The 57671-nt window shown below is 65.1% G+C and carries 49 protein-coding genes and 1 tRNA gene; 34 read left to right on the forward strand and 16 right to left on the reverse strand.

What is annotated here, in order from left to right; translation table 11 throughout:
• Positions 1-235 precede the first annotated feature (235 nt).
• Positions 236-1429, reverse strand: coding sequence for a M20 aminoacylase family protein (locus C7402_RS42025; protein ID WP_116614775.1), 1194 nt, complete (start codon positions 1427-1429; stop codon positions 236-238).
• Between the two features lie 177 nt (positions 1430-1606).
• Between C7402_RS42025 and C7402_RS42030 the strand changes: the two genes are divergently transcribed.
• Both C7402_RS42030 and C7402_RS42035 read left to right on the forward strand, forming a co-directional pair.
• Entirely contained in the window at positions 1607-3685 is a 2079-nt protein-coding gene (locus C7402_RS42030; protein ID WP_116614776.1) for a molybdopterin-containing oxidoreductase family protein, read from the forward strand.
• A 143-nt stretch (positions 3686-3828) separates the two neighbouring features.
• On the forward strand, positions 3829-5502 hold the full coding sequence (locus tag C7402_RS42035; protein WP_112177541.1) for a long-chain fatty acid--CoA ligase: 1674 nt from the start codon (positions 3829-3831) through the stop codon (positions 5500-5502).
• Positions 5503-5665: 163 nt separating this feature from the next.
• Here C7402_RS42035 and C7402_RS42040 read toward each other — a convergent pair whose 3' ends face one another.
• Positions 5666-6841, reverse strand: coding sequence for a porin (locus C7402_RS42040; protein WP_116614777.1), 1176 nt, complete (start codon positions 6839-6841; stop codon positions 5666-5668).
• Positions 6842-7147: 306 nt separating this feature from the next.
• On the opposite strand from C7402_RS42040, the gene coq7 reads away from it, so the two are divergent.
• The 18 genes from coq7 (at position 7148) to lpxC (ending at position 27651) form a co-directional block, all read left to right on the forward strand.
• A complete protein-coding gene (gene coq7 / locus C7402_RS42045) occupies positions 7148-7810 on the forward strand; it encodes a 2-polyprenyl-3-methyl-6-methoxy-1,4-benzoquinone monooxygenase (RefSeq protein WP_112177539.1) in 663 nt (220 codons plus the stop codon).
• 388 nt (positions 7811-8198) lie between these two features.
• Positions 8199-8627 carry a division/cell wall cluster transcriptional repressor MraZ gene (gene mraZ, locus C7402_RS42050; RefSeq protein ID WP_027818006.1) on the forward strand — a complete coding sequence of 143 codons (429 nt, stop codon included), beginning with the start codon at positions 8199-8201 and terminating at the stop codon, positions 8625-8627.
• A gap of 17 nt (positions 8628-8644) precedes the next feature.
• Positions 8645-9598 carry a 16S rRNA (cytosine(1402)-N(4))-methyltransferase RsmH gene (gene rsmH, locus C7402_RS42055; RefSeq protein WP_112177538.1) on the forward strand — a complete coding sequence of 318 codons (954 nt, stop codon included), beginning with the start codon at positions 8645-8647 and terminating at the stop codon, positions 9596-9598.
• Positions 9595-9951 carry a cell division protein FtsL gene (gene ftsL / locus C7402_RS42060; protein ID WP_116614778.1) on the forward strand — a complete coding sequence of 119 codons (357 nt, stop codon included), beginning with the start codon at positions 9595-9597 and terminating at the stop codon, positions 9949-9951. The genes rsmH and ftsL overlap by 4 nt, the downstream gene beginning before the upstream one ends.
• The gene (locus C7402_RS42065; RefSeq protein WP_112177536.1) at positions 9948-11834 is read left to right on the forward strand and encodes a peptidoglycan D,D-transpeptidase FtsI family protein; all 1887 of its coding nucleotides are present in this window, start codon (positions 9948-9950) and stop codon (positions 11832-11834) included. The genes ftsL and C7402_RS42065 overlap by 4 nt, the downstream gene beginning before the upstream one ends.
• Entirely contained in the window at positions 11831-13381 is a 1551-nt protein-coding gene (locus tag C7402_RS42070) for a UDP-N-acetylmuramoyl-L-alanyl-D-glutamate--2,6-diaminopimelate ligase (protein WP_116614779.1), read from the forward strand. Before C7402_RS42065 ends, C7402_RS42070 begins: the two co-directional genes overlap by 4 nt.
• Positions 13378-14814 carry a UDP-N-acetylmuramoyl-tripeptide--D-alanyl-D-alanine ligase gene (locus tag C7402_RS42075; protein WP_116614780.1) on the forward strand — a complete coding sequence of 479 codons (1437 nt, stop codon included), beginning with the start codon at positions 13378-13380 and terminating at the stop codon, positions 14812-14814. Before C7402_RS42070 ends, C7402_RS42075 begins: the two co-directional genes overlap by 4 nt.
• A 20-nt stretch (positions 14815-14834) precedes the next feature.
• On the forward strand, positions 14835-16004 hold the full coding sequence (gene mraY, locus C7402_RS42080) for a phospho-N-acetylmuramoyl-pentapeptide-transferase (protein WP_112177533.1): 1170 nt from the start codon (positions 14835-14837) through the stop codon (positions 16002-16004).
• 42 nt (positions 16005-16046) lie between these two features.
• Complete coding sequence (gene murD / locus C7402_RS42085; protein WP_116614781.1) at positions 16047-17564, forward strand: UDP-N-acetylmuramoyl-L-alanine--D-glutamate ligase; 1518 nt, start codon at positions 16047-16049, stop codon at positions 17562-17564.
• The gene (gene ftsW, locus C7402_RS42090; protein WP_112177531.1) at positions 17561-18829 is read left to right on the forward strand and encodes a putative lipid II flippase FtsW; all 1269 of its coding nucleotides are present in this window, start codon (positions 17561-17563) and stop codon (positions 18827-18829) included. The genes murD and ftsW overlap by 4 nt, the downstream gene beginning before the upstream one ends.
• Positions 18826-19938: an undecaprenyldiphospho-muramoylpentapeptide beta-N-acetylglucosaminyltransferase gene (gene murG, locus C7402_RS42095; RefSeq protein ID WP_112177530.1), complete on the forward strand. Its 1113-nt coding sequence runs from the start codon at positions 18826-18828 to the stop codon at positions 19936-19938. The genes ftsW and murG overlap by 4 nt, the downstream gene beginning before the upstream one ends.
• A complete protein-coding gene (gene murC, locus C7402_RS42100; protein WP_116614782.1) occupies positions 19935-21329 on the forward strand; it encodes a UDP-N-acetylmuramate--L-alanine ligase in 1395 nt (464 codons plus the stop codon). Before murG ends, murC begins: the two co-directional genes overlap by 4 nt.
• Positions 21330-21334: 5 nt before the next feature.
• A complete protein-coding gene (locus C7402_RS42105) occupies positions 21335-22276 on the forward strand; it encodes a D-alanine--D-alanine ligase (protein WP_112177528.1) in 942 nt (313 codons plus the stop codon).
• A 60-nt stretch (positions 22277-22336) separates the two neighbouring features.
• Complete coding sequence (locus C7402_RS42110; protein ID WP_112177527.1) at positions 22337-23092, forward strand: cell division protein FtsQ/DivIB; 756 nt, start codon at positions 22337-22339, stop codon at positions 23090-23092.
• 27 nt (positions 23093-23119) lie between these two features.
• A complete protein-coding gene (gene ftsA, locus C7402_RS42115; RefSeq protein WP_112177526.1) occupies positions 23120-24352 on the forward strand; it encodes a cell division protein FtsA in 1233 nt (410 codons plus the stop codon).
• Between the two features lie 141 nt (positions 24353-24493).
• Positions 24494-25696, forward strand: coding sequence for a cell division protein FtsZ (gene ftsZ, locus C7402_RS42125; protein ID WP_112177525.1), 1203 nt, complete (start codon positions 24494-24496; stop codon positions 25694-25696).
• A gap of 271 nt (positions 25697-25967) precedes the next feature.
• Complete coding sequence (locus C7402_RS42130) at positions 25968-26477, forward strand: peroxiredoxin (protein WP_112177524.1); 510 nt, start codon at positions 25968-25970, stop codon at positions 26475-26477.
• A 256-nt stretch (positions 26478-26733) separates the two neighbouring features.
• Positions 26734-27651 (forward strand): UDP-3-O-acyl-N-acetylglucosamine deacetylase, encoded by a 918-nt coding sequence (gene lpxC, locus C7402_RS42135; RefSeq protein WP_112177523.1) that lies wholly within the window; start codon positions 26734-26736, stop codon positions 27649-27651.
• A gap of 83 nt (positions 27652-27734) precedes the next feature.
• Here lpxC and C7402_RS42140 read toward each other — a convergent pair whose 3' ends face one another.
• Positions 27735-28208 carry a DciA family protein gene (locus tag C7402_RS42140; RefSeq protein ID WP_112177522.1) on the reverse strand — a complete coding sequence of 158 codons (474 nt, stop codon included), beginning with the start codon at positions 28206-28208 and terminating at the stop codon, positions 27735-27737.
• 393 nt (positions 28209-28601) lie between these two features.
• Here C7402_RS42140 and secA point away from each other — a divergent pair, with 393 nt between their 5' ends.
• From secA to mutT, 4 genes are all read left to right on the forward strand, one after another.
• Positions 28602-31406 (forward strand): preprotein translocase subunit SecA, encoded by a 2805-nt coding sequence (gene secA, locus C7402_RS42145; RefSeq protein ID WP_112177521.1) that lies wholly within the window; start codon positions 28602-28604, stop codon positions 31404-31406.
• A 120-nt stretch (positions 31407-31526) separates the two neighbouring features.
• A complete protein-coding gene (gene argJ, locus C7402_RS42150; RefSeq protein ID WP_116614801.1) occupies positions 31527-32768 on the forward strand; it encodes a bifunctional glutamate N-acetyltransferase/amino-acid acetyltransferase ArgJ in 1242 nt (413 codons plus the stop codon).
• Between the two features lie 17 nt (positions 32769-32785).
• Entirely contained in the window at positions 32786-33658 is an 873-nt protein-coding gene (locus C7402_RS42155; RefSeq protein ID WP_116614783.1) for an ATP-binding protein, read from the forward strand.
• A complete protein-coding gene (gene mutT / locus C7402_RS42160) occupies positions 33655-34086 on the forward strand; it encodes an 8-oxo-dGTP diphosphatase MutT (RefSeq protein WP_116614784.1) in 432 nt (143 codons plus the stop codon). Before C7402_RS42155 ends, mutT begins: the two co-directional genes overlap by 4 nt.
• A gap of 75 nt (positions 34087-34161) precedes the next feature.
• Here mutT and C7402_RS42165 read toward each other — a convergent pair whose 3' ends face one another.
• From C7402_RS42165 to C7402_RS42205, 9 genes are all read right to left on the reverse strand, one after another.
• On the reverse strand, positions 34162-34356 hold the full coding sequence (locus C7402_RS42165; RefSeq protein ID WP_112177518.1) for a DNA gyrase inhibitor YacG: 195 nt from the start codon (positions 34354-34356) through the stop codon (positions 34162-34164).
• Positions 34357-34405: 49 nt separating this feature from the next.
• A complete protein-coding gene (gene zapD, locus C7402_RS42170) occupies positions 34406-35161 on the reverse strand; it encodes a cell division protein ZapD (protein ID WP_112177517.1) in 756 nt (251 codons plus the stop codon).
• 214 nt (positions 35162-35375) lie between these two features.
• On the reverse strand, positions 35376-35996 hold the full coding sequence (coaE, locus tag C7402_RS42175) for a dephospho-CoA kinase (protein ID WP_112177516.1): 621 nt from the start codon (positions 35994-35996) through the stop codon (positions 35376-35378).
• Between the two features lie 3 nt (positions 35997-35999).
• Positions 36000-36926 carry a prepilin peptidase gene (locus tag C7402_RS42180; RefSeq protein ID WP_116614785.1) on the reverse strand — a complete coding sequence of 309 codons (927 nt, stop codon included), beginning with the start codon at positions 36924-36926 and terminating at the stop codon, positions 36000-36002.
• A 28-nt stretch (positions 36927-36954) separates the two neighbouring features.
• Positions 36955-38175, reverse strand: a complete 1221-nt coding sequence (locus tag C7402_RS42185; protein WP_116614786.1) for a type II secretion system F family protein — start codon at positions 38173-38175, stop codon at positions 36955-36957.
• Positions 38172-39401 carry a GspE/PulE family protein gene (locus C7402_RS42190; protein WP_244315070.1) on the reverse strand — a complete coding sequence of 410 codons (1230 nt, stop codon included), beginning with the start codon at positions 39399-39401 and terminating at the stop codon, positions 38172-38174. The genes C7402_RS42185 and C7402_RS42190 overlap by 4 nt, the downstream gene beginning before the upstream one ends.
• A gap of 143 nt (positions 39402-39544) precedes the next feature.
• Positions 39545-40864 (reverse strand): HlyC/CorC family transporter, encoded by a 1320-nt coding sequence (locus tag C7402_RS42195; protein ID WP_112177512.1) that lies wholly within the window; start codon positions 40862-40864, stop codon positions 39545-39547.
• Positions 40865-41061: 197 nt separating this feature from the next.
• Positions 41062-41138: transfer RNA gene (locus tag C7402_RS42200), tRNA-Pro, on the reverse strand.
• 37 nt (positions 41139-41175) lie between these two features.
• Positions 41176-42168, reverse strand: coding sequence for a polyprenyl synthetase family protein (locus tag C7402_RS42205; protein ID WP_112177511.1), 993 nt, complete (start codon positions 42166-42168; stop codon positions 41176-41178).
• A 283-nt stretch (positions 42169-42451) separates the two neighbouring features.
• Here C7402_RS42205 and rplU point away from each other — a divergent pair, with 283 nt between their 5' ends.
• The 4 genes from rplU to proB all read left to right on the forward strand — a co-directional run bounded on the left by rplU (position 42452) and on the right by proB (position 45562).
• The gene (gene rplU, locus C7402_RS42210; RefSeq protein WP_007180329.1) at positions 42452-42763 is read left to right on the forward strand and encodes a 50S ribosomal protein L21; all 312 of its coding nucleotides are present in this window, start codon (positions 42452-42454) and stop codon (positions 42761-42763) included.
• Positions 42764-42789: 26 nt separating this feature from the next.
• Positions 42790-43053 (forward strand): 50S ribosomal protein L27, encoded by a 264-nt coding sequence (gene rpmA / locus C7402_RS42215; RefSeq protein ID WP_112177510.1) that lies wholly within the window; start codon positions 42790-42792, stop codon positions 43051-43053.
• A 203-nt stretch (positions 43054-43256) separates the two neighbouring features.
• Complete coding sequence (gene cgtA / locus C7402_RS42220; protein WP_116614788.1) at positions 43257-44360, forward strand: Obg family GTPase CgtA; 1104 nt, start codon at positions 43257-43259, stop codon at positions 44358-44360.
• 83 nt (positions 44361-44443) lie between these two features.
• On the forward strand, positions 44444-45562 hold the full coding sequence (gene proB / locus C7402_RS42225; protein ID WP_112177508.1) for a glutamate 5-kinase: 1119 nt from the start codon (positions 44444-44446) through the stop codon (positions 45560-45562).
• Positions 45563-45657: 95 nt separating this feature from the next.
• Here proB and C7402_RS42230 read toward each other — a convergent pair whose 3' ends face one another.
• Complete coding sequence (locus C7402_RS42230) at positions 45658-46227, reverse strand: CNP1-like family protein (protein ID WP_112177507.1); 570 nt, start codon at positions 46225-46227, stop codon at positions 45658-45660.
• A gap of 119 nt (positions 46228-46346) precedes the next feature.
• Positions 46347-47027, reverse strand: coding sequence for an RNA pyrophosphohydrolase (locus C7402_RS42235; RefSeq protein WP_112177506.1), 681 nt, complete (start codon positions 47025-47027; stop codon positions 46347-46349).
• Between the two features lie 285 nt (positions 47028-47312).
• Here C7402_RS42235 and C7402_RS42245 point away from each other — a divergent pair, with 285 nt between their 5' ends.
• Both C7402_RS42245 and C7402_RS42250 read left to right on the forward strand, forming a co-directional pair.
• Complete coding sequence (locus C7402_RS42245) at positions 47313-49049, forward strand: proline--tRNA ligase (RefSeq protein WP_116614789.1); 1737 nt, start codon at positions 47313-47315, stop codon at positions 49047-49049.
• 68 nt (positions 49050-49117) lie between these two features.
• The gene (locus C7402_RS42250) at positions 49118-49717 is read left to right on the forward strand and encodes a MarC family protein (RefSeq protein ID WP_112177503.1); all 600 of its coding nucleotides are present in this window, start codon (positions 49118-49120) and stop codon (positions 49715-49717) included.
• 100 nt (positions 49718-49817) lie between these two features.
• Here C7402_RS42250 and C7402_RS42255 read toward each other — a convergent pair whose 3' ends face one another.
• Positions 49818-50369, reverse strand: coding sequence for a hypoxanthine-guanine phosphoribosyltransferase (locus C7402_RS42255; protein WP_112177502.1), 552 nt, complete (start codon positions 50367-50369; stop codon positions 49818-49820).
• A gap of 147 nt (positions 50370-50516) precedes the next feature.
• Complete coding sequence (gene ffh, locus C7402_RS42260) at positions 50517-51884, reverse strand: signal recognition particle protein (protein ID WP_112177501.1); 1368 nt, start codon at positions 51882-51884, stop codon at positions 50517-50519.
• A gap of 105 nt (positions 51885-51989) precedes the next feature.
• Here ffh and C7402_RS42265 point away from each other — a divergent pair, with 105 nt between their 5' ends.
• The 4 genes from C7402_RS42265 (at position 51990) to C7402_RS42280 (ending at position 57455) form a co-directional block, all read left to right on the forward strand.
• Positions 51990-52919, forward strand: a complete 930-nt coding sequence (locus C7402_RS42265; protein WP_116614790.1) for a cytochrome C assembly family protein — start codon at positions 51990-51992, stop codon at positions 52917-52919.
• A 22-nt stretch (positions 52920-52941) separates the two neighbouring features.
• Positions 52942-53265, forward strand: coding sequence for a PP0621 family protein (locus tag C7402_RS42270; protein ID WP_112177499.1), 324 nt, complete (start codon positions 52942-52944; stop codon positions 53263-53265).
• Positions 53262-53888 (forward strand): 1,6-anhydro-N-acetylmuramyl-L-alanine amidase AmpD, encoded by a 627-nt coding sequence (gene ampD, locus C7402_RS42275; protein ID WP_116614791.1) that lies wholly within the window; start codon positions 53262-53264, stop codon positions 53886-53888. Before C7402_RS42270 ends, ampD begins: the two co-directional genes overlap by 4 nt.
• Before the next feature lie 576 nt (positions 53889-54464).
• Positions 54465-57455, forward strand: coding sequence for a ribonucleoside-diphosphate reductase subunit alpha (locus tag C7402_RS42280; RefSeq protein ID WP_116614792.1), 2991 nt, complete (start codon positions 54465-54467; stop codon positions 57453-57455).
• The last annotated feature ends 216 nt before the right edge of the window (positions 57456-57671 follow it).

Below are 57671 nucleotides of genomic sequence, written 5' to 3' on the forward strand. Positions count from 1 at the left end.
CCCTTCCCATCCCGAACAGGACCGTGAAACAACTCCACGCCGATGATAGTGCGGATTGCCCGTGTGAAAGTAGGTAATCGTCAGGCTCCTTATGCAGTAAAGTCCAGAACCCCGGTGTCTCCGAAAGAGAACCGGGGTTCTGGCGTTTACGGGTCTGAAATGCGTGTGCGGGCAAGGCACCGCGCGATATAAAAAAGCCGTCCTATGGACGGCTTTTTTGCTATGCAACACCAGTTCACTGCTGAGCCAGGAATTTCGTCGCAAGATGCACCCAGAACGACGACCCCACAGGCAGCAACTGATCGTTGAAGTCGTAGCTGGCGTTGTGCAGCATACAGGGCCCGGCACCGTGTCCCGCCTCCCGATGGCCGCCTTCTCCATTGCCGAGAAACGCGTAGCAGCCCGGCTTTTCAAGCAGCATGAACGAGAAATCTTCAGCGCCCATCGTCGGCTCGACTTTGGCATCCACGCGATCTTCACCCACCACCTCGCGCATGACCTCGGCGGCAAATTGCGTTTCGGCGCTGCTGTTCACGGTCGGCGGATAGTTGCGATGGAAGGTGATATCCACTGAGCAGTCGTACGCTTCGGCCGTGCTCTCGGCAATCTTGCGCAGGCGCGACTCGATCAGGTCGAGCGTATCGGTCGTGAAGGTGCGCACTGTACCCGCGATCCATGCCGTGTTCGGCACGACGTTGACCGCATCGCCGGCGTGAATCTGGGTGATCGACAGCACCGCCGTATCGAGCGGCTTTTTGTTGCGCGTGATGATGCTTTGCAGCCCGTTGGCGATCTGAACCGCCGTGAATACCGGGTCGCGTCCGTTGTGCGGCAACGCGGCGTGCGAGCCTACGCCCTTGATTTCAATGTGAAATTCGTTGCTCGAAGCCATGATCGGCCCTTCGGTCACGCCGAAGTAGCCGGCCGGCATGCCGGGCCAGTTGTGAATGCCGAAAACCGCATCGACGGGAAATTGCTTGAAGAGGCCATCGTCGATCATGGCTTTCGCACCCGCGCCGCCTTCTTCGGCCGGCTGGAAAATAAAGACGATGGTGCCGTCGAATTGACCATGCTTCGCGAGATACTGCGCCGCGCCGAGTAGCATCGCAGTATGGCCGTCATGGCCGCAGGCATGCATCTTCCCCTCGTTGCGCGAGCGATGATCGAAGGTGTTGAGTTCCTGGATGGGCAGCGCGTCCATATCGGCGCGCAGGCCGATCATGCGCTTGCCGTTGCCGCGTTTGAGCACGCCGACAACGCCGGTCTTGCCCATGCCGCGGTGCACCTCGATGCCCCAGTCGGCGAGCTTCGCGGCGACAAGGTCGGACGTCCGGGTTTCTTCGTAGCGCAGTTCGGGATGTGCGTGGATCGTTCGTCGGAGGTCCTGAATTTCGCCTTGGGCGGCCTGGATTTCCGGGATCAGTTTCATGGCGGACGGTGCTCGAAAAGTGGGCACCCGGCCCTTGTCTCCTCGGGGCCGGGTCTAGACGGACCATTCTACGCCGAACCTTTTTTTTCGCGCGAACCCTCGGGGTGCGAGCCAGCCGCGCACCCCGGACATAATAAAATCGTCCCTACGACAAAACGCCTCACCCACGGATTTCCGATGAACGCCCCAGCCGAATTTGCCCGTGCAGTCTGCCCGCACGATTGTCCCGATACTTGCGCGATGCGCGTGACCGTCGAAAACGGCCGGGCGATCAAGGTGAGCGGCGACCCCGATCATCCGCCCACGCAGGGCGTGCTGTGCACGAAGGTGACCCGCTATGCCGAGCGCGTTCATCATCCGAAGCGCGTGACGCAGCCGATGAAACGCGTCGGCCCCAAGGGAGAAGGGCGGTTCGAACCGATCAGCTGGGACGAAGCGTGCCGCATCGCGGCCGAGCGTCTTGGCGAAATCGCCCAACGCGCGCCCGAGGCGATCCTGCCGTACAGCTACGCCGGCACCATGGGGCTGGTCCAGGGCGACAGCATCGCCCAGCGCTTCTTCCACAAGCTCGGCGCCTCGCGTCTCGATCGCGCGATCTGCGCGGCGGCGGGCGCGGCGGGTCTGCGCTACACCTTCGGTTCGAGCCTCGGCATGCTCACCGAGCATTTCGCCGAAAGCGAAGTCATCCTCATCTGGGGTGCCAACCCGATCGCGTCGAATCTGCATTTCTGGACCCGTGCGCAAGAGGCCAAGCGTAATGGTGCGAAGCTTATCGCCATCGATCCCTACCGCTCGCTGACCGCCGAAAAGTGCCATCAGCACATCGCGCTCAAGCCCGGCACGGACGGCGCGCTTGCGCTCGGCATGATGCACGTCCTGATCACCGAAGACCGGCTCGACCACGACTACATCGCCCGCTACACGCACGGCTTCGACGCGCTGAAGGCACGCGCGCTCACCTACACGCCCGCGCGCGTCGCCGGAATTTGCGGCATCGAGGCGCAGACGGTCATCGATCTCGCCCGCCTCTATGCTTCCACGCGCAAGGTGGCGATCCGCATGAACTACGGCCTGCAACGCGTGCGCGGCGGTGGCAACGCGGTGCGCGCAATCGCATGTCTGCCCGCGCTGACGGGCGCCTGGCGCGAACGCGCGGGCGGCGTGCTGCTGTCGTCGTCGGGCTGGGCTCCCGTGGATGCGAACGCACTTCAGCGTCCCGACCTGATCCCCGGCTGGCCGCAGCATCAGCCTCGCGTCGTCAACATGAACCAGGTCGGCGACGCACTCACGCATGCGGGCGATGCAACGTTCGGCCCGAAGATCGAGGCGATCGTCGTCTACAACTCGAATCCGGTTGCGGTCGCGCCCGAGTCGGCCAAAGTCGCGGCCGGTTTTGCGCGTGAGGATCTTTTCACCGTCGTGCTCGAGCAGTTTCAGACCGATACGGCCGATTACGCCGATCTGCTGCTGCCCGCCACGACCCAGCTCGAACACCTCGACGTCCACAAGTCCTACGGCCACACGCATGTGATGGCGAATCTGCCGGCCATCGCCCCCGTTGGCGAGGCGCGCCCGAACACCGAAATCTTCCGGTCGATCGCGCGCGCGATGGGCCTGAGCGAGCCGGCGCTTTTCGAGAGCGACGAGGAGGTGGCGGCGCAAGCATTCGACTGGACCGATCCGGCGCTCGACGGTGCCGACTGGGCCGCGCTCAAGCGCGAAGGCTGGCTCAAGCTGCACATCGCCGAAGCCCCGTTCGCCGAAGGCGGCTTTCGCACGCCCACGGGCAAATGCGAGTTCTACAGCGAAGCGCTCGCGAAGGCCGGGCACGATCCGCTGCCCGATTACCTGCCTCCGCACGAATCGGCGGACGGCGCGCCGGAACTGGCCGCGCGCTATCCGCTCGCGATGATCTCGCCGCCCGCGCGCAACTTCCTCAACAGCACTTTCGTGAACGTAGAGAGTCTGCGTGCGACCGAAGGCGAACCGCACGTCGATCTCAATCCCGCCGACGCTGCGCCTCGCCAGATCGCCGACGGCGACGAGGTGCGCGTGTTCAACGACCGCGGCTCGATGCGTGCGCGGGCACGCGTCACCGACCGGGCGCGCAGCGGCCTCGTGGTCGGGCTCTCGATCTGGTGGAAGAAGCTCGCACCCGACGGCCGCAACGCCAACGAAGTGACGAGCCAGGCACTCACCGACCTGGGCGGCTCGGCGACCTTCTACGACTGTCTCGTCGAAGTCGAACGCGCCTGAATCCCGACTAAGTCAAACGAGGCCCGGAACACGTGTTCGAGGGGCCTTTCTAACTCGCTGATTTGCTGACATAAAAGCCGGGTCACCATGCTACGATCCGCTTTTTAGCACGACCATTCGAAAAATCAAGGAGGAGACGCCGCATGGAAAAAGTCTGGCTGAAATCGTACCCGCCCGGCGTTCCCGCGGAAATCGACGCGAGCCGTTATGCGTCCATCACGGCGCTGCTCGAAGAGAGCTTCAGCGAATACCGCACGCAGCCCGCTTTCGCGTGCATGGGCAAAGCGATCACCTATGGTGAGCTGGACCAGCTTTCGCAGCGTCTGGCCGCGTGGTTCCAGTCGCGCGGCATCGCACGCGGCGCGCGCATCGCGCTCATGATGCCCAACGTGCTTCAGTATCCGGTGGCGCTGGCTGCGGTGCTGCGCGCGGGCTATGTCGTCGTGAACGTGAACCCGCTTTACACGCCGCGCGAACTCGAACATCAGTTGAAGGACAGCGGCGCGGAAGCGATCGTCGTCCTCGAGAATTTCGCCGGGACGCTGAGCGCGGTCGCCGCCAATACACGCGTGAAGCACGTGCTGGTGGCGTCGATGGGCGACCTGCTCGGCGCGAAGGGTTTCATCGTCAATTTCGTCGTTCGCCGCGTGAAGAAGATGGTGCCCGCCTGGAACCTGCCGGGCCACGTGCGCTTCAATGACGCGCTCGCCGAAGGCGCGCGCGCGGGTTTCAAGCGTGTCGAGCAGAGCCCCGACGACGTCGCGTTCCTCCAGTACACGGGCGGCACGACTGGCGTGGCCAAGGGCGCGACGCTGCTGCACCGCAATCTGATCGCGAATGTATTGCAGTCGGCCGCCTGGACCGAACCCGCGCTCGTGAAGCTGCCGGCCGGCACGCAGCCGGTGACGGTCGCGGCGCTGCCGCTCTATCACGTGTTCGCGCTGACCGTCTGCGGGCTGCTGACGATTCGCACGGGCGGTTTCGCCATCCTCATTCCGAACCCGCGCGATATCGGCGGCATGATCAAGGAACTGCACGGCTACACGATCACGACGTTCCCCGCGGTCAACACGCTCTACAACGCGATCCTCAACCATCCCGAGTTCGACAAGCTCGACTTCACCCATCTGCTCGTGGCGAACGGCGGCGGCATGGCGGTGCAGGAGGCCGTGGCGAAGCGCTGGTACGAGCGCACGCATACGCCGATCGTCGAAGGTTACGGGCTCTCGGAAACCTCGCCCAGCGTGACCTGCAACCCGGTCACCGCAACCGAATACACGGGCACGATCGGCTTGCCGCTGCCCTCCACGGAAATTTCGATTCGCGACGACGCAGGCAACGAGCTGCCGATCGGCGAGGCGGGCGAGATCTGCATTCGCGGTCCGCAGGTGATGGCGGGCTACTGGCAGCGTCCGGAGGAAACCGCGAAGGTCATGACGCCCGACGGCTACTTCAAGTCGGGCGACGTCGGTCTCATGAATGCGCGCGGTTACATCAAGCTCGTCGACCGCAAGAAGGACATGATTCTGGTCTCGGGCTTCAACGTCTACCCGAACGAAGTCGAGGATGTCGTGGCGAAGCTGCCCGGCGTGTTCGAGGTGGCGGCGGTGGGCGTGCCCGACGAGCACTCGGGCGAGGCGGTGAAGCTCTATATCGTCAAGAAGGACCAGGCGCTCACCGACAAGGATGTGTTCGACTACTGCAAGACGCAGCTCACCGGCTACAAGCGGCCGAAGATCATCGAGTTCCGCAGCGATCTGCCGAAGAGCAACGTCGGCAAGATCCTGCGCCGCGAGTTGCGCGACGGCCGGGCTTGAAGGGGCAACGGAAGGCGCGAAAGAAGCATGAAGCAAGACAAGCGGCCTGCCCATCGAGGGCAGGCCGTTTTTCTTTGAGCGTTGCGCAACGCCGCGCTCAAGCCGGCGCGCCAAAGAAAAAAGGCGCCCGGAGGCGCCTTCGAGATTACAGCGACTGTTCTTATTAGAACTTGTGACGGATACCGACGCGAGCCGTGAACACGTTGTTCGTGCTCGACGGCGTCAGGCCGTTGATCGAGGCGACCGCCGAGTTGCCCGACGAATCGGTGCCCGTAGCGTGCTGGTACACGCCAATCAGGTACACGTCCGTACGCTTCGAGAGGAAGTAGTCCGTGCCGAGCGCGTAGTTGAAGTACTTTGCGCCGCTCTGGCTCGTGCCGTTCGCCAGCGTGGCGCTGTGGCCGTCCGTGTAGTCGAACGAGAAGCCTGCCAGCCATGCCGGCGTGAACTGGTACTTGAAGTTGGCTTCGACGTTGTTGAACGAGGCGTTCGAGCCGGTCTCGAAACGCGTCGTGCCGGTCGTGCCGAGGTTGCGGAAGCTGATGTTCGAGTACGTCAGGCCGAACGTCGCAGCGCCGAACGTGTATGCACCAGCTGCACCGATAACCTGGTACGTGTTGGCCGTCGCGTAGCCGCCGTAGATCGGGTTGCTCACAGCCGTCAGCGGCGAAGCGGTGCCGCCGTTGTTGAACAGGCCGCCGCTCGTGTTCGGCGTGCGTGCGTTCAGGTAGCCAACGCCGAGGGCGAGGGGGCCGTTGTTGTAGCCAGCGCCCAACGACCAGATCTGGTTGCCCGTGAAGTTGCCCGACTGACCACCGAAGCTGTACGTGCCGCCGAACGTCAGACCTGCGTAGTTCGTGCTCGTGAACTTGACCGTGTTGTTCGTACGGTAGGCGTTGTTGAAGTTGTCGATGTCGCCCGGGTGAGCTGCGATGTAGCCGCCCCACTGGTCGCCCGATTCGAACGGACCGACGTAGTCGACGACGGAGTCGTACTGGCGACCCAGCGTGACCGTGCCGAACTGCGAGCTGGAGAGGCCGACATAGGCTTGACGGCCGAACATCAGGCCACCCTGGCCGAGCTTGCCGTTGTTCACGTCGAAACCGTTTTCGAGCACGAAGACTGCCTTCAGGCCGCCGCCGAGATCTTCAGCGCCGCGCAGGCCGAAACGGCTGCCTTGCAACACGCCGCTCGACAGGTTGTACAGGTGCTTGCCACCCGAGTTCGTGTTGATGTTGAAACCTTCGTCGATGATGCCGTACAGCGTGACGCTGCTCTGAGCGTGAGCAACGCCCGCGAACGCGCCAAGCGCAGCGAGCGCGAGAAGCGACTTCTTCATTGAATGATCTCCAGTGTTTGCGAATCTTTTGCGTCTTGTAACGGGACCGGTTTTTTATCTAGCGTGGATCCCGTCCTTCTAACTTCGCGAGAAGTTGCACGTAATGTAACAAAAGGGTTAATAGTCACAAAGGAAAAGGCGGGGCACCGCTAAGTACCTGTTTCGTTTACACAACATGGCTTAGAATACGCAGCTATCTATCGGCGCTGCCCCTGGTTGACGGATCTCCGCGAGTTTGTGTAGTGGTGAGGGGCGGTCCGCGGCGAGCCGTATTTCGGCGCGCCAACGAAATGAAAGGGAGGCTGGATGACGCTAGATGATTTGATTACCGAATTCGATCGGGGCCTGCGCTCGATCACCGGCGTGACGCGTATGGCACGGCCGATGCCGCAGCCCACTCCCGTTACCATCGAAGTCACGCCGGACGGCGAGGCCGTGCCGGCCGGCAGCGAACTCACGCCCGCCGAGCGCGCACATGCCGCCGGCCTCATGCGCGTGAACCATGTGGGCGAGGTGTGCGCCCAGGCGCTGTATCAGGCGCAGAAAATGTCGACCCGTTCGCCCTCGCTCAAGGTCGCCTTCGACGAGGCCGCTCGCGAAGAAGAGGATCACCTCGCGTGGACCTCGCGCCGCCTTCAAGCGCTCGATTCGCGCCCGAGCCTGCTCAATCCGCTCTGGTATGCCGGCGCACTGGCGATCGGCCTCGCCGCCGGGCGTCTCGGCGACAAGGTGAGCCTCGGCTTCATGGCCGAGACCGAGCGCCAGGTCGAACATCATCTCGACAGCCACCTCGACAGCCTGCCGCCCGCCGACCTCGAATCGCGCGCGGTCGTCGAGCAAATGCGCACCGATGAAATGGCTCACGCCAGGTCGGCGACCGATCTGGGCGGTGTCGAATTGCCGCTGCCGGTGCGTTCGCTGATGCGTGTAGCATCGAAGGTCATGACACGCACCGCCTATTACATCTGACTGGATTACGTGGGCCGACAATCGCTGTCGGCTCATAATGCCGTTAATCTTTCAGAGCTTTCAGCCCTCCGATTAATCCCCGCAAGACCCCCTCGGCACGCCGCTTATCCCCGCGCTTTTCACGTATCACCTTCACAACCTGCGTTAGCTCATTCATTCATAACGGTTTTTGGCTTTTGGTCTGACTTGAACAAGTGCCGCTAAGTCCTTGTTCTAGCGGATAAATTTCGTCAAAAAACGTTCGGGCTCCCTTGACCCTCGTTGGGCGTTCCTCTAAAGTGGGAGACAGTGTGAGAAAGTGTATTTTTGTGTGATTTCAGACGCGTATTCAGGTAGATTTTCCGAGATTTAAGCGGGCGGCGAACGACGCCGCGTTAGGGGGAGCAAATTGTTCCAGGGGGCGTCGGCGCTAACACTCGATGCGAAAGGACGGATGTCGATTCCGTCTCGCTATCGGGATGCGCTGCAACAACAGGCAGAAGGCCGGGTGACGATCACCAAACACCCGGACGGCTGCCTGTTGCTATTTCCGCGCCCCGAATGGGAAGTGTTCCGTGCGAAGGTCGCCGCCTTGCCGATGGACGCGCACTGGTGGCGCCGCATCTTTCTCGGCAACGCGTCCGACGTCGATCTCGACAGTGCGGGCCGCGTGCTCGTCTCACCTGAATTACGTCTGGCGGCAGGAATGGAAAAGGAAGTCATGCTGCTCGGCATGGGTAGTCATTTTGAGTTGTGGGATGCGCAGACCTACGCCGCCAAGGAACAGGCGGCGATGGCGCAGGGCATGCCCGACGCCCTGAAAAATTTCACGTTCTGATCGCGGTTTAAAAAGCTATGGCATCTGCGATGGGACAGGGACTACAGCATCGCACGGTGCTGCTAGACGAAGCGGTGAACGCACTGATCACGCGCGCGGACGGCGTCTATGTGGACGGCACGTTCGGTCGCGGCGGGCACAGTCGCGCGATCCTCGGGCGTCTGGGTGAGGCTGGGCGCCTGATTGCGTTCGACAAGGATCCGCAGGCGATCGCCACGGCGCAAACCGTGGGCGACGCGCGGTTTTCGATCGTGCATGAGAGTTTTGCTTCGCTGCGCGACGAGCTCGCGTCGCGCGGGGTAGGGCGTGTGTCGGGAATATTGCTGGACCTTGGCGTGTCGTCGCCGCAAGTCGACGATCCGCAGCGCGGCTTCAGTTTCCGCGCCGACGGTCCGCTCGACATGCGGATGGACCCGACGCGCGGCGAGTCCGCCGCTGACTGGCTCGCTCGGGCCACGTTGCAGGAACTGACGGAGGTAATTCGGGATTATGGGGAAGAACGGTTTGCTTTTCAGATTGCAAAGGCGCTTGTTGCTCGCCGGGCAGAGTCCGACCGTCTCGGGCCTCTCGACAGCACGGGCGAGCTTGCCCAAATCGTGGCTAACGTCGTCAAAACCCGTGAGAAGGGTAAGGACCCGGCAACCCGCACCTTTCAAGCTATACGGATTCACGTCAATCAAGAGCTTGCGGAGCTGCAAGTCGTTCTAGAAGCAGCGTTGTCGTTGCTGGAACAGGGGGGGCGGCTGGTGGTCATCAGCTTTCATTCGCTCGAAGACCGGATCGTCAAGCGATTCATGCAGGCGCACGCGAGCGCGCCGGCGGTGGACCGCCGTCTGCCGATCCGCGCCGTCGACCTGCCGAGCCCGCCGCTCAAGCTGCTCGGCCGCGTGTTCGCGAGCGACGAGGAAGTCGCCGCGAACCCGCGTGCCCGCTCGGCCGTAATGCGCACCGCGGAGCGCATCACGCCATGAATCGCCTGAACATCTTCCTGCTGATCGTCGTCATGGGGTGCGCGCTCTCGGTCGTGAACGCCACCAATCAGCAGCGCCAGATCTTCATCCAGTTGCAACGCGCGCAGTCGCAGGAGCATCAGCTTCAGCAGGACTACGCACAGCTTCAATATCAGCAGAGCGCGCTGTCGAGAACGTCGCGCATCGAACAGATCGCCACCGACTCGCTCAAGATGCAGCCTGTCACGACCGGACGCACGCAATATCTGACGCTCGCGCCGGGCGCCGCCACCGCCGTCGACGCGCCCGTGCCGACCTCGGCGCCCCCGCAGGGCGCCGCGTCCACGCCTGCCCGCCGCGGAGGCACGCGATGAAAAAGGACAATCGCCGCAAGAGCGTTGCCTTCAGCGCCAACCCCATTCTCTCCGTGCGCCTGCCGATGTGGCGCTCGAAGCTCGTCGTGTTTCTGCTCTTCATGGCGTTCGTCGCGCTCGCCGCACGCGCGTTCTGGATTCAGGGCCCGGGCAACGCGTTCTATCAGAAGCAGGGCGAAAGCCGTTACCAGCGCACGATCGAACTGCCGGCCACGCGCGGCAAGATTCTCGACCGCAACGGCCTCGTGCTTGCCACGAGCCTGCCCGTGCGCGCGATCTGGGCGATTCCCGAAGCCGTGCCCGACGATCTCGGCGCCGACAAGCTCAACCAGCTCGGCGCGCTGCTCGGCATGAGCACGAAAGAGCTGCGCTCGAAGCTCTCCGAAGACAAGACGTTCGTGTACGTGAAGCGCCAGGTGCCGCTCGATGTCGCGCAGAAAGTCACGGCGCTCGACATTCCCGGCATTTATCAGCGCAACGAATACAAGCGCTTCTACCCGGAAGGCGACGTCACGGCGCACTTGATCGGCTTCACCAACGTCGAGGACGAAGGCCAGGAAGGCGTCGAACTGTCCGACCAGAAGATGCTCGCGGGCGTGCCGGGCATTCGTCACGTCATCAAGGACCGTATGGGCCATATCGTCGAGGACGTCGACGAAACGGTCGTGCCCCACGATGGCAAGGACGTCGAACTGTCGATCGACAGCAAGATTCAGTTCATCGCCTATTCGAACCTGAAAGCGGCCGTCGAGAAGTTCAAGGCCAAGGCGGGCGCGGCGATGGTGGTGGACGTGCGCACGGGCGAAGTGCTCGCGCTCGTGAACTATCCGACCTACAACCCGAACGACCGCTCGCACCTCACCGGCGAGCAGTTGCGCAACCGCATTCTCACCGACGTGTTCGAGCCGGGCTCGATCATGAAGCCGTTCACGGTGTCGCTGGCCCTCGATTTGCACCGCGTCTCGCCGACTACACTGGTGGATACGGGCGCGGGCCACTTCACCCTCGACGGCGCGACCATTACCGACGACGCCGGTTTTGGCGTGTTGACGGTGGGCGGCGTGATCCAGAAGTCGAGCAACATCGGCGCGACGAAGATCGCGATGACGCTGCGCCCCGAAGAAATGTGGGACATGTACACCAGCATCGGTCTCGGTCAGGCGCCGAAGGTCGGGTTCCCCGGCGCGGCGGCGGGCCGTCTGCGTCCGTGGAAAAGCTGGCGCCGCATCGAGCAGGCGACGATGTCCTACGGCTACGGCCTCTCCGTTTCGCTGTTCCAGCTCGCGCGCGCGTACACGGCGATCGCCCACGACGGCCAGATCCTGCCCGTCACGATCTTCCGCCATCCCGGCGATACGCAGCCCGTGCAGGGCACCCAGGTTTTCGCGCCGACCACGGCGCGTGAAGTGCGCACGATGCTGGAGAGCGTGGTGTCGAGGGACGGCACCTCGCCCGACGCCGCCGTGCCCGGCTATCGCGTGGGCGGCAAGTCCGGTACGGCGTACAAGCACGGCCCGCACGGCTACGACCATTCGAAGTACCGCGCGTCGTTCGTCGGCATGGCGCCGATGCCGAATCCGCGCATTGTCGTGGCCGTGACGGTCGACGAACCGACCGCCGGCAGCCACTTCGGCGGCGCGGTCTCGGGTCCGGTGTTCTCGGGCATCGTCGGCGACACGCTGCGCTCGCTCAACGTGCCGCCCGACATGCCGGTGAAGCAGCTCGTGGTCGAAGACAACAGCGCCTCGGCTCCCGCCGCCGCGAATGCACCGGGCGCGCCCGTGAAGCACACGGCGAATACGCCCGCAAACAAGAACACCGTCGCCGCGCGTCACATGACCGTCGCGGACAACGCGAAAAATCGACCCGGAGTCGTCCGATGAGCGCCACGCGCACCCAGCATCCCGCGCACCGGCAGATCGCGGACGCGCTCGCATGGCTGCGCGCGCACGTCGCGCCCGCAGCCGGCCTGCACGCCGACACGCGCTCGCTCAAGCCGGGCGACGTGTTTCTCGCCTACGCCGTGGAAGGCGCGGACAACCGCCCGCACATCGCCAATGCGATCGAGCGCGGCGCGGCCGCCGTTCTGTATCAGCCGGAAGGCTATGCGGGCGAACAGCCCGACGCTTCCATCGCACTCGCCGTGCCGCAACTCGATGCGCTCGCGGGCGAGATCGCGAGCGGCTGGTATGGCGACCCGAGCGACGCGATGCTCGTGGTCGGCGTGACCGGCACGAACGGCAAGACGTCGTGCAGCCAGTGGATCGCCACGGCGCTCTCGGCCATCGGCCAGAAGTGCGCGATCGTCGGCACGCTCGGCAGCGGCTTTCCGGGTCAGCTCGTGCACACGGGCTTCACCACGCCCGATGCGCCGCAACTGCAACGCAGCCTCGCACAATTGCGTGGCGAAGGTGCACAGGCTATTGCGATGGAGGTATCCTCGCACGCGCTGCATCAGGGCCGGGTGAACGGCACGTCGTTCGACATTGCCGTCTTCACGAATCTCACGCAGGACCATCTCGACTATCACCGCACGTTCGAAGCCTACGAGGCCGCGAAGGCGCGTCTGTTCGCCTGGCCAGGCCTGCGCGCGGCCGTCATCAACGCCGACGACGCAGCGGGGCACCGCCTGATCGCCGCCACGCGCGGCAAGGCGCGCACGATCGCGTATGGCATAGAGACGCCCGTCGCCGACGCGCCCGTGGCCGACGCCTGGCTGCGCGCGAACGACGTGCGCGCGACGGCCACCGGCACGTCCTTCCATCTGGAAACGTCGGACTGGGGCGAGGCGCGCGTCGAGGTGCAGGTGCTCGGCCTCTTTAACGTGAGCAATCTGCTTGGCGTGCTCGGCGCGCTGCTGGCGGCGAACGTGCCGCTCGTCGCGGCGCTCAACGAGCTCGCGAAGCTGCACCCGGTGAACGGCCGCATGGAGCGCCTGGGCGGCCGCGTCGATCACGACGAGCCGCTCGTGGTGGTCGATTACGCGCATACGCCCGACGCGCTGGAAAAGACGCTCGAAGCACTGCGTCCCATGGCGCTCGCGCGCGGCGGACAGCTCGTCTGCATGTTCGGCTGCGGCGGCGACCGCGATGCGACCAAGCGCCCGCTCATGGGCGCGATCGCGGAGCGCCTCGCCGACCAGGTGGTCGTGACGAGCGACAACCCGCGCAGCGAATCGCCGGCCGCGATCATCGACCAGATCGCGCAAGGCATGCGCGAAGCCGCGAAGGCGCGCCGCATCGAGGACCGCGCGAGCGCGATCCTGCAAGCGGTGCGCGGCGCGGCGCGCGAAGACGTCGTCGTGCTGGCCGGCAAGGGCCACGAGGCGACCCAGGAAATCATGGGCAAGAAGCGCGCGTTCTCCGACCAGGATCACGCGCGGCTTGCTCTCGCAGCCCGTGTCACACACGTGCGCGGAGGTGGTGAATGACAATGCTTTCCCTGCGCGAAGCCGCAGCGCTGATTCCCGGCGCGAGCGTACTCGGCGACGAGAACGCGACGTTCGAGCGCATCTCGACCGACAGCCGCGCGGCAGGCCCGGGCGATCTCTTCGTCGCGCTCAAGGGCGACCGTTTCGACGCGCACGATTTTCTCGGCGAAGTCGCGAACCGTCACGTGAGCGCGGCGCTCGTGTCGCGCAGTCCCGGCGACTGGCGCATGCCGGCGCTGCGCGTGGACGACACGCGCACGGCGCTCGGCGCGCTCGCGCTCGGCTGGCGGCGCCGCTTTTCGATGCCGCTCGTCGCCGTGACGGGCAGCAACGGCAAGACCACGGTCAAGGAAATGATCGCGTCGATCTTCGCGGCGGCGGTGGGCGAGAATGCGCGCCTCGCGACGACGGGCAACCTCAATAACGATATCGGCCTGCCGCTCACGCTGCTGCGTTTGAGCGGCGCGCACCAGTTGGCGGTGGTCGAGCTCGGCATGAATCACCCCGGCGAGACCGATCTGCTCGCGAAGATCGCCGAGCCTACGGTTGCGGTGGTGAACAACGCGCAGCGCGAGCATCAGGAATTCATGGCGACGGTGGAAGCTGTCGCGCTCGAGCACGCGAGCGTGATTCACGCGCTCAAGCCCACGGGCGTCGCGGTGTTTCCCGCCGACGATGCCTACGCGAGCATCTGGCGCGTGGCGGCAACCGGTTCGCAGATTCTCGACTTCGCGCTCCATACGGATGAAAGCGCGGTCGAGGCGGCGGTGACCGGCAAGCTCGTCGGTAAGCCGGGCGGCAACCGTCTCGCGATCGCGACGCCGGAAGGCCATCTCGAAGTGGCGTTGAAAGTGCTTGGCGCGCACAACGCGCGCAACGCGCTCGCGGCCACGGCCGCGGCGATTGCCGCGGGCGTGCCGCTCGAGGCGATCGGCCGCGGGCTGGAGGCGTTCGAGCCGGTGAAGGGCCGCTTGCAGGTCAAGCGCGCGGCGCTTGGCGAGCTGGCGGGCGCCACTGTGATCGACGACACCTACAACGCGAATCCCGATTCGGTGCGCGCGGCGATCGACGTGCTCGCTTCGCACGCGTCGCCGCGCGTGCTCGTGCTGGGCGACATGGGTGAAGTCGGCGACGACGGCCCCGCGTTTCACCGCGAGGTGGGCGCGTATGCGAAGGAGCGCGGCATCGACGCGCTCTACACGCTCGGCGACGCGGCGCGAGACATCACCGTTGCGTTCGGCGCACAGGCGCTGCACGCGGCGAACGTGGGCGAGCTCGTGCAGGCGCTGGCCGGAGCCGGTTACGGCGCGGGCGCAACGATCCTCGTGAAAGGCTCGCGTTTCATGCAGATGGAACGCGTGGTGGCGGCTTTGACAAACCCGCCCACGAATCCGCAAACCCCTGCGCCGGACGCTGCGTCCGGCGCGCACTGAAATACTAAGGAATACAAGGCATGCTACTGGCGCTGGCGCAATGGCTGCAGAATGACGCAAGCTTCTTGCGCGTGTTCAGTTATCTGACGTTCCGTGCGGTGATGGCCACCATCACCGCGATGGGGATCGGGCTTTTCCTCGGCCCGTGGGTGATCCGCAAGCTCACCGCGATGAAGGTCGGCCAGGCCGTACGTACGGACGGCCCGCAATCGCACCTCGTGAAGTCCGGCACGCCCACCATGGGCGGCGTGCTGATTCTGCTCGGCATCGCGGTTTCCACGCTGCTGTGGGGCGACCTCACGAACCGCTTTATCTGGATCGTGATGCTCGTCACGTTCGGGTTTGGCGCGATCGGTTGGGTCGACGACTATCGCAAGGTCGTCTACAAGGACCCGCGCGGCATGTCCTCGCGCGAGAAGTACTTCTGGCAGTCGGTGATTGGTCTGTTCGCGGCGGTGTATCTCGCGTTCAGCGTGTCCGAAGCGAGCAACGTGCGCGTGTTCGACCTCTTCATGGCGTGGGTGCGCAGCGGCCTGTCGATGGGCCTGCCCGCGCGCGCCGACCTGCTGCTGCCGTTCCTCAAGTCGATCAGCTATCCGCTTGGCGTGTGGGGCTTCATCGCGCTCACGTATTTCGTGATCGTCGGCGCGAGCAACGCCGTGAACCTCACCGACGGCCTCGACGGCCTCGTGATCATGCCGGTCGTGCTGGTCGGCGCATCGCTCGGCGTGTTCGCCTACGTGATGGGCAGCTCGGTCTACTCCAAATACCTGCTTTTCCCGCACATTGCCGGCGCCGGCGAATTGCTGATCTTCTGTTCGGCCATGGGCGGGGCGGGCCTGGCGTTCCTCTGGTTCAACACGTATCCCGCGCAGGTGTTCATGGGCGATGTGGGCGCGCTCGCGCTCGGCGGCGCGCTTGGCACCATCGCCGTGATCGTGCGTCAGGAAATCGTGCTGTTCATCATGGGCGGCATTTTCGTGGCGGAAACGCTCTCGGTGATGCTCCAGGTCACCTGGTTCAAATACACGAAAAAGCGTTACGGCGAAGGGCGCCGCATCTTCAAGATGGCGCCGCTGCATCACCATTTCGAGCTGTCCGGCTGGAAAGAGACGCAGGTTGTCGTGCGCTTCTGGGTCATCACGCTGATGCTGTGTCTGATCGGCCTGTCGACTCTGAAGCTGCGTTGATCGATCTTAGGCGTTCACCAAGGTAAGGGAAGGAAGCAAGCGATGTTTGGCGAGAAGTTTCGGGATCGGCAAAAGCCGATGGTGCTCGTGCTGGGACTCGGGGAATCGGGTCTCGCGATGGCGCGTTGGTGCGCGCGGCATGGTTGCCGCCTGCGCGTTGCCGACACGCGCGAAACGCCGCCTAATTTGCCCGAACTCGCCGCGCGCGGCATCGACGCCGATTTCGTGGGCGGCCCGTTCACGACCGCCTTGCTCGAAGGCGTGGAGCTGGTCGCCATCAGCCCGGGCCTTTCGCCGCTCGCCGAAGATCTCGTGCCGCTGATCGCGGCGGCGCGCGAGCGCGGCATCGAAGTGTGGGGCGAGCTCGAACTCTTCGCGCAGGCGCTGCGCCATCTCGGCGAAAGCGGCTACGCGCCGAAGGTGCTCGCCATTACCGGCACGAACGGCAAGACCACCACGACGAGCTTGACGGGCATGCTCTGCGAGCGCGCGGGCAAGCGCGTGGCGGTGGCGGGCAACATCAGCCCGGCGATGCTCGACAAGCTCGCCGAGGCGATCGACAACACCGCGCTGCCCGACATCTGGGTGCTCGAACTGTCGAGTTTTCAGCTGGAAACGGCGCACACGTTCGAGCCCGATGCGGCCGCAGTTCTCAACATCACGCAAGACCACCTCGACTGGCACGGCGGCCTCGACGCCTACGCGGCCGCGAAGGGCCGCATCTTCGGACCGCGCACGACGCGCGTGCTCAACCGTGACGACGCGCGCGTGATGTCGCTCGCAAGCGTGAAGGCAAGCGCGGACGCGAAGGTCGTGACCTTCGGCCTGGACGAGCCCGAGAACGACGGCGACCTCGGTCTGCTGCGCGAAAACGGCATGCAGTGGCTCGTGCAGGCGCACGATCTCGACGCGGCCGATGTGCCGGTGTCCCCGCGCCGTCGCAAGCAGCAGGAAGCCGCGCCCGTGAATCTCGGCATGAAACGCCTCATGCCCGCCGACGCGCTGCGCATTCGCGGCCTGCACAACGCGGCGAACGCGCTTGCGGCATTTGCGCTCACGCGTGCGATCCAGCTGCCGCCCGCGCCGCTCCTGCACGGCCTGCGCGAGTATCGCGGCGAGCCGCATCGCGTGGAGCTGATCACGTCGATCGAAGGGATCGACTACGTGGACGACAGCAAGGGCACGAACGTGGGCGCGACGGTCGCGGCGCTCGACGGACTCGCGCAGCGCACGGTGCTGATTGCCGGCGGCGACGGCAAGGGCCAGGACTTCGATCCGCTCGTCGCACCGGTTGCGCGCTGGTGCCGCGCCGTGATGCTGATCGGCCGCGACGCAGCGAAGATTCGCGCCGCGCTCGAAGAAACCGGCGTCGCGATGAGCGACCACGCGACGCTCGAAGAAGCGACGCGCGCCGCCACGGCGCTCGCGCAACCGGGCGACGTGGTGTTGCTCTCGCCCGCATGCGCGAGCCTCGACATGTTCCGCAACTACGCCCATCGCGCGGCCGTGTTCCGCGACACGGTGGAAGACATCGCCGCAGAACGGGGGACGATGATATGAGTTGGTCCGAACGATTCGGTGCGCGTTTATCGCGTGAGGGCGGTGGGGCGGGCGGCTCGACGAACGGCGGCGCGCCGCGTTCGAGCGGCCTCGCGAGCGTCGTCAACGGCGTGCGGCCGGGCCGCTCGCGCATGCTCGACTACGATCACTCGCTGCTGTGGGCCGTGATCGCTTTGCTCGGACTTGGCGTCGTGATGGTCTACTCGGCTTCGATCGCCATGCCCGATTCGCCCAAGTACGCGTCGTACCGCGACTGGGCGTTCCTCGTGCGCCACCTCGTCTCGCTCACGATCGCGACGATCGCCGCGCTCGTCGCGTTCCGCATTCCCGTTTCCACATGGGAACGCTACGCACCGAAGCTCTTTCTCATCTCGCTCGCCATGCTCGTGGTCGTGCTGATTCCGCACATCGGCAAGGGCGTGAACGGCGCGCGGCGCTGGATTCCGCTCGGCGTCACGAACATGCAGCCGTCGGAAATCATGAAGCTCGCCGTGACGATCTATGCGGCGAACTACACGGTGCGCAAGCAGGAATACATGCACAGCTTCGCGAAGGGCTTCTTGCCGATGGCATTCGCCGTGGGCGTGGTCGGCGCGCTGCTGCTGCTCGAACCCGACATGGGCGCGTTCATGGTGATCGCCGCGATCGCGATGGGCGTGCTGTTCCTCGGCGGCGTGAACGGCAAGCTGTTCGGCGGCCTCGTGGCCACGGCCGTGGGCACCTTCACGCTGCTCGTGTGGGCGTCGCCGTGGCGCCGCGAGCGGATCTTCGCGTACCTCGATCCGTGGGACGACCGCTACGCGCAGGGCAAGGCCTATCAGCTCACGCACTCGCTCATCGCGTTCGGTCGCGGCGAGTGGTTCGGCGTGGGCCTCGGCGGCAGCGTCGAAAAGCTCAACTATCTGCCTGAAGCGCATACCGACTTCATTCTCGCCGTGATCGGCGAGGAACTCGGTTTCGTCGGCGTGCTGGTCGTGATCCTGCTGTTCTACTGGATCGTGCGCCGCGCGTTCGAGATCGGCCGCCAGGCGCTCGCGCTCGACCGCACGTTCGCGGGTCTCGTCGCCAAGGGCCTGGGCGTGTGGTTCGGCGCGCAGGCCTTCATCAACATGGGCGTGAACCTGGGTCTGTTGCCGACCAAGGGTCTCACGCTGCCGCTCGTGAGTTACGGCGGCTCGGGCATTTTGCTCAACTGCGTCGCGGTGGCACTGCTGTTGCGCGTCGATTACGAGAACCGGGTCCTGATGCGCGGAGGGAAAGTATGACCGCAGCAACGCGCACGCTCATGGTGATGGCCGGCGGCACCGGGGGACACGTGTTCCCGGGGCTCGCCGTCGCGCATCGCATGGAGCAGTGGGGCTGGCGCGTGGTGTGGCTCGGCAATCCCGCAGGCATGGAAGCGACGCTCGTGCCCAGGCACGGCATCGCGATGGAATACGTGCGCTTTGGCGGCGTGCGCGGCAAGGGCATCAAGACCAAGCTGATGCTGCCGCTCAATCTGCTGCGCGCGTGCACGCAGAGCCTCGCGGCGCTGCACCGCGTGAAGCCCGATGTCGTGCTCGGCATGGGCGGCTACATCACGTTCCCGGCGGGCGTGATGAGTGCGCTGTCGGGCCGTCCGCTCGTGCTGCACGAACAGAATTCGATCGCGGGTCTCGCGAACAAGGTGCTCGCCAGGCTCGCGAAGCGCGTGCTCGTGGCGTTCCCCGGCGCGCTGCCCGACGCCGAGTGGACCGGCAATCCGATCCGCGAGGCGCTGGAGCACGTCGATCAGCCGAAGGCGCGCTATGCGGCGCGCACCGGTCCGCTGCGCGTGCTCGTGGTGGGCGGCAGTCTCGGCGCCACGGCGCTCAACGAAGTCGTGCCGCGTGCGCTCTCGCTGCTCGCGCCGCAAGAGCGCCCGCACGTCGTGCATCAGGCGGGCGCGAAGCACATCGACGCCTTGCGTCAAAACTATATCGGCGCCGGTCTCCTTTCGAACGAAGGGGACGACGCGGTGCAACTCGTGCCGTTCATCGACGACATGGCGAGCGCCTACCAGAACGCGGATCTCGTGATCTGCCGTTCGGGCGCCATGACGGTGGCCGAGATCGCGGCGGTGGGCGTGGCGGCATGCTTCGTGCCGTTCCCCTACGCCGTGGACGACCACCAGACCACCAACGCCGCGTTCCTTGCCGACAAGGACGCAGCGCTCGTGGTGCAGCAACGCGACCTGACGGCGGAAGGACTTGCCGACTGGTTGCGGCATCAGACCAGAACATCGCTGGCGGAAATGGCCGAGCGCGCTCGCGCGCTCGCGAAACCCGACGCCGCCGATCAGGTCGCACGCATCTGCGCGACCGTGGCGGGCGTAGTAGCGGGAGGAAAGCAATGAAACACATCGTCAAACATATCCATTTCGTCGGCATCGGCGGCGCAGGCATGAGCGGCATCGCCGAAGTGCTCGTCAACCTCGGCTACCAGGTAAGCGGCTCGGACCTCGCAAAGAACGGGGTCACCGATCGACTCGCCGCGCTCGGCGCGCGCATCGCGATCGGCCATGCCGAAGAGAACATCGAAGGCGCGAACGCCGTGGTCGTTTCCACGGCCGTGCGCAGCGACAACCCGGAAGTGCTCGCGGCGCGCCATCGCCGCATTCCCATCGTGCCGCGTGCCGTGATGCTCGCGGAACTCATGCGTCTGAAGCAGGGCATCGCGATCGCGGGCACGCACGGCAAGACCACCACCACGTCGCTGGTGGCGAGCGTGCTGGCGGCGGGCGGGCTCGACCCGACCTTCGTGATCGGCGGACGCCTCATCAGCGCGGGCGCGAATGCGCGCCTCGGCACGGGCGACTTCATCGTGGCGGAAGCCGATGAATCCGACGCATCGTTCCTGAACCTCTTCCCGGTGATCGAAGTCATTACGAACATCGACGCCGATCACATGGACACCTACGGGCACGACTTCGCGCGCCTGAAGCAGGCGTTCATCGAATTCACGCATCGCCTGCCGTTCTATGGCATTGCCGTGCTGTGCGTGGACGACCCGAACGTGAAGGAGATCCTGCCGTTCGTGTCGAAGCCGATCATCCGTTACGGCCTCGCGTCCGACGCGCAGGTGCGCGCGGTGAACGTGGTCGCGCGCGAAGGCAAGATGCACTTCACGGTGATGCGCGAAGACGCGCCGTCGCTCGACATCGTGCTGAACCTGCCGGGCACGCACAACGTGCAGAACGCGCTGGCGGCGATCGCGATCGCGACCGAACTCGAAGTGAAGGACGCCGACATTCAGCGCGCGCTCGCGGAATTCAACGGCGTGGGCCGCCGTTTCCAGCGCTACGGCGAAATTCCCGTCAACGGCGGCGGCGCTTACACGTTGATCGACGACTACGGCCATCACCCGGTGGAAATGGCGGCGACGATTGCAGCGGCGCGCGGCGCGTTTCCCGAGCGCCGGCTCGTGCTGGCGTTCCAGCCGCACCGCTATACGCGCACGCGCGACTGCTTCGAAGATTTCGTGCGCGTGCTCTCGACCGTCGACGCGCTCGTGCTGACCGATGTCTACGCGGCCGGCGAAGCGCCGATCGTCGCGGCCGACGGCCGTGCGCTCGCCCGCGCGATTCGCGTGGCGGGCAAGGTCGAGCCGGTGTTTATCGAAACGGTGGATGAGATGCCGGACGCGCTGGCCGCGGTGGTGCGCGACGGCGATGTGGTGATTACGATGGGCGCGGGTTCGATCGGCGGTGTGCCGGGCCGGATCGCCGTACAGGAACAAAAGGCGTGAGTGACATGAGCAGTATCGACGCGAAACAATTTGGCAAGGTGGCGGTATTGCTCGGCGGCGTGTCCGCCGAGCGCGAGGTGTCGCTCAAGTCGGGCTCGCTGGTGCTTCAGGCGCTGCAAAGCGCCGGTATCGACGCGCATGCGTTCGACCCCTCGGAGCGTCCGCTTTCGGCGTTGAAGGACGAAGGCTTCGTGCGCGCGTTCAACGCGCTGCATGGCGGTTATGGCGAGAACGGCCAGATCCAGGGCGCGCTCGACTTCTACGGCATCCGCTATACGGGCACGGGCGTGCTCGGCTCGGCGCTCGGGCTCGACAAGTTCCGCAGCAAGCTCGTGTGGCAACAGCTCGGCATTCCGACGCCGCCGTTCGAAACCGTGCTGCGCGGCGACGACTACGCGGCGCGCGCGCCGCAGATCGTCGCGAAGCTCGGCCTGCCGCTGTTCGTGAAGCCGGCGAGCGAAGGGTCGAGCGTCGCGGTCATCAAGGTGAAGGCCGAAGCCGAACTCGTGCCGGCGCTCGTGGAAGCTGCGAAGTTCGACAAGATCGTGCTGGTGGAAAAGAGCATCGAAGGCGGCGGCGAGTACACCGCGTGCATCGCGGGCGACCTCGATCTGCCGATCATCAAGATCGTGCCGGCGGGCGAGTTCTACGACTACGACGCGAAGTACATCCTCGACACGACGCAGTATCTGATTCCCTGCGGCGTCGCGCCCGAGAAGGAAGCGGAACTGAAGAAGCTCGCGCGCCGCGCGTTCGACGTGCTTGGTTGCACCGACTGGGGCCGCGCCGACTTCATGATGGACGGCGCGGGCAACGCGTATTTCCTCGAAGTGAACACGGCGCCCGGCATGACCGATCACTCGCTGCCGCCGAAGGCCGCGCGCGCGGTGGGCATCGAGTATCGCGACCTCGTGGTGCGCGTGCTCGCGCTTACGTTGAACAATTGAGGCCCTGATTAATCTCTGACCGACGAATTGCCGAACCTGCACTGAACCGACAATCTCGACATGTGGAATAACGTACGCCAGCTCAACCTTGCCGCCAACGCGTTGCACGCGATGCTCGCGCTCGCGCTGCTGGCGGCCGGCTGCTACTGGCTCGTGCAGCGGCCCAACTTCGCGCTGCGCGAAATCCGCATCGAAGGCGACACCGAGCACATCAACTCGCCCACGGTGCGCGCGAGCGTGGTCGGCCGCCTGAAGGGCAACTTCTTCACCGTCGATCTCGACACGGCGCGCACCGCGTTCGAGCAGATGCCGTGGGTGCGCCACGCGAGCGTGCGCCGCGTGTGGCCCAATGCGCTGGCTGTCACGCTCGAAGAGTACAAACCGTTGGGCACGTGGGGCAGCGATCAGCTCGTGAGCACCGATGGCGAGCTGTTCACCGCGAACCAGGGCGAACTCGACGAGGACCTGCCCGCGTTCGACGGCCCGGACGGCACCGCGCCCGAAGTGGTCGCGCGTTATCACGACTTCGAGAAGTGGTTTGCGCCGCTCGGGCTCACGCCTGACGAAGTGACGCTCTCGCCGCGCTACGCGTGGACGGTGAAGCTCTCGAACGGCACGCAGGTGGAGCTGGGCCGCGAGCGCAACGCCGACACGCTGGGCGAGCGCTCGCATCGGCTCATCGCGGCGTGGACAGCGGTCACGCAGCGTTGGGGCAAAGAGATCGAATATGCGGACCTGCGTTATCCGAACGGGTTTGCGATAAGGGCGGCCGGCATGCGCTTCATCAGCGACACGCCCGCTCCGGGCAAGAAGTAACAGGACATCACACGCAACGAGCACGATATGAGTAAAGACTATAAGGATCTGCTGGTCAGCCTCGACATCGGGACGTCGAAGGTGGTGGCCGTCGTCGCCGAAATGAAGGGCGATGGCCACTACGAAGTGATCGGCCTCGGCCAGAGCGAATCGAAAGGTCTCAAGAAGGGCGTGGTGGTGAACATCGAGGCCACGGTGCAGTCTATCCAGCGAGCGCTCGAAGAAGCGGAACTCATGGCCGACTGCAAGATCACTAACGTATTCACCGGCATTGCGGGCAGCCACATTCGCAGCTTCAACTCGAGCGGCATGGTCGCCATCAAGGAGAAGGAAGTCACGCAGGCAGACGTCGCGCGCGTGATCGAAACGGCGAAGGCGATCAACATCCCGACCGATCAACAGGTGCTGCATATCCTCACGCAGGAATTCATCATCGACGGTCAGGAAGATGTGCGCGAGCCGATCGGCATGAGCGGCATTCGCCTCGAAGTGAAGGTGCATATCGTGACGGGTGCGGTGAGCGCCGCGCAGAACATCGTGAAGTGCGTGCGCCGCTGCGGCCTCGAAGTGAACGACCTCATCCTGCAACCGCTCGCTTCGTCGCTGGCGGTGCTGACCGAGGACGAGAAGGAACTGGGCGTGGTGCTCGTCGACGTAGGCGGCGGCACGACCGATATCGCGATCTTCAGCGAAGGCGCGATTCGCCATACCGCGGTGATTCCGATCGCGGGCGACCAGGTGACGAGCGACATCGCCATGGCGCTGCGCACGCCGACGCCCGACGCGGAAGACATCAAGGTGAGCTACGGCATCGCGAAGCAGGCCTTGGCCGACCCGGACGAGATGATCGAAGTGCCGGGTCTGGGCGAGCGCGGTCCGCGCACGCTGTCGCGCCAGGCGCTCGCGGCCGTGATCGAGCCGCGCGTGGAAGAGCTTTTCTCGCTCGTGCAGCAGGTGGTGCGCGAGTCGGGCTACGAAGAATTGCTGAGCTCGGGCGTCGTGCTCACGGGCGGCGCCGCGATGATGCCGGGCATGGTCGAGCTGGGCGAGGACATTTTCCTGAAGCCGGTGCGCATTGGCGTGCCGGAATACGCGGGCGGGCTTGCCGACGTGGTGCGCAATCCGCGCTACTCGACGGCGATGGGCCTGCTCGTCGAAGGCCGCTCGCAGCGCATGCGCGGGCGCAAGGTTGCAGTGCAGTCGGGGTCGATGGGTCAGGTCTTCACTCGCATGAAGGACTGGTTCCTCGGCAACTTCTAAGAGCAGAAGTCGCAGGACAGAAGGCGAAGTACAAGCTTCGAAAACCGCGCCGGTGACGGCGGCTGGCGCGCAGTGGAGGGTTGCCCGATCTTCCACTGGATAACGGCCGAGGAGCGGAATCTTTTTCTTGACGGAGGCAACATGGAATTCCAGATGCTGGAAACGGAAACCAACGGCACCATCATCAAGGTGGTAGGCGTTGGTGGTGCTGGCGGCAATGCCGTGCAGCACATGATCAACCGCGGCGTGCAAGGCGTCGATTTCATCGTGATGAACACGGACGCACAGGCGCTTTCGCGCTCGCGTGCATCGGCCGTGATCCAGCTCGGCAACACGGGCCTGGGTGCAGGAGCCAAGCCGGAGATGGGTCGCGCGGCAGCGGAAGAAGCCCGTGAGCGTATCGCCGACTCGCTGCGCGGCGCGCACATGGTGTTCATCACCGCCGGCATGGGCGGCGGCACGGGTACGGGTGCGGCACCCGTGGTCGCGCAGATCGCCAAGGAAATGGGCATTCTCACCGTTGGCGTGGTGAGCAAGCCGTTCGAGTTCGAAGGCGGCAAGCGCATGCGCGTGGCGGAAGCCGGCTCGCAGCAACTGGAGGATCACGTCGACTCGCTGATCGTCGTCCTGAACGACAAGCTGTTCGACGTGATGGGCGATGACGCCGAGATGGACAAGTGCTTCCAGTGCGCGGACGACGTTCTGAATAACGCAGTGGCCGGCATCGCCGAAATCATCAATGTCGACGGCCTCGTGAACGTCGACTTTGAAGACGTGAAGACGGTGATGGGCGAGCAGGGCAAGGCGATGATGGGCACGGCGACGGTTGCCGGTGTCGATCGCGCGCGCCTCGCGGCGGAACAGGCCGTGGCGAGCCCGCTGCTCGAAGGCGTCGATCTGTCGGGCGCGCGTGGCGTGCTGGTCAACATCACGTCGAGCCGTTCGCTGCGTCTGTCGGAAACGCGCGAAGTGATGAACACCATCAAGAGCTACGCTGCGGAAGATGCGACGGTGATCTTCGGTGCGGTGTACGACGACGCGATGGGCGACGCGCTGCGCGTGACGGTGGTGGCAACGGGCCTTGGCCGCGCTGCGAAGAAGCAGCAAGCCGCGCCGATGCAACTGCTGCGCACGGGCACGGACAACCATCCGATCCCGGCTCCGGCCGGTTCGTACGCACCGCAGCACAGCGGCCACGGCAACACGGCCGACTACGGCGCGCTCGACACGCCGGCTGTGTGGCGCACGTCGCGCGACACCGCGGCTTCGCACGTGCAGGCGCTTCAGGAAAAGGGCGTCGACACGTACGACATTCCGGCGTTCCTGCGCAAGCAGGCGGACTGACACGCGAGCCGATCTGACTGCGGCAGGGCGCGAAAGCACACATCGCCCTCGCCCGCAGACAGATGACGCGCGGCGTCGCAATGAAGGCGAGCAAGACCAGCGAGGCCGCATCCGGGAGGATGCGCGGCAGGGACGGTTGCCCGCCACGCGTTGAGCGTGGGGGACAGGCGCGGTGTCGCCAGTCGTTTCTGTGTAACCTTGGAGTACATCGTTGCCCAACATTGCGGGACGCCGGCGCGACACGCTTGCGCATCGCTGCAAAGGACGAGTCATGATCAAACAGGGTGAAACGCTGCCCGAAGCGACCCTCTTCGAGTTCATCGAAGACGCACGCGAGGGCTGCACGCTGGGGCCCAACAGCTTCGACGTGCGAAAGGAAGCGGCAGGCAAGCGCGTGGTGATCTTCGGATTGCCGGGCGCGTTCACGCCCACGTGCTCCGCGAAGCACGTGCCGGGTTACGTCGAGCACTACGACGCGCTGCGCGCGGCCGGTGTCGACGAAATCTGGTGCGTGTCCGTCAACGACGCGTTCGTGATGGGCGCGTGGGGGCGCGATCAGCGTACCTCGGGCAAGGTACGCATGATGGCCGACGGCAGCGCGGCGTTGACTCGTGCACTCGGACTGGAGCAGGATTTGTCGGCGCGTGGCATGGGAATCCGCTCCCAGCGCTATGCGATGGTGATCGACGACGGCGTGGTCAAGACGCTGCACGTCGAGGCACCCGGCAAGTTCGAAGTGAGCGATGCCGCGAGCATACTTGCCACGTTGACCCGCGCATGAACGCGTTCGCGGCTTTGCGTTGCCCCGTTGCAACGCAAAATGCGACGCAAATGTGACAGGCGATTACGTGCGCCCAGCGGGCCGATTACCCCGGGAACGCCTCCGTTCCGGGCATCGGCCCGCCCTTCATCCCGACTGGGTAACAAGGGGAAACAGTTTGTCACGCCCGTGAGGACGACGGACTTGCCGCAACTGGAGTATAATTCGAGCTATGAGTTAAAAAGTCCCGATTGGGATTTTCAATGAGCAGAAAACCATGTTGAAGCAGCGAACCATCAAATCGATCGTGAAGACAGTCGGCATCGGCCTGCACTCGGGCCGCAAAGTCGACCTGACGCTCCGTCCGGCTGCGCCGAACACGGGCATCGTGTTTTCGCGCGTGGATTTGCCGACGCCGGTGGATATCCCCGCATCGGCGAAGGCGATTGGCGACACGCGCCTCGCCTCGGTGTTGCAGAAGGACGGCGCACGTGTCTCGACGATCGAGCACCTCATGTCGGCCTGTGCGGGTCTCGGCATCGACAACCTCTATGTGGACGTCACCGCCGAGGAAATCCCGATCATGGACGGCAGCGCGGCTTCGTTCGTGTTCCTGATCCAGTCGGCGGGCATTGAAGAACAGAACGCACCGAAGAAGTTCATCAAGGTCAAGAAGCCGGTCGAGATCCGCGACGGCGACAAGTTCGCACGCCTCGATCCCTATTTCGGCTTCAAGCTCAAGTTCACGATCGACTTCCGTCACCCGGCCGTCGACAAAACGGGCCAGGCGCTCGAAGTGGACTTCGCGAACACCTCGTACGTGCGTGAAATCGCGCGCGCCCGCACGTTCGGCTTTGCACACGAAGTCGAAATGATGCGCGAGCTCGGTCTCGCGCGCGGCGGCAGCATGGACAACGCGATCGTGCTGGACGAGTACCGCATCCTGAACAACGACGGCCTGCGCTACGACGACGAGTTCGTGAAGCACAAGATGCTGGACGCGATCGGCGACCTTTACGTGGTCGGCCATCCGCTGCTGGCGGCCTACGACGCGTACAAGTCGGGCCACGGCCTGAACAACCAGTTGCTGCGCGAGCTGCTCGCGAACGAAGACGCCTACGAGATCGTCACGTTCGACGATCCGCAGAAGGCGCCGCGCGGTTTCGGCTACGAGGCGCAGACCGCGTTTGCCTGAGTCTTGCGGAGTTGGCCAGTAAAAAGGGCGGCTTTATGCCGCCCTTTTTACTTTTGCACGATTCGCAAGCGTTGCGCCGGGGTTCAGCGCGACTTGATGTGGCGCGCCGCCATTTTCGCGAGCGCGGCCTGCAAGGGCGAGGGCTCCAGCGACTCGCTGAGCGCCATGAGCGCGGCGGCGCCGGTGGGCGTCATGCGGGCCTGCTTGGGCGGCGCGGGGTCTTTCACGGTTTGCGGACGCACACGGATGCGCACGCTGTTCAGCGGCCAGCCGCGCGCCTGCAAGTCGGCCACGAGCCGCGGCTCCAGATGCCGCAGCCGCGCCGCGAGCGCGTTGTGCGCGGCAAAGAGGGCCAGCGTGCCGTCCTTGATGAAGCCCGGCTCCACGCTCGCGGCGAGATAGTCGGGCAGCAGCGCATTGAGGTCGCGCTGGATCGCCGCGATCTGCTCGACGCCTGCGCGCAGCGGCGCGAACGCGTCCGTGCGGCTCAGCACTTCGGCGAGCGGCTGCGGGGCGCGTGGTCCCCTGGACCTTGAAAACGGCGAGAAACGGCTCATGTGGCGAAGAGAGGGGCAAGCGCGCAAGCGGCGCCCCCGTGGATGCATCGATGCGGCCATTGTAGCCCGCGCGGCGCACCCCATCTCGCTTTTGCGAGCTTTTACCGCGCCTTCGCGCCATTCGGCCAGGTCCGCATCGCGGCCCTTCGCCGCACGGCGGGAAGGCCGTCCGTGCGGGCATCGCGCAAGCCTGCGCCGTCTTTCCGCTGACACGGGCGGGTGTGAGGGCGCGTGCTAAAATGCCCGATTCGAATCCACCATTTTGGGGCTTAAGCCGCCGAGGTCCTTCCGGTCCGGGTGCGCAGTGTGCGGGTGCCGTAGCAGGCGCCGCACGACCAGCTGAACCCTCCCGCCAGGAATCCCGGCCGAAGCCGCGACGCAGACACCGATCCGATGACCACCGGTTTCTTACAGAAAATCTTTGGCAGCCGCAATCAGCGCCTGATCAAGCAATATCAGAAGACGGTCGCGGCGATCAACGCGCTCGAACCGAAGATCGAGCAGTACACCGACGAGCAGCTGCGCGCGAAAACGGTCGAGTTCCGCGAGCGCGTGGCCAACGGCACTTCGCTCGACGACCTGCTGCCCGAGGCGTTCGCCGTTTGCCGCGAGGCGAGCAAGCGCGTGCTGAAGATGCGCCACTTCGACGTGCAGCTGATCGGCGGCATGGTGCTGCATTACGGCAAGATCGCTGAAATGCGCACCGGCGAAGGCAAGACGCTCGTCGCCACGTTGCCCGTGTACCTGAACGCGCTCTCGGGGCGTGGCGTGCACGTGGTCACGGTGAACGACTACCTCGCCCAGCGCGACGCCGAGTGGATGGCGCGTCTGTACAACTTCCTGGGTCTGTCCGTCGGCATCAACCTGTCGCAGATGGATCACGCGACGAAGCAGCAGGCTTACGCGTCGGACATCACCTACGGCACGAACAACGAGTTCGGCTTCGACTACCTGCGCGACAACATGGTCTACGAGACCGAGGCGCGCGTGCAGCGTGCGCTGAACTTCGCCGTGGTCGACGAGGTGGACTCGATCCTGATCGACGAAGCGCGTACGCCGCTCATCATCTCGGGCCAGGCCGAAGACCACACCGAACTCTACGTGCGCATGAACGCGCTGCCGCCGCTGCTCGAGCAGCAGATCGGCGAAGAGAAGGCCGACGGCACGGGCGTGGAAAAGCCGGGCGACTACACGCTCGACGAAAAGGCGCGCCAGGTGTTCCTCACGGAATCGGGCCACGAGAAGGCCGAGCGCATGCTCGCCGAGTGGGGCCTGATCGGCCAGGGCGAGAGCCTCTACGCGCCGCAGAACATCACGCTGATGCACCACGTGTACGCGGCGCTGCGCGCCCACACGCTGTTCCACAAGGACCAGCACTACGTGGTGCAGAACGGCGAAGTCATCATCGTCGATGAATTCACCGGCCGTCTGATGGCCGGCCGCCGCTGGTCGGACGGCCTGCACCAGGCCGTGGAAGCGAAGGAGCACGTGAAGATCCAGAGCGAGAACCAGACGCTCGCTTCGATCACGTTCCAGAACTACTTCCGCATGTACGCGAAGCTCTCGGGCATGACGGGTACGGCCGACACCGAAGCGTACGAATTCAACGAGATCTACGGCCTCGAAACGGTGGTGGTCCCGACGAACCGCACGCCGAAGCGGATCGACAAGCAGGATCAGATCTACAAGACGGCGAAGGAACGCTACGACGCCGTGATTCGCGACATCCGCGACTGCTACGAGCGTGGTCAGCCGGTGCTGGTCGGCACGACATCGATCGAGAACTCGGAACTGCTCTCGGACCTGCTCACGAAGGCCGGTTTGCCGCACGAAGTGCTCAACGCGAAGCAGCACGCGCGTGAAGCCGCGATCGTCGCCGAAGCGGGCCGTCCGCAACGCGTCACCATCGCCACCAACATGGCGGGCCGCGGTACCGACATCGTGCTGGGCGGCAATGCGGAAAAGCAGGCCGCGTTCATCGAAGCCGACGATGCGATTCCCGCCGACGAAAAGGCGCGCCGCATCCAGCAATTGCATGACGAATGGCAGACGCTGCACGATCGCGTGAAGGCTGCGGGCGGCCTGCACATCATCGGCACCGAGCGTCACGAATCGCGCCGGATCGACAACCAGCTGCGCGGCCGTGCGGGCCGTCAGGGTGACCCGGGTTCGTCGCGCTTCTATCTCTCGCTCGAAGACCCGCTGCTGCGCATTTTCGCGGGCGACCGCGTGCGCGCGATCATGGACCGCCTGAAGATGCCGGAAGGCGAGGCGATCGAGGCGGGCATCGTCACGCGTTCGATCGAGTCGGCGCAGCGCAAGGTCGAAGCGCGCAACTTCGACATCCGCAAGCAGCTGCTCGAATACGACGACGTGTCGAACGACCAGCGCAAGGTGATCTACCAGCAGCGCAACGAACTGCTCGAAGCGCATGACATCACCGAAACCATCGGCGCGATGCGTCATGGTGTGGTCACGGATATCGTGCGTCAATATGTGCCGCACGGCAGTATCGAAGAGCAGTGGGACGTGCCCGAGCTCGAAGAAGTGCTGCGCAACGAGTGGCAGCTCGACCTCGCGATCCAGGAGATGATCAACGAGTCGTCGTCGATCGACTCCGATGAAATTCTCGAAGCCGTGCTCGCCGCCGCCGACGAAGCGTACGACCAGAAGGTCGCGCTCGTGGGTCGCGAATCGTTCAGCGCGTTCGAGCGCTCGGTCATGCTGCAAACGCTCGACCGTAGCTGGCGCGAACACCTGGCCGCGCTCGACCACCTGCGTCAGGGCATTCACCTGCGCGGCTATGCGCAGAAGAACCCGAAGCAGGAGTACAAGCGCGAGGCGTTCGAACTGTTCGCCGCGATGCTCGAAGCCGTGAAGCTCGAAGTCACGCGTATCGTGATGAACGTGCAGATCCAGTCGCCGGAGCAGCTCGAACAGGCGGCCGAGCAGATCGAAGAGCAGGGCCATCACGTCGAGAACGTCGAGTTCCGCCATGCCGAGTTCGCCGAAGCCGACGCGGCGCCGGCTCCCGCGGCTGCCGCACCCGTGGCCGCCGACGCAGCCGCCGCCATGGTGGGCGCGGCCATGAGCCATACGCCGCCGGTGGGCAGCGATCTGCCGAAGGTCGGCCGCAACGATCCGTGCCCGTGCGGCAGCGGCAAGAAGTACAAGCAGTGCCACGGCAAGATCGCGTGACGCAGGCTTGAACGTAGATTCCGGTGGCCCGCTTTTCATGGCGGGCCTTGCGTTTTGAATCCCGATGCCGGCCAGGCCTTGAGCGCCTTGGCCGGCATCGCCTTTTCGACAGGTCGCCCCATGGCTGTCAATTTCCCCTCGATTGATCCCGCTCAACTTCATCCGGTCGCCGGCGTGACGCTCGGCTGGGCGGAAGCCAATATCCGCAAGCCCAATCGCAAGGACGTGCTGGTGATTTCCGTCGACGAAGGCGCGAGCGTGGCCGGCGTATTCACGCTGAACCGCTTCTGCGCCGCGCCGGTGACGGTGTGCCGCGAGCACCTCGCGAAGGTGCGCGCGGGCGGCAAGGGCATCCGCGCGCTGGTCGTGAACACCGGCAACGCGAATGCCGGCACCGGCGAGCCGGGCATGAAGCACGCACGCGAGACTTGCGATGAACTCGCGCGCCTCGCGGGCCTCGAGCCTTCGCAGGTGCTGCCGTTCTCGACGGGCGTGATTCTCGAGCCGCTGCCGATCGACCGTTTGAAGGCGGGCCTGCCCGCCGCGCTGGAAAACCGCAAGGCCGCGAACTGGTACGACGCCGCGCAGGCCATCATGACGACCGACACGCTGCCGAAGGCCGTGTCGCGCCAGGTGACGGTCGACGGCCACACGATCACGTTCACGGGCATCAGCAAGGGCGCGGGCATGATCAAGCCGAACATGGCGACCATGCTCGGCTTCCTCGCCTTCGACGCGAACGTCGCGCAGCCCGTGCTCGACGAACTCGTGAAGTACGTGGCCGATCGCTCGTTCAACTGCGTGACCATCGACGGCGATACCTCGACCAACGACTCGTTCATCATGATCGCCTCGGGCAAGGCCAACCTGCCCGCGATCACCTCGACGGACTCGCCCCCGTATGCCGCGCTGCGCGACGCGGTGACGGCCGTCGCCCAGGAGCTCTCGCAACTGATCGTGCGCGACGGCGAAGGCGCGACCAAGTTCATGACCGTGCAGGTGGAAGGCGGCAAGGACGTGGCCGAGTGCCGCCAGATCGCCTACGCGATCGGCCACTCGCCGCTCGTGAAGACGGCGTTCTACGCCTCGGACCCCAACCTCGGCCGTATCCTCGCCGCGATCGGCTATGCGGGCGTGACCGACCTCGACGTCGACAAGATCGACCTCTATCTCGACGACGTGCTCGTCGCCAAGGCGGGCGGCCGCAACCCGGCGTACCGCGAAGAAGACGGCCAGCGCGTCATGAAGAAGAGCGAGATCCTGATTCGCGTGCTGCTCGGCCGTGGCGATGCGCAGGCCACGATCTGGACCTGCGACCTCTCGCACGACTACGTGAGCATCAACGCCGACTACCGTTCCTGATTCGCACCTTTCATCACATGGATAAGCTCGAACAGTTTCTGACCCGTGCCGAAGCGCTGCTCGGCCGTCTCGAAGCCGTGCTGCCGCCGTCGGCACCCGATGTCGACTGGAGCGCGGCCGTCGCGTTTCGCTGGCGCAAGCGTCAGGGGCGCGGCTTCCTGCAACCGGTGCCTGCGATCTCGCTGATTTCGCTCGACGACTTGCAGAACATCGACCGCCAGAAAGATCTCATCGACCGCAACACGCGCCAGTTCGTGCAGAAAAAGCCCGCGAACAACGTGCTGCTCACCGGTGCGCGCGGCACCGGCAAGTCGTCGCTCATCAAGGCCTGCCTGAACGCGTACGCGAAGGACGGCCTGCGTCTGATCGAAGTCGACAAGGACGATCTGCATGACCTCGGCGATATCGTCGATCTCATCTCGACGCGCCCCGAGCGCTTCATCGTGTTCTGCGACGACCTCTCGTTCGAGGAAGGCGAGTCGGGCTACAAGGCGCTGAAGGTGGCGCTGGACGGGTCGGTCGCCGCGCAGTCGGACAACGTGCTGATCTACGCGACCTCGAACCGCCGCCATCTGCTGCCCGAGTACATGAGCGACAACGAGACGTACAAGCACATGCCCGACGGCGAGATTCATCCGGGCGAAGTGGTGGAAGAAAAGATCTCGCTGTCCGAGCGCTTCGGCCTTTGGGTGAGCTTCTATCCGTTCAAGCAGGACGACTATCTGACGATCGTCGGCCACTGGCTGCATCACTTCGGCTGTGACGACGCCGAAGTCGAATCGGCGCGCGGCGACGCACTCGTCTGGGCGTTGGAGCGTGGTTCGCGCTCGGGTCGCGTGGCGTGGCAGTTCGCGCGCGACTGGTCGGGCAAGAAGGCGCAAGAGGCATGAGCGCCGACACGAGCGCGGCGAAGGACGCGACAACCAGCGTTCGCCCGGTGACGGAAGTCGCCGTGGGCGTGCTGGTGCAGCCCGATGGCCGCTATCTGCTCGCGCAGCGCCCCGAGGGCAAGCCGTACGCCGGCTACTGGGAGTTTCCGGGCGGCAAGCTGGAAGCGGGCGAGACGGTCGAGGCCGCGCTCGCGCGCGAGTTGCACGAGGAACTGGGCATCGACGTGAAGGCATGCCACCGCTGGCATACGCTGGAGCACGATTACCCGCACGCCTATGTGCGCCTCTACTTCTGCAAGGTGACCGAGTGGACCGGTGAGCCGCATGGCCGCGAAGGTCAGGCGTTCGTGTGGCAGTCGCTGCCCGCGAGCGTCGAGCCGCTGCTGCCCGCGACGATACCCGTGCTGGAGTGGCTCGCCGCCGAGTAACGGTTGCGAGTGGAGCGAGGCGATGCAAAAAGGCCGCTGTGCGCGATGCACAGCGGCCTTTTTTATGGGTTGGCGCTATTGACGCGTATCCGTGGGCGGCGCGTCTTCAGGCGGCGTCTCGTCGTCGGCGCCACCGATGCGGTACTTTTCGGCTGCCCACGCGCCGAGATCCATTTGCTTGCAGCGCTCGGAGCAGAATGGGCGGAAGCGGTTTTCCGGCACCCATTTGACATCCTTGCCGCAGGTGGGGCATTTGACGACAGTGGTCATGCGATAGAACTTGGGTTGCGTTGAGTCTGGTGTGGCGATGCGGCCCGCTTCACAGGCTGCACAGCGTGAGCTGGAACGGCACGTCCTGATCGACGGAGCGTGGTCGCAGATCGCCGTCCTGCACGGTGAAGCGCACCCACAACATGTACTTGTTGGCGCTCGCCTCCGGAATCACGTGCATTTCCGGCGCCACACGCACCTGCATGAGCTGATAGGCTCGGCCCGACAACATTTGCTGATAGCTGCCCTGCATCGCCATCACCTTGGACGCCTGACCCGATTCGCGCGCGAGGCGCAGCACGATGGCGGCGGCGTCGCGCAGCGGCAGGAGCGGCGTGACCCACTTCGCGATGTCCTGACGGCGTTGATCCGGATGCAGCTGCTGCCAGGCGTAATACGACGGCAGGTCGAACTTGCACGTGCCGCCCGGAATGATCGCGCGGCTGCGAATGCTCGTGAGCCACTCGTTGTCCATCAGATGCTGGCCGGTCTTGCCTTGCATCTGCGTGAGGCCGGTGAGCGTCTGCTCGATTTCGCCCAGCACGGTTTCGAGCGCATTTTGCTCGATGCCGGGATTGCCGCGAAACGGCGCGAGCGTTTGCCGCTGCCTTTCGAGCTCCTTCATGAGGTCCGACTTCAAGTCGGCACGGCCTGCGACTTCGGCGATTTCGAAGAGCGTCGTGAGCGCGACGTGATGTTCCCTCGGATCCTCCTGGGTCAGGAAAAACGTGAAGCGCTCGAACAGGTCCTCGAGGCGCAGCAGCGTCCGGATTCGCTCGTTGAAGGGATACTCGTAAAGAATCAAGCGCGCTCGCCTCGGGCGTGGTAGGTGATGGGTTGCAGGACATTCTAATGCCGTGGGACTACGGTCGCAATCGCGCCGGCACGGCGTTTTGCCGATGTGTCCCGCGATTTTCGCCTGCGAGTCCAGACCCGTGGCCTTGCGATGCGTTTCGACTGGCAGGACGCTTGCGAGTTCTCGCGCGAAGGCCGGGTGTGTGCGCTTTTCTGTGAGTGTTCTAGGCTTTGTCGGCTCTTTTTGCGGCGAGTGTCAGAAACGTCTGATGCAAGGCCTCGACGTCATGCCCAAGCGTTTCGAGCGTCGCGCCGTTGTCGTTGACCACTACATCGTCGGCGGCCGCGAGACGCGCCTCACGTGTGGCTTGACGCGCGATGATGGCGAGCACCTGCTCTCGCGTGAAGGCGTTGCGGCGCATGACGCGCGCGATTTGCGTCTCGACGCTGCAATCGACGGTGAGCACGCGATCGACGCGCGTTTTCCACGTGCCCGACTCCACGAGCAAGGGTACGACCACGATCACGTATGGGCCGTTGGCCTCACGTGTTTCGCGTTCGGTCTCCGAACGGATCAGGGGATGAGTGATGGCCTCGAGCCGTTTGCGCGCGGACTCGTCGCCGAACACGAGCGTGCGCATGCGCGCGCGGTCCATCGAGCCGTCGGGCGCGACGAATTCAGCGCCGAACGCTTGGGCGATCTGTGCCATCGCGACGCCGTGCGGCGCGGTGATGCGATGCGCGATGAGATCGGTGTCGACGATTGGCACGCCGCGCGCCGCGAAGAGATCTGCGACGGTGGATTTGCCGCTACCGATGCCACCCGTCAATCCGATCACGAACATTGATCAGTTCCCCCACGCAAAAACGCCATAAAGCGGTGTACCCGCGAACAGCGTGATGAGCGCGCCCGCGGCGAGATAAGGTCCGAAGGGCAACGGCTCCTCGAAGCGCATGCGCCCGCTCAGGGTCGCCGCGATGCCCACGAGCGCACCGGCCACAGCGGCGATCACGACGATCTGCGGCAGCGCGCTCCAGCCGAGCCACGCGCCGAGCGCCGCAAGCAGCTTGAAGTCACCGTGGCCCATGCCCTCCACGCCGCGCAGCAGCTTGAAGACCCAGTAGACGGACCAGAGCGCCAGGTAGCCGGCGATCGCACCGATCACCGCTTCGCGCAGCCCGGCGAACGTGCCCGCGAAGTTGATGATGAGACCGGCCCACAGCAGCGGCTGCGTGATCTCGTCGTACAGCATCTGGTGTTCGAGGTCGATCGCGCTTGCGGCGATGAGCACGGCGCACAGCCCGAAGGCCGCAAGCGCCTTGCCCGATGGCCCGAATGCCAGCAGCGCGGCAACGGCGCAGGCGGCACTTGCCAGTTCGATGAGCGGGTAGCGCACGCTCACGCGCACGTGGCAATGCGAGCAGCGCCCGCGCAGCGCGATCCAGCTGAACACCGGAATGTTCTCCCATGCGCGCAGCACGTGGCCGCAGTGCGGGCAGGCGCTGCGCGGCAGCCACAGGTTGTAGCGCGCGGGCAGCCCGTCGTCTTCGAAGAGCGGGCCGGAGGTGCCCGCCGCTTCGGCCACATCGGCGCGCCAGGCGCGCTCGAGCATGACCGGCAGGCGGTGGACGACGACATTGAGAAAACTGCCGATGACGAGCCCGAGCACGATGGCGAAGCCGATCAGCACGCCGAAAGGCAGGGTGCCGAGAGCGGCTTCGAACGGTGTTGCGGCGGCGGCCGGGTCGGGCGCGGACAGAAAATGAACGGGCATGAGTGGGAACCGTAATCTGGCAGCGATGCTACACCACGTTGCCCAGTTGAATGATGGGAAGATACATCGCGACGACGAGCCCGCCGACCAGCGCGCCGAGCACGACGATCACGAGCGGTTCGCAAAGGCTCGACACGAGCGCGATCTTTTCGTCGACCTGACGGTCGGCGAGCGAGGCCACGTCGAGCAGCATGGCGTCGAGCGCGCCCGACTCCTCCGCAACGGCCACGGGCTGGACCACGTCGGCCGGGAAGCAGCCCGCCGCGCGCATGGCGGCGGCAAGCCGCTCGCCGTGGCGCAGACGCGCGCTGATGCCCGCGCTCGCGCGATCGAAGCAGGCATTGCCGCTCGCATGCGCGAGCGAATCGAAGGCATCGGCGAGCGGCGTGCCGGCGGCGAGCAGCGTGCCGAGCGCGCGGCTCCAGCGCGCCGCGCAGAGCGTGGTGAGGAGCGCGCCGCATAGCGGGAGCTTCAGCAGCAAGCGTCCGAATGCGATGCGCGCCGCTTCCGAACGGCGCAAGCCGGCGCGAACGGCCAGCGTGCAGGCCGCGATAACGAGTGCGGCCGGAATGCTCAAACGTGCCGCGGCCGCCGAGAGCATCAGCACGAACTGCGTGGGCGCGGGCAGCGCGGCGCCGAATCCGTCGAAGATCTGTTTGAACGTGGGCACGACCCACACCAGCAGCGCCGCGGTAATGACGAAGGCGAGCAGCAACACCGCAACGGGATAGGTGAGCGCGGCGCGCACCTTGGCGCGTTGCGCGGCGGCGCGTTCGCGGTCGTCGGCGAGGCGGGCGAGCACGGCGGCGAGCGCACCCGATGCTTCGCCCACCGAAACAAGCTGGCAATAGAGCGCGTTGAAGCGTGCCGGATGCCGTGCGAGCGAGTCGGCAAAGCGCAGGCCGGCGGTGATATCGCGCGCAAGCGCGGCGGCGATGCGCGGCATGCCGTGCGGCCCCGGCGATTGCGCGAGCAGATCGAGCGCGCCCGCGAGCGGCAGGCCCGCGCGCAGGAGGCTCGCAAGCTGGCGCGTGAAACGCGTGACGTCTGCGTGGCTTGCCTTTGGCAATGGCGCGCTTCCTTGCCGGTCGACCGAAAGAACGGTGATGCGCTCGCGCTTGAGCGCGACGCGCACCGAGGCGGCGTCGAACGCAATCAAGGTGCCGCGTTTCGTTGCGCCCGTTGCGTCGAGGCCGCGCCACGTGTAGCGCCACTCCGATGCGTTGTCGTAGGTGTGCGCGGCGTTCATGGCGCTTCCGTTGCAGCGAGCGCTTCCGCGAGGCTGGTGGTGCCGTCGCGCACACGCGCGAGCGCCGCGTCGCGCAAGGTCGCGACTCCTTGCTTGCGTGCTTCGTGTGCAATCTCGTGCGCGCTGCGCCCGCTAACGATCAGGTCGCGAATGGCCGCCGATACCGGCATCACTTCGTGTATGCCCACGCGCCCCCGATAGCCGATGCCGTGGCAAGCCTCGCAGCCGCGCGCAACGTAGGGCTGTGGGATCTCGCCGTCGCTTAGGTCGAAGCCCGCTGCGCTCAGCGCCGCTTCCGACTCATCACCTCGCACGCGACAGTGCGGACACACGCGCCGCACGAGCCGTTGCGCGGTCACGAGCCGCAGCGCGCCCGCCAGGTTGTAGGGCTCGACGCCGATGTCGATCAGGCGCGCGCACGCCGCGCTCGCGTCGTTCGTGTGCACGGTGGAGAGCACGAGATGGCCGGTTTGCGCGGCCTTCACGGCGACGCTCGCGGTTTCCTCGTCGCGGATTTCGCCGATCATGATGACGTCGGGATCCTGACGCAGCAAGGCGCGCAACGCCACCGCGAAGGTGAGCCCGGCCTTCTCGCGCACGTTGACCTGGTTGATGCCCGCGAGCTGGATTTCGGCCGGGTCTTCCACCGAACAGAGATTGCGCGCGGCGCCGTTGAGCATTTGCAGAAAGCAGTAGAGCGAGAGCGTCTTGCCGCTGCCGGTGGGGCCGGTGACGAGCACGAGACCGTGCGGCGCGCCAATGGCTGCGGCTACCGTGCGTTGTTGTGCTTCATCGAGCCCGAGTTCGGCAAGAGACAGGTCGGCGGGCAACGCTTCGAGGCGGCGCAGCACGAGCTTCTCGCCGTGCAGCGTGGGCAGTGAATTCACGCGGTAGTCCTCGGCGGCCTGCGACGCAGCGACAGGCGCGAGGCGCAGCCTGCCGTCCTGCGGCACGCGCCGCTCGGCGATGTCCATGCGCGCGAGCACCTTGATGCGCGTGGCGAACGCGTCACGCAAATGCACGGGCGGCCGCGCCATTTCGTGCAGCACGCCGTCGATGCGCAGACGCACGCGCCAGCCGTGCTCCATCGGCTCGACATGCAGGTCGGAGGCATTGCGCCGCGCGGCTTCGCGCAGCGTTTCGGCGAGCAGGCGTACGGCGGGGGCGTCGTCGAGCGGTGGTGGCGAAGCCGGGGCGGGTGCGCGAGCCGCGCCGCCGCCGCTCATGCCGGCTTCGGAAAGCGCGGCGAAGGCGGGGCGCGCGTGACGATAAGGAGTGGAAAGCATGGCATGCCGGCGCGAAGCCGCCTCGAACAGATGACGACTTCATCATCGCGCGTGGGGCGTGACACCGGCACCTGGCCGAACGGCTAACGTCCCGGCAACAACTTCTTCGCTTTTTGCAGCGTGCCCGTGCGCTGTTTCGCGCCGGGCTTGAACAGCTTGACGGTGCGCACCGCCTGATCGTCGCTGCGCAGCACTTCGAGTTTCACGTCGCCGATCTGCAAGCACACGTCGCCTTCGGGAATCTCTTCGAGCACTTCGAGAATCAGACCGTTGAGCGTTTTCGGGCCGTCGGTGGGCAGCTTGATCTGGAGCCAGCGATTGAGCTCGCGCAGGGGCATGCTGCCCGGCACGATGCATTCGCCATCGTCGTTCCAGCCGCCGCGCCCGGTGCCGCTGCGCGGCATCGTCGTCGTGAATTCGCCGATCAGTTCCTCGATGATGTCTTCGGGCGTGACGAGCCCTTCCATCTCGCCGTATTCGTTGACGACAAGCGCGATGCGATGACGGCTTTCCTGGAAGTACTGAAGTTGCTGGAACACGGGCGTGCCGGTGGGCACGAAATACGGCTCGGTGAGCAGTTCGCGCAGCGTTTCGCGCTCGAAATCCTGGTTGTGCAGGGCGGCGAGCGTCTTGCGCACGTGGAGCACGCCGAGCACGCGGTCGATGTCGCCCTGATAGACGATCAACTTGTTGTGATAGCAGGTTTCGAGCTGATGCAGGATCTCTTCGAGCGGCGCTTCGAAGTCGAGCGCCTCGATGCGCCGGCGCGGGATCATCACGTCGTCGACCGTGATGTTCTCCAGATCGAACAGGTTCAGCAGAATGCTGCGGTGCTTGGTGGGCATGAAGCTGCCCGACTCGAGCACGATGGTGCGCAGCTCTTCCGTTGAGAGCCGCTGGTCACGCGCCTTGTGCGTGTTGATGTGCAGCACGCGCAGGATCGCGTTTGCGAACATGTTGACGAACCAGATCAGCGGCTTGGTCACGCGCATGAGCGGCGCGATCAGCAGGCTCGCCGGCAGCGCGATTTTCTCGGGAAACGTTGCGCCCACAATCTTCGGCGTGATTTCGGCGAACACGATGATGAGAAACGCGACGATGCCCGTGGCGACCGAAAGCACGAGATTGTCGTGGCCGAACGTGTGCAGCGCGATCGAGGTCGTGAGGACCGGGATGATCGTGTTGAAGAGATTGTTGCCGATCAGGATGACCGACAGCAGCAGGTCGGTGCGCGCGAGCAGCTTCTGCGTGGTTTTCGCACCGAGCGCGCCGTGGTTCGCAAGATATTTGAGCCGATGGCGATTGAGCGCCATCATCGCCGTTTCGGAGATGGAGAAGAAGCTGGAGCAGATGAGCAGGACGAAGACGGCGCAAATCTGCGCCCATAAGGGGAGGTGGTCCACGCGTCGAGACAGTGAGGGGGCGGATGGGGAAACTATAACAGAGGGGTGCCGGGGTTCCGGGGCCGCAGTCCTGGCCAGTCCTCGGCAATTGGCCGAACGGACAAGGCGTCGCGCAACGTGCACCGCCTGCGCACACAGGGCGTAATGTACGGACGAAAAAAAACCGCGCAGTGCATGCGCGGTTTTTTTTGAAATTCTGGTCGGGGTGAGAGGATTCGAACCTCCGGCCTCTACGTCCCGAACGTAGCGCTCTACCAGGCTAAGCTACACCCCGAATTTACTGCTGGACTCCACAACCCGCTTCGTCTGTTTCAAGACTGGCGCGTCGTCGAGTAAGAACATAATTCTAGCAGGCTATCTTTGTAAATGGAAGGGGGGAACGCTGAAATTGCATCGGCGGCGGCCTGGGCCTCGGCACGCGCGCATTGCAGCGTGTGTTCGAGCGCGCCCGAACGCGTGATCGCCGCGAAGATTTCGTCGAAGCGCGTCGTGCCGCCTTGCTCGATCGCTTCGCGCGCCAGTGCGGCTTCCGCCGCCGTGCCGTGCTCGATCAGCCAGATGAGCGGCAGCGTGGGCTTGCCTTCGCGCAGGTCGTCGCCGGCGTTCTTGCCCATCGATTCCGGCGTGCCGGTGTAGTCGAGCCAGTCGTCCATGATCTGGAACGCCGTGCCGATGCGCCGGCCGTACTCGGCCGCCGCTTCCTCGGCGCGCGCATCCGCACCCGAAAGCACCGCGCCGAGCTGCGCCGCGGCTTCGAACAGCTTGGCGGTCTTGTAGCGGATCACCTGCATGTAGCGGTCGGTGTCCACGTCGGCGTCGTGCATGTTCAGGAGTTGCAGGACTTCGCCTTCGGAGATGATCGTCGTGGCCGCCGAAAGAATCTCCATCACGCGCATCTTGCCCACACCCACCATCATCTCGAACGAGCGCGAGTACAGATAGTCGCCAACTAGCACGCTGGCGGCGTTGCCGAACAGCGCGTTGGCCGTCTGGCGGCCGCGCCGCAGGTCGGACTCGTCGACGACGTCGTCGTGCAGCAGCGTGGCCGTGTGAATGAATTCGACGACCGCTGCGAGCACATGGCGATGCGTGCCGCGGTCGCCGAGCGCGCCGGCCACGAGCAGCAGGAGCGCCGGGCGCAGCCGCTTGCCGCCCGCACCGATGATGTACTCGGAGATCTGATTGATCAGCATCACCTCGGACGCCAGGCTCTGCCGGATGACACGATTCACCTGCTCCATGTCACTGGCGATGGGGGCGAGCAGGGTGGCTGCGCTGGGGGATGGGGTGGCGGTGGACGACATGATGGCAAATATGGGTAGTGCCGCGGATTATAAGGCGAATCGGCTTCCTGCCGGACGCTCCCATGCCGTCCGGCCGATGGTTCCCTCTATTTCAGCCTTGCCCGCGATGGTGCCTGGACGCAGGCGTTACGTCGTACGGATGGCCGCCAGGGCCGCCCGGCGGGCCCCGAGGCGCTCGCGCGACGGGCGCGCATTGTCTTTGACCGCGTAGCTAACTCTATGTATAATCTAAGGTTTCGGGCGCGCAGTGCGTCTGAAAAGATATTTTAGAGTGAGGTTCTCAATGTACGCGGTCATAAAAACCGGCGGCAAGCAGTACAAAGTTGCCGTTGGCGAAAAACTTAAAGTAGAACAGATACCGGCTGACATTGACGCAGAAATCACGCTCGACCAGGTTCTCGCAGTGGGCGAAGGCGAATCGATTAAGTTCGGTACGCCGCTGGTCAGTGGGGCTTCCGTCAAGGCCACCGTTGTGTCGCAAGGCCGACACGCCAAAGTGACCATCTTCAAGATGCGTCGCCGGAAGCACTACCAGAAGCATGGCGGCCACCGCCAGAACTACACCGAACTGCGCATCGACGCGATCAACGCGTAAGCGCACGCAGGTAAAGGAGCAAACAAATGGCACACAAAAAGGCAGGCGGGTCGTCACGTAACGGCCGCGACTCAGAGTCGAAACGACTTGGCGTGAAGGTGTTCGGCGGCCAGGCTATCCTCGCAGGCGGCATCATCGTTCGCCAGCGCGGTACGCGTATGCACCCGGGCCTGAACGTCGGCATCGGCAAGGACCACACGCTCTACGCGCTGGTCGACGGCCACGTCTCGTTCGCGATCAAGGGCGCAGCCAACAAGCAACTGGTCAACGTCGTCCCGGCAGCGGCCTAAGCTTTAGACCGCTCGCGAGCGGGCTACACGCGACGCAAAGAAGGCCCCGCGAAGTTTGCGGGGCCTTTTTGTTTATCCGCGACCTTCCGGGGTCGCATCGAATTGAAGCGGCGGATAAACGCAGCGTCGCTGGCCATTCGGCCAGATTGGCCAGTTTCGGCCGCGGCGGGCAAAATACCGACATTCACGGGACGGAGTAACGCATGAAGTTCATTGACGAAGCGAAGATCGAAGTCATCGCCGGCGATGGGGGCGATGGCAGCGCGTCGATGCGACGCGAGAAGTTCGTCCCGTTCGGCGGGCCGGACGGCGGCGACGGCGGGCGTGGCGGCAGCGTCTACGCTGTGGCTGACCGCAACATCAACACCCTTATCGATTACCGCTACACGAAGAAGCACCAGGCGCGCAACGGCGAAAACGGCCGCGGCTCGGACTGCTATGGCAAGGGCGGCGACGACATCACGCTGCGCATGCCGGTGGGCACCGCCATCACCGACCAGGACACGGGCGAACTGATCGCCGACCTGACCGAGCACGACCAGCGCGTGCTGGTCGCCCAGGGCGGGGCGGGCGGCCTCGGCAACCTGCATTTCAAGTCGTCCACGAACCGCGCGCCGCGCCAGAAAACCGACGGCAAGCCCGGCGAGCGCCGCATGCTCAAGCTGGAGCTGAAGGTGCTGGCGGACGTCGGCCTGCTCGGCATGCCGAACGCGGGCAAGTCCACGTTCATCTCCTCGGTGTCCAACGCCAAGCCGAAGATCGCCGACTACCCCTTCACGACGCTCGCGCCGAACCTGGGCGTGGTGCGCGTGGGGCCGAGCAAGAGCTTCGTGATCGCCGACATTCCGGGCCTGATCGAAGGCGCAGCGGAAGGCGCAGGCCTCGGTCACCAGTTTCTGCGACATCTCCAGCGCACGAACCTGCTGCTGCATCTGGTCGATCTCGCGCCGTTCGACGAAAGCGTCGATCCCGTGGCGGAAGCCAGGGCGATCGTCGGCGAGCTGCGCAAGTACGACGAGACGCTCTACGAGAAGCCGCGCTGGCTCGTGCTCAACAAGCTCGACATGGTGCCGGAAGACGAGCGCGCCGAGCGCATTGCCGAGTTCGTGAAGCGCTTCGAGTGGGACGGCCCGGTGTTCGAGATTTCGGCGCTCACGGGGCAGGGCTGCGAGAACCTGTGCTACGCGGTGTACGACTATGTCTCGGCGCATTCGGACGCGCGCCGCGCGGCGGAAGCCGAAGACCTTGCCTCCGACGTGCGCTTCCGTGAAGGACAGGGCGGGAACGCCGGGCAGCCGCAAGAGTAATCCGGCGCATGCCGGCGCGCGAGCCGCGCCGGCCGCTCCTTGGAAACGTCACGCGTCATCAGTCATTTGGGAGACCGCGCAGCATGCGTTCCGTCATCGCCGATTCGCGGCGTCTGGTAGTGAAAGTCGGTTCGAGCCTCGTCACCAACGACGGGCGCGGCCTCGATCATGCGGCAATCGGCCGCTGGGCCGCGCAGATCGCGGCGCTGCGCGCGCAGGGCAAGGAAGTCGTGCTCGTGAGTTCGGGCGCCATTGCCGAAGGCATGCAGCGCCTTGGCTGGACGAAGCGGCCGCGCGAGATCGACGAGCTTCAGGCCGCCGCAGCGGTCGGGCAGATGGGCCTCGCGCAGGTGTACGAGAGCCGCTTTGCCGAACATGACATTCGCACGGCGCAAATCCTGCTCACGCACGCGGACCTGGCCGATCGCGAACGCTATCTCAATGCGCGCTCCACGCTGCTCACGCTGCTGCGCCTCGGCGTCGTGCCGATCATCAACGAGAACGATACCGTCGTCACCGACGAAATCAAGTTCGGCGACAACGACACGCTCGGCGCGCTCGTCGCGAACCTGATCGAGGGCGACGCGCTCGTCATCCTCACCGACCAGAGCGGGCTCTACACGGCCGATCCGCGCAAGGATCCCACGGCGACGCTCGTGCAGGAAGCCGACGCGGGCAAGCCGGAACTGGAAGCGATGGCGGGCGGCGCGGGGTCGAGCATCGGCCGCGGCGGCATGCTCACCAAGATTCTCGCGGCCAAGCGTGCCGCGCACAGCGGCGCGAACACCGTGATCGCGAGCGGCCGCGAGGCCGAGGTGCTGGTGCGGCTCGCTTCGGGCGAGGCGATCGGCACGCAACTCATCGCGCGCACGGCACGCATGGCCGCGCGCAAGCAGTGGATGGCCGACCATCTCCAGGTGCGCGGCCATGTGGTGATCGACGACGGCGCCGTGCAGAAGGTGACGGACGACGGCAAGAGCCTGCTGCCGATCGGCGTGACGGGCGTGCAGGGCGCCTTCGCGCGCGGCGAGGTGATCGCGTGCCTGAACGGCGCGGGCGTGGAAGTGGCGCGCGGGCTCACCAACTACAGCAGCGCCGAGACGAAACTGATCCAGCGGCATGCGAGCGGCGAGATCGAAGGCATCCTCGGCTACATGCTCGAGCCGGAGCTGATTCACCGCGACAATCTCGTGCTCGTTTGAGCGCGCGCATCAGCGCGAACGCGTAAAAAAGCCGCTGCGGCCCCAAGGCCGCAGCGGCTTTTTTCATGCCCGTGACAACGGGCAATGACGGCGCGTTAGCGCACCAGCATCGACTGCGTGCGCCCGTAGCGCAGATTCTGGACAATGGCCGGCGCTTTCGCGAGCGGCATCTTGTTCGCGCAGAAGTAGTCTTGATAAAGCCGCGACTGATACGCGTTGAGCGTGCCGTTCTCGATGCGCGACCAGTTGTTCGCGACGGTCTGGTCCCAGCCGTTGTGATCGGCGTCGAGGCTCGCATAGAGGCGCCACTCGTAGGTGTCGCAGCGAATCCCTTCGTAGTTCACGTTGCGCGCGCCCGTCGGGCTCGTGATGACGACCGTGTAGCGCACGACGCCGTCGGTGCCGACCGTGAGCGAGTCGGGGTCGATGGCGAACTTGAGCGGCGAATTATTCGAGACGTCGAACGGCAGCAGCGTCGCGCCCGCTTGCGGCAGCGCCGGCAGGCTTTCGACCTTGTTCTCCTGCCAGGTGCCCTGGCGGTCCAGCAAATAGGTGAACGCGCTGTCGTCCTTGTTGGTGGGACCGGAACTGGAACACCCGGCCAGCCCGGTCAAAAGCAGCACACCGCCTGCGACGCAAGTCGCAGCAAGAGCAAATCGTTTCAAATTGGTTTTCCTCGAAGCACCGGCGCCGTGCTCACGAACGTGCAGCGCCGCGAATGCGAACCGCGAGGCCCGGCGCGTGGTGCGCCGGTCTCGCCGGTTCGGGCGTTCTTTGCGTTGGCTCAAGCCCCTTGGTCGTGCTCGTCCTGCGCAGGCTCGATGATACTCTGCGCCGAAGCGCAATCGCTCTCGATCGGCGCAAGCTGCGGCACGTCGTCCGGCATGCTCGCGTACGGCAGGGCGTGCACGGCGTCGGCATGCGCCGACGTCACGATGCGCGGGTAGCGCACCTCGTGAGCCTGCACACCCAAACGCTCCTGGCGCGGCGCGGGCCGGCGCAGGAAACGCGAGAGCTCGGTGAGCGCAAGCTGATAGACGTCGCGCTTGAACTCGATGACCGCTTCGAGCGGCACCCAGTATTCGTTCCAGCGCCACGCATCGAACTCGGGATGCTCCGTTGCCCTCAGGCAGATATCGCAGTCGCGCCCGACCATGCGCAGCAGAAACCAGATCTGTTTCTGACCGCGATAATGGCCGCGCACTTCGCGCTTGATGAACTTGTCCGGCACCTCATAACGCAACCAGTCGCGCGTGCGACCGACGATCTTGACATGCTCCGGATGCAGACCGGTTTCTTCGTGCAACTCCCTAAACATTGCCTGCATGGGGGTCTCACCGTACTTGATGCCCCCTTGCGGAAACTGCCAGGAATGTTCGCGAACCCGTTTGCCCCAAAACACCTCGTTTCGCGCGTTCAAGAGGATGATGCCGACGTTCGGGCGAAACCCCTCACGATCCAGCATACAACCACCTTCGAATCCTTTAAAATTGCTTTGATTATAAACAGATAACGGACCTCACGCACCCGGCGGCCGGAAAGTTGGAACGATTTACCGCTGCCGCGCAACAACGCGCTCGGGGCGGGATCGGCTTCGCATCCGGCGGCCATCCTGGCTCAGGCCAACCGCGGTCATCGCCGGTCTCCGGCGCAGCGCACGGCGTGTTGTCATAATGGCGGGTTCGTGAACTCCTCCGTTGGTCATCTCTTCGGGCGGTCTGCACCGGGCCGCCGCTTTTGGATAATTTGAATGAAAGCCTCCCGTTTCTTTATCGGCACCCTGAAGGAAGCGCCCTCTGACGCGGAAATCGTCAGCCACAAGTTGATGGTTCGCGCGGGCATGATCCGTCGCGTCGCCGGCGGCATCTACAACTATCTGCCGATCGGCCTGCGCTCGATCCGCAAGGTCGAACAGATCGTGCGCGAGGAAATGAACCGCGCCGGCGCCATCGAGTTGCTGATGCCGGCCGTGCAACCGGCGGAGCTGTGGCAGGAATCGGGACGCTGGGAACAATACGGGCCGGAACTGCTGCGTTTCAAGGATCGCAAGCAGAGCGACTTCGTGATGGGCCCGACGCACGAAGAAGTCGTCACCGACATCGCGCGCGGCCAGATCAAGAGCTATCGCCAGCTGCCGGTGAACTTCTACCAGGTGCAGACGAAGTTTCGCGATGAAATCCGTCCCCGTTTCGGTGTGATGCGCGGCCGCGAGTTCATCATGAAGGACGCGTACTCGTTCGATAAGGACGTCGAAGGTCTCAAGGTCTCGTACCAGAAGATGTACGACGCCTACACGCGCATCTTCACGCGTCTCGGTCTCGAGTTCCGCGCGGTCGCGGCCGACAACGGCTCGATCGGCGGCAGCGGTTCGCACGAATTCCACGTGATCGCGGAAACGGGCGAGGACGATATCGCCTACTGCCCGACCTCGGACTTCGCGGCCAACGTCGAAGCCGCCGATGCGCTGCCGCTCATCGCGCAGCGCGGCGCGCCCACGCAAGCGCTCACGAAAACGCCCACGCCTGGCGCGGCCAAGTGCGAGGCCGTGGCGGAGTTGCTCGGCATTGCGCTCGAAAGCACGATCAAGTCGATCATTCTCGCCACCGACAACGAAGGCGCCGAGCCGACCATCTGGTTGCTCATGCTGCGCGGCGACCACGATCTGAACGAGATCAAGGCCGGCAAGCTCGAAGGTCTGGGTGGCTTCCGCTTCGCGACCGAAGCGGAAATCGTCGAGTGGTTCGGCACGCCGCCGGGCTACCTCGGACCGCTCAACACGAAGAAGCCGGTCAAGGTGATCGCCGATCGCACGGTCGCGAACATGAGCGACTTCGTGGTGGGCTCGAACGAAGTGGACTTCCACACCACGGGTGTGAACTGGGGCCGCGACTTGCCGGAGCCGGTCGTCGCCGACATCCGCAACGTGAAGAAGGGCGACCCCTCGCCGGACGGCAAGGGTGTGATCGACATCTGCCGCGGCATCGAAGTGGGCCACGTGTTCCAGCTCGGCACGAAGTACTCGGAAGCGATGAACGCCACGTACCTCGCCGAGAACGGCAAGCCCGCGCCGATGCAGATGGGCTGCTACGGTATTGGCGTCACGCGTATTCTCGGTGCAGCCATCGAGCAGAACTTCGACGAGAAGGGCATTATCTGGCCTGAGTCGATCGCGCCGTTCCAGGTCGTCGTGTGCCCGATGGGCATGGACCGCAGCGAGCTCGTGCGCGAGCACGCCGAGCGTGTGTACAACGAACTGCTCGAATCGGGCGTGGACGTGATTCTCGACGACCGCGGCGAGCGCCCGGGCGTGATGTTCGCCGACTGGGAGCTGATCGGCGTGCCGCATCGTCTCGTGATCGGCGATCGTGGCCTGAAGGAAGGCAAGATCGAGTACCAGGGCCGCCGCGAGACGGAAGCGACGCTGCTCCCGGCCGACGAGGCCGCGCAGACAGTGGCGCAGAAGATCCGCGCCGCGCTCGCGGTGTAAGCGCGGTTCGATCGCCCCGCAGTTCAATCGCCCATTGCGGCAACCTCGGCTAAAGGAGCGCAGCTAGCGTGGAGTACAGTTTTCTGTCCGCTACGGTTCTGCTGCTCCTCATTACCGACCCGCTCGGCAATATCCCGCTCTTCATTAGCTGCCTGCGCGGCGTTGCCCAGCAACGCCGCGCGATCGTGATCCTGCGCGAGGTCGCGATCGCGTTTTTCATCCTGCTCATCTTCATGGTGGCGGGCAACAGCTTCCTGCGCATGATGGGGCTCACCGACACGTCGCTGCGCATCGGCGGCGGCATCGTGCTGTTCCTCATCGCGCTGCGCATGATCTTTCCGCATCCGGGCGGACCGTTCGGCGGGGGCGACAAGGGTGGCGAGCCGCTCATCGTGCCGCTCGCCATTCCCGCGCTGGCGGGGCCTTCGGCGCTCGCCACGGTCATGCTGCTCACCTCGCAGGCGCCCGGCAAGCTCTATGAATGGGTGGCGGCGCTCGTCGTCACGATGGTGATCTGCGCGGCCGTGCTGGTGATGGCCGAGCGCATTCAGCAATGGCTCGGCGAGCGCGTGGTGACGGCCTTCGAGCGGCTGATGGGGCTCGTGCTCGTGGCGATTTCCGTGGAGATGATCCTCGCGGGCATCGCCAACTTCGTGCATCACCTCTGACATCGCGCGCGGCAGGCGTCGCAGGCAATAAAAAAGCAGCCCGAGGGCTGCTTTTTTTCATGGCGCCGCGGCTAACCCGCGAGCACGCCGCATGCTCGATTCAAGCGCCTTCGGTCAGCGCACGGATGGTCGGCAGATTGCGCCAGTAACCCTTCGCGTCCATGCCGCAGCCGAACACATAGCGGTCCGGCACCGAAAAGCCGCAGTAGTCGGGATGCAGCGGCTTGGCCTTCGTGAGCGTCTTTTCGCACAGCACGGCCGAGAGGAAACGCTTCGCGCCCATGTCCATGATGCGGTCGCGGATCGCGGCCATGGTTTCACCCTCATCGAGGATGTCGTCGAGCACGAGCACCACCCGGTCCTTCACCGACTCGCGCGGCGCGACGCGCCATTGCATCTCCGCGCTGCCCTTGATGGCGTTGCGGTAGCGCGTGAGGTGGATGTAATCGAACTCCAGCGGGAAGTCGAGGTGCGGCAGCAGCATGCCGGTGAACACCGCCGCGCCGCCCATCACCGACAGCACGAGCGGGAAGTCCTCGCTGATCTCGGCGCGGATGGCGTCGGCCATGCTGCCGATCGACGCATTGACGTCGCCCTCCGAAACGATCTCTTCGGAGTGGCGGAAAATGTGCAGGGCTTCTTCGCGATTCATGACTCTGGCGGGCGGTGGCTGTAGCTATTGAAGTGTGGAAAATAACGGCGGCGCGCGCTACAGCATATACCCGCGCGTTTGTTCCATCACGCGCCGCGTCGTGTGGGGCCGGGTGCGCATGACGCGACACGCGGCCCGCAAGGTGCGTTAGCGCATGCCGGGCATCATGCCCTTCATGCCGCGCATCATCTTTTGCAGGTTGCCGCCCTTCAGCTTCTTCATCATGGTGCGCATCTGGTCGTACTGGTTCAGCAGGCGGTTGACCTCCTGCACCTGCACGCCCGCGCCCGCCGCGATGCGGCGCTTGCGCGTGGCCTTGATGAGATCGGGCTTGGCGCGCTCCTGGGCCGTCATCGAGTTGATGATGCCTTCCATGCGGCGCATCTGCTTTTCGGCCTGGCCCATGTCGGCGCCCGAGGCGGCTTGCTGGAACTGCGCGGGCAGCTTGTCCATGAGCGACGACAGGCCGCCCATTTTCTTCATCTGCGACAGTTGCGCGCGGAAATCGTTGAGGTCGAAGTCGCCGCCTTTCTTGACCTTGTCGGCGAGCTTTTGCGCGGCCTGAACGTCCACGCCGCGCTGCGCTTCCTCGACGAGCGCGAGAATGTCGCCCATGCCGAGAATACGGTTGGCCATGCGCTCGGGGTAGAACACCTCGAGGCCGTCGAGCTTTTCCGCGACGCCGACGAACTTGATCGGCTTGCCCGTGATGTGGCGCACGGAGAGCGCCGCGCCGCCGCGCGAATCGCCGTCGAGCTTGGTGAGCACGACGCCGGTGAGCGGCAGGGCGTCGTTGAACGCCTTGGCCGTGTTGACCGCGTCCTGGCCGAGCATCGCGTCGACCACGAACAGCGTTTCGGCGGGTTTGAGCGTGGCGTGCAGCGCGGTGATCTCGTTCATCATCGCCTCGTCGATACCGAGGCGGCCGGCCGTGTCGACGAGCAGCACGTCGTGGTAGTGGCGCTTGGCCCAGTCCACGGCCGCGGCGGCGATCTCGACCGGCTTCTGGTCGGGCTGCGAGGGGAAGAAGTCGGCGCCGACCTGTTCCGTCACCGTCTTCAGCTGCGCGATAGCGGCGGGGCGGTAGACGTCACACGAAACGGTGAGGACCTTCTTCTTGTATTTCTCGCGCAGGAGCTTGGCGAGCTTGCCAGTGGTGGTGGTTTTACCCGCGCCTTGCAGACCCGCCATCAGGATGACCGCGGGCGGCGTGACGGCGAGATCGAGCTCGGCGGCCTTGCCTTCGTAGTCGCCGCCGATCACGGCGGTCAGCTCGCGCTGCACCACGCCGACGAGCGCCTGGCCGGGCGAGAGGCTGGCGATCACTTCCTCGCCGAGCGCCTTTTCCTTCACCTTGGCGATGAATTCGCGCACGACGGGCAGCGCCACGTCGGCTTCGAGCAGCGCGAGACGCACCTCTCGGAGCATTTCCTGGGTATTGGCTTCGGTCAGCCGGGCTTCGCCGCGCAGCGTCTTGACGACGCGCGCCATCCGTTGAGTGAGATTATCGAGCATGGGGAGGCGGTGAGCAGTGCGGCCCGGCCCGCGCACGCGAAACAGGAAGGCGCAGCATTGCGTCGCGATCCCGCGCGGCCAGGGGGCCTATAGTAAACTTCGAACATGGATATTGTACTGTATGCCCTCACCGTGCTCCTGTACGGCGGATTGTGCGCCGCCGACTGGCGCGCGCTGCGCCGCGCCGGCGCCGCGCCGCTGCTCGGCAGCGTGCCGCCTGTGCCGGTGACGGTCGGCGCGGGCGACGCCGCCCTGCGCACGCGCACCTTCGGCCCGCTTTCGCGCTCGCTGCTGTTCGTCGCGCTCGCCGCGCACGGCGTGTTGCTGCACATGACGATTTTCCCGGCCAACGAAATGGTGTTCGGCTTCGCGTTCGCGTTGTCGGCCATGTTCTGGCTCGGCGCGGGCATCTACTGGATCGAGAGCTTTTTCTTCTCCCTCGACGGCTTGCGTCTGTTGCTGCTGCCCCTGGCCGCGCTCGCGTCGATCCTGCCGCTCGTGTTCGGCGGCGTGCGCGTGCTGCCGTATGCAGCCGCGCCGATGTTCAAGCTGCATTTCGTCATCGCGAACGTCGCCTACGGGCTCTTTGCGATCGCCGCGCTGCACGCGGTGCTCATGCTCGCCGTCGAGCGCCGCCTGCATGCGCTCAAAGGCGCCGGCTTCCAGCGCAATGCGAACCATCGCGGCGGAGGCTGGCTGTCGAACTGGATCGAGACGCTGCCGCCGCTGCTCACGATGGAAAAGCTGCTGTTCCGTCTGATCGGCGCGGGCTTCGTGCTGCTCACGGCCACGCTCGTCTCCGGCATCCTCTTTAGCGAGCAGTTGATCGACCGGCCGCTCTCGCTCGATCACAAGACTGTGTTCGCGATTCTTTCGTGGCTCATGTTCGGCGCGCTGCTCACCGCGCGCAAGATCTCCGGCTGGCGCGGCCGCGCCGCGCTGCGCTGGGTGATCGCGTCGTTCGTCGCGTTGCTGCTCGCCTATGTGGGCAGCCGTTTCGTTTTCGAGGTGCTGCTGCACCGCCCCGTGGTTTGAGTCGTGTGAGTCGCGTGTTCCGATGAGACAGATACTTCTCCTCGTGCTGCTGTTCGTCGTCGGACAGTGGTTCGTCAAGGCGCTGCGCCGTGCGCAGACGCAAACGCGTCCCGGCGCTCAACCGGGGCAGGGCGCGCCGGGGCAGGGTGCCGCGCGTGGCGCCAACGGCGGCGCGAGCGCGGCAGGCAAGGGCGCGTTGCCCGAGCCGATGGTGCGCTGCGCCGAGTGCGGCGTGCATGCGCCGCGCAGCGAGTCGGTGACGGTGGGTGCGCGCTCGTTCTGTAGCGCCGAGCACGCACGCGCTTACGACGCGCGCACGACGGCGCAGGACCGCCCCGCACGATGAGCGCTGCTTCACCTGCATCGCCGGCCTGTGAGGTCGATGCGCGGGGCTGGGTGCCCGGCGCACGTCATCTGCCTTCGCCGAACTTCGAAGCGCGCCCGCAAGGCGCGGTGCCGACGCTCATCGTCGTGCACAACATCAGCCTGCCGCCCAACGTGTTCGGCGGCCCCGAGATCGCCGATCTCTTCCTCAATCGACTCGACTGCGACGCGCATCCGTATTTCGATGCGCATCTGCGCGGCGTGCGCGTCTCGGCGCATTTCGTGATTCATCGCGACGGGGCGCTGGAGCAGTTCGTCTCGTGCGACGAGCGGGCGTGGCACGCGGGCGCGTCGAGCTTCTTCGGGCGCGAGCGCTGCAACGATTTCGCCATCGGCATCGAACTGGAAGGCAGCGACACGACGGCCTTCGAAGCGGCGCAGTACGTCACGCTCGCGGCGCTCGTGAAGGCGCTCGTCGCGCGCTATCCGATCGAGGCGCTGGCGGGCCATTCGGACATCGCCCCTGGCCGCAAGACCGACCCCGGCCCGCATTTCGACTGGGCGCGTCTGCAACACGATACGCAGCTCGCGAACGCGAGCTTCCCCTATATCCAGGGGCGCGACGCGCAGGACGCGGCGTCGTGACGCGCTCGATTCGCCGTTGAACGCGCACCGGCTGCCCAGGAAACAAGCACATCCCGCGCTCGCAAGCGGGGTGTTCACGCGCGCCTCGCAGACCACTGGAAGCGCCATCCGGCGGCAACGCCCGCGCCGCTTGGCTTACCGTCTTGTCAAGATAGGACCAGTAAAAAAAGGCGTTTGACCGCCCCGCATCTTCCACTATACTTTGTACTCGAAACAAGGCTTCACACCATATGTTGTGTTGTACCGCGGCGCCCCGCTCCACGAGCATGGCGCCGCGCGCGTTACCGGCATAGGAAAAAAAGAAACTTTGTACGGTGCCGCCCGGCCAGGAAGTCCGGCGCACCGGCTGTAATCGAGAGAGAAGGTACAGCCAATGATCGCGACATCCACGATGAAGACCGCAGCCGTTCGTGTGTCATCTGCCTTGTCGCATCCGGCAGCCTCGCCAGGCTGGTCTTTTCTCTCCGCCCGCTGATATGTCGATTTGTGCGTGCACACGGGGGCACGACAGGCGCGGCGTCCGTACTAATCCGCGAAAACTCTTCGCACCTTTCCAGGACCACAGGAGCTTTGCACATGCAAACGACCGATAACGTCTCGACCCGGTATGAAGGCGCGCCTGGCGCGCACACGCTGGGTGGCCAGCCGCAGGACGGCCAGACGAGCGCGCAGCAGTTCGCCGACCACAAGGTGATTCGCCGCAACGGTAGCGTGGTGTCGTTCGAACCTTCGAAAGTCGCGATCGCGATGACGAAGGCATTTCTCGCCGTGAACGGCGGCCAGGGCGCGGCTTCGGCGCGCGTGCGCGAGCTCGTCGAGCAGCTCACGCAGAACGTCGTGCGCGCGCTCGTGCGCAGCCGTCCGAACGGCGGCACGTTCCATATCGAAGACATCCAGGATCAGGTCGAACTCGCGCTGATGCGCGGCGGCGAGCACAACGTCGCGCGCGCCTACGTGCTGTATCGCGAGAAGCGCAACCAGGAGCGCGCGCACGCGCCGGAAACGGCAGCGCCCGCCGCGCCCGGCATCAACGTCACCGACAACGGCGTGACGCGTCCGCTCGACATGCAGGCGCTGCGCGCACTGATCGTCTCGGCTTGCGACGGTCTCGGCGACGCGGTCAACGCCGACCCGATCGTCGCGGAAACGGTGAAGAACCTGTACGACGGCGTGCCGATGACCCAGGTCTACGACTCGGCCATCCTCGCGGCTCGCACGATGATCGAAAAGGACCCGGCATACAGCCAGGTCACGGCTCGCATCCTGCTGCACACGATCCGTCGCGAAATTCTCGAAGATGAAGTCACGCAAGCCGAAATGGGCATGCGTTATGCGGACTACTTCCCGCAGTTCATCAAGCGCGGCGTCGAAGCGGGCCTGCTCGACGACAAGCTCCAGCAGTTCGACCTGAAGCGCCTCGGTAACGCGCTCGACTCGAACCGCGATCTGCAATTCGGCTACCTCGGCCTGCAAACGCTGTACGACCGCTACTTCCTGCACGTGCACGGCACGCGCATCGAAATGCCGCAGGCATTCTTCATGCGCGTCGCGATGGGCCTCTCGCTCAACGAGATCGACCGTGAAGCGCGCGCGATCGAGTTCTACAACGTGCTCTCGTCGTTCGACTTCATGTCGTCCACGCCCACGCTGTTCAACTCGGGCACGCACCGCTCGCAGCTCTCGTCGTGCTACCTGACGACGGTTGCTGACGACCTCGACGGCATCTACGAAGCGCTCAAGGACAACGCGCTGCTCTCGAAGTTTGCCGGTGGTCTCGGCAACGACTGGACGCGCGTGCGCGCGCTCGGCTCGCACATCAAGGGCACCAACGGCAAGTCGCAAGGCGTGGTTCCCTTCCTGAAGGTGGTGAACGACACGGCAGTGGCCGTGAACCAGGGCGGCAAGCGCAAGGGCGCGGTGTGCGCCTACCTGGAATCGTGGCACCTCGACATCGAAGAATTCCTCGAGCTGCGCAAGAACACGGGCGATGACCGCCGCCGCACCCACGACATGAACACGGCGAACTGGATTCCCGACCTGTTCATGAAGCGCGTGATGGAAGGCGGCGACTGGACGCTCTTCTCGCCCTCGACCTGCCCGGACCTGCACGACAAGTTCGGCGCCGAGTTCGAACAGGCTTACACGGCTTACGAAGAGAAAGTCGCGCGCGGCGAGATCAAGCTGTTCAAGAAGCTGCCGGCCGCGCAACTGTGGCGCAAGATGCTCGGCATGCTGTTCGAGACCGGCCATCCGTGGATCACGTTCAAGGATCCGTGCAACATCCGTTCGCCGCAGCAGCACGTGGGCGTGGTCCACTCGTCGAACCTGTGCACGGAAATCACGCTGAACACGAGCGACAGCGAAATCGCCGTATGTAACCTGGGTTCGGTGAACCTGGTCGCGCACATGGTCGAACAGGCCGACGGCACGTTCGCTCTCGACCACGAGAAGCTCAAGCGCACCATCAGCGTGGCGATGCGCATGCTCGACAACGTCATCGACATCAACTACTACGCGGTGTCGAAGGCGCGCAACTCGAACCTGAAGCACCGTCCGGTGGGCATGGGCATCATGGGCTTCCAGGACTGCCTGCACGTTCTGCGCACGCCGTTTGCTTCGCAAGAAGCCGTGGAGTTCGCCGACCGCTCGATGGAAGCCGTCTGCTACTACGCGTACTGGGCGTCGATGGAGCTGGCAGCCGAGCGCGGCCGCTACTCGACCTACCGCGGCTCGCTGTGGGATCGCGGCATCCTCCCGCAGGACACGCTCAAGCTGCTCGCCGAAGCGCGTGGCGGCTACGTCGAAGTCGACTCGAGCGAGTCGATGGACTGGACGTCGCTGCGCGAGCGCATCGCGGCACACGGCATGCGCAACTCGAACTGCATCGCAATCGCACCGACCGCGACCATCTCGAACATCATCGGCGTGTCGCCTTGCATCGAGCCGACGTTCCAGAACCTGTACGTGAAGTCGAACCTCTCGGGCGAATTCACGGTGGTGAACGACTACCTCGTGCGTGACCTGAAGGCACGCGGCCTGTGGGACGAAGTCATGGTCGCCGACCTCAAGTACTTCGACGGCATGCTCTCGCGCATCGACCGCGTGCCGGCCGATCTGCGCGCTGTGTATGCAACGGCGTTCGAAGTGGACCCGACGTGGCTCGTCGAAGCGGCGTCGCGTCGCCAGAAGTGGATCGACCAGGCGCAGTCGCTGAACATCTTCATGGCGGGCGCATCGGGCAAGAAGCTCGACGAGATCTACAAGCTCGCATGGGTGCGCGGCCTGAAGACCACGTACTACCTGCGCACGATGGCGGCCACGCACGTCGAGAAGTCGACGGTCGCGCACGGCGCGCTCAACGCCGTGCCGACGGGTGGTGACGGCGGCGGCAATGCCGGCGGCGCATTCGGTGGTGCATCGGGTGGCGCATTCGGCGGTGCAGCAGGCTCGACCACGATGCAGGCCGCAGCGCAAGCCGAGGTGGAAGCCGCACCGGAAGCGGAAGGTCCGGTGTGCATGATGCGTCCGGGCGATGCCGGCTTCGAAGAGTGCGAGGCTTGCCAGTAAAGCGGGCTGCGCATGATGCGTGCGGTGCAACGCCGCTCGCATCATGCGAGGACCGAAGCATCGGTAGCGCATCAGTAGCGCATCAGTAGTAAACAGTAGAAGAGATGTAACAACGAATGAGGCGCGCGCAATGCGCGCCGTCTCTCCCGGCAACGCGCTTCACGCGCGTTGCACGACGCGAAAGAGACAACAGGAAGGAATCCCTGGAGTTTCGCG

This window comes from Paraburkholderia unamae (assembly GCF_003096875.1).
Lineage (GTDB): Bacteria > Pseudomonadota > Gammaproteobacteria > Burkholderiales > Burkholderiaceae > Paraburkholderia > Paraburkholderia unamae.

Bases quoted from the DNA above. Each gene is read 5' to 3' on its own strand.
- C7402_RS42025 (WP_116614775.1), bottom strand. From the start codon at position 1,429: ATGAAACTGATCCCGGAAATCCAGGCCGCCCAAGGCGAAATTCAGGAC.
- C7402_RS42030 (WP_116614776.1), top strand. From the start codon at position 1,607: ATGAACGCCCCAGCCGAATTTGCCCGTGCAGTCTGCCCGCACGATTGT.
- C7402_RS42035 (WP_112177541.1), top strand. From the start codon at position 3,829: ATGGAAAAAGTCTGGCTGAAATCGTACCCGCCCGGCGTTCCCGCGGAA.
- C7402_RS42040 (WP_116614777.1), bottom strand. From the start codon at position 6,841: ATGAAGAAGTCGCTTCTCGCGCTCGCTGCGCTTGGCGCGTTCGCGGGC.
- coq7 (WP_112177539.1), top strand. From the start codon at position 7,148: ATGACGCTAGATGATTTGATTACCGAATTCGATCGGGGCCTGCGCTCG.
- rsmH (WP_112177538.1), top strand. From the start codon at position 8,645: ATGGCATCTGCGATGGGACAGGGACTACAGCATCGCACGGTGCTGCTA.
- ftsL (WP_116614778.1), top strand. From the start codon at position 9,595: ATGAATCGCCTGAACATCTTCCTGCTGATCGTCGTCATGGGGTGCGCG.
- C7402_RS42065 (WP_112177536.1), top strand. From the start codon at position 9,948: ATGAAAAAGGACAATCGCCGCAAGAGCGTTGCCTTCAGCGCCAACCCC.
- C7402_RS42070 (WP_116614779.1), top strand. From the start codon at position 11,831: ATGAGCGCCACGCGCACCCAGCATCCCGCGCACCGGCAGATCGCGGAC.
- C7402_RS42075 (WP_116614780.1), top strand. From the start codon at position 13,378: ATGACAATGCTTTCCCTGCGCGAAGCCGCAGCGCTGATTCCCGGCGCG.
- mraY (WP_112177533.1), top strand. From the start codon at position 14,835: ATGCTACTGGCGCTGGCGCAATGGCTGCAGAATGACGCAAGCTTCTTG.
- murD (WP_116614781.1), top strand. From the start codon at position 16,047: ATGTTTGGCGAGAAGTTTCGGGATCGGCAAAAGCCGATGGTGCTCGTG.
- ftsW (WP_112177531.1), top strand. From the start codon at position 17,561: ATGAGTTGGTCCGAACGATTCGGTGCGCGTTTATCGCGTGAGGGCGGT.
- murG (WP_112177530.1), top strand. From the start codon at position 18,826: ATGACCGCAGCAACGCGCACGCTCATGGTGATGGCCGGCGGCACCGGG.
- murC (WP_116614782.1), top strand. From the start codon at position 19,935: ATGAAACACATCGTCAAACATATCCATTTCGTCGGCATCGGCGGCGCA.
- C7402_RS42105 (WP_112177528.1), top strand. From the start codon at position 21,335: ATGAGCAGTATCGACGCGAAACAATTTGGCAAGGTGGCGGTATTGCTC.
- C7402_RS42110 (WP_112177527.1), top strand. From the start codon at position 22,337: ATGTGGAATAACGTACGCCAGCTCAACCTTGCCGCCAACGCGTTGCAC.
- ftsA (WP_112177526.1), top strand. From the start codon at position 23,120: ATGAGTAAAGACTATAAGGATCTGCTGGTCAGCCTCGACATCGGGACG.
- ftsZ (WP_112177525.1), top strand. From the start codon at position 24,494: ATGGAATTCCAGATGCTGGAAACGGAAACCAACGGCACCATCATCAAG.
- C7402_RS42130 (WP_112177524.1), top strand. From the start codon at position 25,968: ATGATCAAACAGGGTGAAACGCTGCCCGAAGCGACCCTCTTCGAGTTC.
- lpxC (WP_112177523.1), top strand. From the start codon at position 26,734: ATGTTGAAGCAGCGAACCATCAAATCGATCGTGAAGACAGTCGGCATC.
- C7402_RS42140 (WP_112177522.1), bottom strand. From the start codon at position 28,208: ATGAGCCGTTTCTCGCCGTTTTCAAGGTCCAGGGGACCACGCGCCCCG.
- secA (WP_112177521.1), top strand. From the start codon at position 28,602: ATGACCACCGGTTTCTTACAGAAAATCTTTGGCAGCCGCAATCAGCGC.
- argJ (WP_116614801.1), top strand. From the start codon at position 31,527: ATGGCTGTCAATTTCCCCTCGATTGATCCCGCTCAACTTCATCCGGTC.
- C7402_RS42155 (WP_116614783.1), top strand. From the start codon at position 32,786: ATGGATAAGCTCGAACAGTTTCTGACCCGTGCCGAAGCGCTGCTCGGC.
- mutT (WP_116614784.1), top strand. From the start codon at position 33,655: ATGAGCGCCGACACGAGCGCGGCGAAGGACGCGACAACCAGCGTTCGC.
- C7402_RS42165 (WP_112177518.1), bottom strand. From the start codon at position 34,356: ATGACCACTGTCGTCAAATGCCCCACCTGCGGCAAGGATGTCAAATGG.
- coaE (WP_112177516.1), bottom strand. From the start codon at position 35,996: ATGTTCGTGATCGGATTGACGGGTGGCATCGGTAGCGGCAAATCCACC.
- C7402_RS42180 (WP_116614785.1), bottom strand. From the start codon at position 36,926: ATGCCCGTTCATTTTCTGTCCGCGCCCGACCCGGCCGCCGCCGCAACA.
- C7402_RS42185 (WP_116614786.1), bottom strand. From the start codon at position 38,175: ATGAACGCCGCGCACACCTACGACAACGCATCGGAGTGGCGCTACACG.
- C7402_RS42190 (WP_244315070.1), bottom strand. From the start codon at position 39,401: ATGAGCGGCGGCGGCGCGGCTCGCGCACCCGCCCCGGCTTCGCCACCA.
- C7402_RS42205 (WP_112177511.1), bottom strand. From the start codon at position 42,168: ATGTCGTCCACCGCCACCCCATCCCCCAGCGCAGCCACCCTGCTCGCC.
- rplU (WP_007180329.1), top strand. From the start codon at position 42,452: ATGTACGCGGTCATAAAAACCGGCGGCAAGCAGTACAAAGTTGCCGTT.
- rpmA (WP_112177510.1), top strand. From the start codon at position 42,790: ATGGCACACAAAAAGGCAGGCGGGTCGTCACGTAACGGCCGCGACTCA.
- cgtA (WP_116614788.1), top strand. From the start codon at position 43,257: ATGAAGTTCATTGACGAAGCGAAGATCGAAGTCATCGCCGGCGATGGG.
- proB (WP_112177508.1), top strand. From the start codon at position 44,444: ATGCGTTCCGTCATCGCCGATTCGCGGCGTCTGGTAGTGAAAGTCGGT.
- C7402_RS42235 (WP_112177506.1), bottom strand. From the start codon at position 47,027: ATGCTGGATCGTGAGGGGTTTCGCCCGAACGTCGGCATCATCCTCTTG.
- C7402_RS42245 (WP_116614789.1), top strand. From the start codon at position 47,313: ATGAAAGCCTCCCGTTTCTTTATCGGCACCCTGAAGGAAGCGCCCTCT.
- C7402_RS42255 (WP_112177502.1), bottom strand. From the start codon at position 50,369: ATGAATCGCGAAGAAGCCCTGCACATTTTCCGCCACTCCGAAGAGATC.
- ffh (WP_112177501.1), bottom strand. From the start codon at position 51,884: ATGCTCGATAATCTCACTCAACGGATGGCGCGCGTCGTCAAGACGCTG.
- C7402_RS42265 (WP_116614790.1), top strand. From the start codon at position 51,990: ATGGATATTGTACTGTATGCCCTCACCGTGCTCCTGTACGGCGGATTG.
- C7402_RS42270 (WP_112177499.1), top strand. From the start codon at position 52,942: ATGAGACAGATACTTCTCCTCGTGCTGCTGTTCGTCGTCGGACAGTGG.
- ampD (WP_116614791.1), top strand. From the start codon at position 53,262: ATGAGCGCTGCTTCACCTGCATCGCCGGCCTGTGAGGTCGATGCGCGG.
- C7402_RS42280 (WP_116614792.1), top strand. From the start codon at position 54,465: ATGCAAACGACCGATAACGTCTCGACCCGGTATGAAGGCGCGCCTGGC.